General features: G+C 61.3%; 31 protein-coding genes, 1 tRNA gene and 1 pseudogene. 18 read left to right on the top strand and 15 right to left on the bottom strand.

Annotation, left to right across the window (positions count from 1 at the left end; genetic code table 11):
- Positions 1 to 106: 106 nt before the first annotated feature.
- A complete protein-coding gene (locus tag D0N36_RS16890) occupies positions 107 to 607 on the top strand; it encodes a gliding motility lipoprotein GldH (protein WP_116942997.1) in 501 nt (166 codons plus the stop codon).
- Positions 608 to 764: 157 nt separating this feature from the next.
- On the opposite strand, the gene D0N36_RS16885 is transcribed toward D0N36_RS16890, so the two are convergent.
- Positions 765 to 956 carry a cold-shock protein gene (locus D0N36_RS16885; RefSeq protein ID WP_116942996.1) on the bottom strand — a complete coding sequence of 64 codons (192 nt, stop codon included), beginning with the start codon at positions 954 to 956 and terminating at the stop codon, positions 765 to 767.
- Positions 957 to 1,134: 178 nt separating this feature from the next.
- On the opposite strand from D0N36_RS16885, the gene D0N36_RS16880 reads away from it, so the two are divergent.
- Entirely contained in the window at positions 1,135 to 2,019 is an 885-nt protein-coding gene (locus D0N36_RS16880; protein ID WP_116942995.1) for a hypothetical protein, read from the top strand.
- A gap of 346 nt (positions 2,020 to 2,365) precedes the next feature.
- Here D0N36_RS16880 and D0N36_RS16875 read toward each other — a convergent pair whose 3' ends face one another.
- Together D0N36_RS16875 and D0N36_RS16870 are read right to left on the bottom strand one after the other, a co-directional pair.
- Positions 2,366 to 3,436 (bottom strand): ComEA family DNA-binding protein, encoded by a 1,071-nt coding sequence (locus D0N36_RS16875; protein WP_116942994.1) that lies wholly within the window; start codon positions 3,434 to 3,436, stop codon positions 2,366 to 2,368.
- Positions 3,437 to 3,604: 168 nt separating this feature from the next.
- The gene (locus D0N36_RS16870; protein WP_116942993.1) at positions 3,605 to 4,588 is read right to left on the bottom strand and encodes a hypothetical protein; all 984 of its coding nucleotides are present in this window, start codon (positions 4,586 to 4,588) and stop codon (positions 3,605 to 3,607) included.
- 127 nt (positions 4,589 to 4,715) lie between these two features.
- On the opposite strand from D0N36_RS16870, the gene D0N36_RS16865 reads away from it, so the two are divergent.
- From D0N36_RS16865 to D0N36_RS16850, 4 genes are all read left to right on the top strand, one after another.
- The gene (locus D0N36_RS16865) at positions 4,716 to 5,309 is read left to right on the top strand and encodes a DinB family protein (protein WP_147320952.1); all 594 of its coding nucleotides are present in this window, start codon (positions 4,716 to 4,718) and stop codon (positions 5,307 to 5,309) included.
- Positions 5,310 to 5,476: 167 nt separating this feature from the next.
- The gene (locus tag D0N36_RS16860; RefSeq protein ID WP_116942991.1) at positions 5,477 to 6,535 is read left to right on the top strand and encodes a hypothetical protein; all 1,059 of its coding nucleotides are present in this window, start codon (positions 5,477 to 5,479) and stop codon (positions 6,533 to 6,535) included.
- A 65-nt stretch (positions 6,536 to 6,600) separates the two neighbouring features.
- Positions 6,601 to 11,793: an alpha-2-macroglobulin family protein gene (locus tag D0N36_RS16855; RefSeq protein WP_147320951.1), complete on the top strand. Its 5,193-nt coding sequence runs from the start codon at positions 6,601 to 6,603 to the stop codon at positions 11,791 to 11,793.
- A gap of 221 nt (positions 11,794 to 12,014) precedes the next feature.
- The gene (locus D0N36_RS16850; protein ID WP_116942989.1) at positions 12,015 to 12,374 is read left to right on the top strand and encodes a hypothetical protein; all 360 of its coding nucleotides are present in this window, start codon (positions 12,015 to 12,017) and stop codon (positions 12,372 to 12,374) included.
- Between the two features lie 85 nt (positions 12,375 to 12,459).
- Here D0N36_RS16850 and D0N36_RS16845 read toward each other — a convergent pair whose 3' ends face one another.
- The 5 genes from D0N36_RS16845 to D0N36_RS16825 form a co-directional block, all read right to left on the bottom strand.
- Positions 12,460 to 13,200: a hypothetical protein gene (locus D0N36_RS16845; RefSeq protein ID WP_200793387.1), complete on the bottom strand. Its 741-nt coding sequence runs from the start codon at positions 13,198 to 13,200 to the stop codon at positions 12,460 to 12,462.
- Between the two features lie 266 nt (positions 13,201 to 13,466).
- Positions 13,467 to 13,793, bottom strand: coding sequence for a 2Fe-2S iron-sulfur cluster-binding protein (locus D0N36_RS16840; RefSeq protein WP_190242731.1), 327 nt, complete (start codon positions 13,791 to 13,793; stop codon positions 13,467 to 13,469).
- Between the two features lie 109 nt (positions 13,794 to 13,902).
- The gene (locus tag D0N36_RS16835) at positions 13,903 to 14,919 is read right to left on the bottom strand and encodes an NAD(P)/FAD-dependent oxidoreductase (protein ID WP_116942987.1); all 1,017 of its coding nucleotides are present in this window, start codon (positions 14,917 to 14,919) and stop codon (positions 13,903 to 13,905) included.
- A gap of 295 nt (positions 14,920 to 15,214) precedes the next feature.
- Positions 15,215 to 15,288, bottom strand: a tRNA-Arg gene (locus tag D0N36_RS16830).
- Between the two features lie 136 nt (positions 15,289 to 15,424).
- Positions 15,425 to 16,135, bottom strand: a complete 711-nt coding sequence (locus D0N36_RS16825; protein WP_116942986.1) for a TVP38/TMEM64 family protein — start codon at positions 16,133 to 16,135, stop codon at positions 15,425 to 15,427.
- 173 nt (positions 16,136 to 16,308) lie between these two features.
- Between D0N36_RS16825 and D0N36_RS16820 the strand changes: the two genes are divergently transcribed.
- Positions 16,309 to 17,448, top strand: coding sequence for a cystathionine gamma-synthase (locus D0N36_RS16820; RefSeq protein ID WP_116942985.1), 1,140 nt, complete (start codon positions 16,309 to 16,311; stop codon positions 17,446 to 17,448).
- Positions 17,449 to 17,693: 245 nt separating this feature from the next.
- A complete protein-coding gene (locus tag D0N36_RS16815; protein WP_116942984.1) occupies positions 17,694 to 20,516 on the top strand; it encodes a TonB-dependent receptor in 2,823 nt (940 codons plus the stop codon).
- Between the two features lie 96 nt (positions 20,517 to 20,612).
- Here the strand turns inward: D0N36_RS16815 and D0N36_RS16810 are convergent, their stop codons facing one another.
- Complete coding sequence (locus D0N36_RS16810) at positions 20,613 to 21,620, bottom strand: OmpA/MotB family protein (protein WP_242478975.1); 1,008 nt, start codon at positions 21,618 to 21,620, stop codon at positions 20,613 to 20,615.
- 223 nt (positions 21,621 to 21,843) lie between these two features.
- Between D0N36_RS16810 and accD the strand changes: the two genes are divergently transcribed.
- From accD to D0N36_RS16775, 7 genes and pseudogenes are all read left to right on the top strand, one after another.
- Complete coding sequence (gene accD, locus D0N36_RS16805) at positions 21,844 to 22,719, top strand: acetyl-CoA carboxylase, carboxyltransferase subunit beta (protein WP_116942983.1); 876 nt, start codon at positions 21,844 to 21,846, stop codon at positions 22,717 to 22,719.
- A gap of 232 nt (positions 22,720 to 22,951) precedes the next feature.
- Positions 22,952 to 23,695: an OmpA family protein gene (locus D0N36_RS16800; RefSeq protein ID WP_242478974.1), complete on the top strand. Its 744-nt coding sequence runs from the start codon at positions 22,952 to 22,954 to the stop codon at positions 23,693 to 23,695.
- A gap of 442 nt (positions 23,696 to 24,137) precedes the next feature.
- Positions 24,138 to 24,404, top strand: a complete 267-nt coding sequence (locus D0N36_RS16795) for a YMGG-like glycine zipper-containing protein (protein ID WP_116943000.1) — start codon at positions 24,138 to 24,140, stop codon at positions 24,402 to 24,404.
- A gap of 204 nt (positions 24,405 to 24,608) precedes the next feature.
- Positions 24,609 to 25,313 (top strand): OmpA family protein, encoded by a 705-nt coding sequence (locus tag D0N36_RS16790; RefSeq protein ID WP_116942982.1) that lies wholly within the window; start codon positions 24,609 to 24,611, stop codon positions 25,311 to 25,313.
- A gap of 109 nt (positions 25,314 to 25,422) precedes the next feature.
- Positions 25,423 to 26,184 (top strand): endonuclease III domain-containing protein, encoded by a 762-nt coding sequence (locus D0N36_RS16785; protein ID WP_116942999.1) that lies wholly within the window; start codon positions 25,423 to 25,425, stop codon positions 26,182 to 26,184.
- 134 nt (positions 26,185 to 26,318) lie between these two features.
- Complete coding sequence (locus tag D0N36_RS16780) at positions 26,319 to 27,302, top strand: radical SAM protein (protein ID WP_116942981.1); 984 nt, start codon at positions 26,319 to 26,321, stop codon at positions 27,300 to 27,302.
- 161 nt (positions 27,303 to 27,463) lie between these two features.
- Positions 27,464 to 28,005 (top strand): annotated as a pseudogene (locus D0N36_RS16775) (gamma carbonic anhydrase family protein).
- 96 nt (positions 28,006 to 28,101) lie between these two features.
- On the opposite strand, the gene D0N36_RS16770 reads toward D0N36_RS16775, so the two are convergent.
- Positions 28,102 to 29,433, bottom strand: coding sequence for a hemolysin family protein (locus D0N36_RS16770; RefSeq protein WP_190242730.1), 1,332 nt, complete (start codon positions 29,431 to 29,433; stop codon positions 28,102 to 28,104).
- Between the two features lie 209 nt (positions 29,434 to 29,642).
- Here D0N36_RS16770 and D0N36_RS16765 point away from each other — a divergent pair, with 209 nt between their 5' ends.
- The 3 genes from D0N36_RS16765 (at position 29,643) to D0N36_RS16755 (ending at position 34,001) form a co-directional block, all read left to right on the top strand.
- The gene (locus tag D0N36_RS16765; RefSeq protein ID WP_116942980.1) at positions 29,643 to 31,835 is read left to right on the top strand and encodes a protein-disulfide reductase DsbD family protein; all 2,193 of its coding nucleotides are present in this window, start codon (positions 29,643 to 29,645) and stop codon (positions 31,833 to 31,835) included.
- A 551-nt stretch (positions 31,836 to 32,386) separates the two neighbouring features.
- Entirely contained in the window at positions 32,387 to 32,872 is a 486-nt protein-coding gene (locus D0N36_RS16760) for an AsnC family transcriptional regulator (RefSeq protein WP_116942979.1), read from the top strand.
- A gap of 163 nt (positions 32,873 to 33,035) precedes the next feature.
- Entirely contained in the window at positions 33,036 to 34,001 is a 966-nt protein-coding gene (locus D0N36_RS16755; protein ID WP_116942978.1) for an energy transducer TonB, read from the top strand.
- A 97-nt stretch (positions 34,002 to 34,098) separates the two neighbouring features.
- On the opposite strand, the gene trxA is transcribed toward D0N36_RS16755, so the two are convergent.
- The 5 genes from trxA to D0N36_RS16730 form a co-directional block, all read right to left on the bottom strand.
- On the bottom strand, positions 34,099 to 34,428 hold the full coding sequence (trxA, locus tag D0N36_RS16750) for a thioredoxin (RefSeq protein WP_092742274.1): 330 nt from the start codon (positions 34,426 to 34,428) through the stop codon (positions 34,099 to 34,101).
- A gap of 357 nt (positions 34,429 to 34,785) precedes the next feature.
- Positions 34,786 to 35,193 carry a hypothetical protein gene (locus D0N36_RS16745; protein WP_116942977.1) on the bottom strand — a complete coding sequence of 136 codons (408 nt, stop codon included), beginning with the start codon at positions 35,191 to 35,193 and terminating at the stop codon, positions 34,786 to 34,788.
- 4 nt (positions 35,194 to 35,197) lie between these two features.
- Positions 35,198 to 36,247, bottom strand: coding sequence for a hypothetical protein (locus D0N36_RS16740; RefSeq protein WP_147320950.1), 1,050 nt, complete (start codon positions 36,245 to 36,247; stop codon positions 35,198 to 35,200).
- Between the two features lie 102 nt (positions 36,248 to 36,349).
- Entirely contained in the window at positions 36,350 to 40,033 is a 3,684-nt protein-coding gene (dnaE, locus tag D0N36_RS16735; protein ID WP_242478973.1) for a DNA polymerase III subunit alpha, read from the bottom strand.
- Between the two features lie 140 nt (positions 40,034 to 40,173).
- A partial coding sequence (locus tag D0N36_RS16730; protein WP_190242729.1) for a hypothetical protein occupies positions 40,174 to 40,556 on the bottom strand: 383 nt, incomplete at its 5' end.

Genomic DNA, 40,556 nt, shown 5'->3' with positions numbered 1-40,556 from the left:
GTTCGGGCAGCCGCCGCACGGGCCGCTCGGCCGGCCGCGAAGGCCGCGCCGACGGCGGTAGCACCTCACCCTCCGCCGATTCCTGATGTTTAGCCTTTCTAACGCTATGCACGCTTTATCGCGCGGATTTATGGTTCTGGCGGGCGGGCTGTTGCTGGCCGCCTGCGACCCGGCCGAGGTCTACGAAAAAAACATCGATCTGACCTCGCCTGCCGGCGACCCCTATGTGTGGGCCGTACAGAATAAGCCTACGTTCGAGTTTGAAATAACTGACCCAGCGCCCCGCTACGACGTGTTTCTCAACGTCCGCAACACGGCCGACTACAGCTACTACAACCTCTACGCCCGCGTGACACTTACGGGTCCTGATGGTAAGATTATATCGCGCAAGCTGCACGATATGAACCTGATGGACCCTAAAACCGGTGAGCCCTTGGGCAACGGCAGCGGCGACATCTTCGACCACCGTATTCTGGCCCTGCCCAACCAGGAGTTCAGCCAGCCTGGCACCTACCGCATTCAGCTGGAGCAGTACATGCGCCAGGATCAGCTGCCCGGCATCATGGCTGTAGGCGTGCGCGTAGCCCGCCACGAAGCCGGTAAGTAAGAAGGAATGGTGAGCTGCTGCTTGTAGCTGAGTGAAAACCGGTAGTTCCGGCAAAGAGCAGGGCGCTGCCCGTTGAAACAGTTTGTTTCGACGGGCCCGCGCCCTGCTCTTTGCCGGAACTGGTATTCTTGTAGCCGACAGTTGAAAGGACAGTAGCTTAAATCCGCTCCACTTTCACTGCGTTCTGGCCTTTACGACCATCGACAATATCGAAGCTGACGCGGTCATTTTCGCGAATTTCGTGAACGAGACCGGTTTGGTGGACGAAGATTTCCTGGTTGTCTTCGTCCTGCACAATGAAGCCGAAGCCTTTAGCTTCGTTGAAAAATTTAACGGTGCCTGTTTTCATAGAGGTGCTGAGTGGTTGAGGAAATGAAGAAAAGGAAAGCAAGAGTGCGTGGAGTCAATACCATAACTAAGCGCGGTAAATCTACGCTGTTTTTTAAATCAACAAAAAAACCAGGCTGCAGAACGTGACTGCCGGGGCTACGTATGTAACGACACTGCCACCTAAGCTTTCCGAATCCATGTCTGACAACGCCCAGAAGCCCGCTACTACACCCGAAACTCTTGCCAACGCGCTGCCGCCCGAGCTACGCGCTCCGGCCAACTCGCCTGCCGGCCAGCCCGTGGCCAATGACGAGTTCAACCATGAGCAGAACGAGGTATCCGGCGCCAGCCGGGGCGAATTCGGCCGCCAGTCGGACCAGGGGGCTACCCAGGGTGGCTACGGCAACGAAACCAGCCGTGGTGCCGACACCTACGCCGGCCCGCCGGTGCAGGCGCCGGCCACCTCAGGCTACGTGGGCGAGCGGGCGCAGGTCGAGCAAGGTTTCCCTTCGACCGAAAACGGTAGTTTCGGTACCGTAGCCGTGGGTGCCGGGCATGATGCCCCCGAATCGGCTGTTGGGCCGCTGTTTGGCAACGATAACGACGCCCCAACCGGCACCGGCTCGGCTTACGCGCAGAACTACGGTACCTCCTCGCTGGGTGGGCAGTCCAATGCTGAGCCAGGCCCGGCCGACAAGCACCGCAACCAAGGCGAAGATTACACGCCTGGCCACCCCGAAGGTGGCCCCGCAGGGCAGCGCACCGGCCAAGCTCCGGGTAACGCTGGTTACGGCAGCGGCGAGGCGGGCGCCACCCCGCCCACCCGCGCTGGCCGCAGTGGCTATGAGGCCGCCGGGTCGGCTGATGCGGAGGGGAGCGAGGCACAGGGATTCGGCTCGAAAGGCGGTTCCTACAACGACGAGTACGACGACTCGGAGCCAGCGGGCACCGACGGCTCGCCCGCCAAGGGCGACTTTGATAAAGAGCAGGCCGCCCGCAACTACGGCCAGGCATCGGATGAGCGCACCGGTTCGCCCGACTCGCCCGACTACGGCGCCAGCCCCGGTCCGCCCAAGAAATAAGTCAGCTAATAAAACGAGGCCCGCAATGCCTGCTCGATTAGGGCAGACATTGCGGGCCTCCGTTTTGTTGGTTGACTGGCTGTTGTTTTGCAGCTGAATCTTTTGGCTCATGTCGCTTAAACGCCCGTGAATTGCAAAGAGCGTTGGCTGGATGAGGCCGAGGAAGCGTGCGTTGAAACCCTCGACAACTTTCGGTTTTTCAACAACATCCTTTCTTCACTCTTCGGACCACACCACCAACGCCTTCCTGACGGCCATTTTGCTGTACGAACCGGTAGCGGGCTATACTGCAGCCATTGCCATTGGGGCCACGTGCACGCTCAACGATGGGCACTGGCTCATCTGGCTACTTCAACTCTATATAAGGCAGCAGCTTTTCGAAGGTCGCCTCGTCGAGGATGCGGATTTTGCGCAGGTCGGTGGGCTGCTGGAAGGGGCCGTGCTGCTGCCGATAGGCCACCAGCACGCGGGCCAGGCGTTTGCCCAGGTAAGGATGGGCTTGAAGCACCTCGAAGGAGGAGGCGTTGACGTCGAGGCGGGCCGGGGTAAAGCCGGGAGCCACGAAGGTGTATTTTCGCAGGCTGTCGATCAGGTCGGGCGCGTCGCGGAAGGCGAAAATTTCGGCCAACTGATCTTCCTGCCGGAAGCCGCCCAGGCGTTGGCCGTACTCGACTACCCGCCGCGCATAGCCCCTCCCAATGCCTCGAATCTGCATTAGTTGGGTGGTGTCGGCCCCGTTCAAATCGAAAGCCGCCAGATTGCGGGGCTTGGGCACGAAGACCGGCTTGGATTCGAAGGGTGGGCGCTCGGGAAACTGGCCGTTTTTGGCGAATGCACGCTGCTCGCGGGGCGGTAGTTGCTCGGGCAGCTGGATGTAGGGCGCGAGGCGGGCGTAGGTAGTGTCGGAGAGGCCGTAGGCTTTGCGCAGCTGTTCTTTGGCCCGAAAACCGCCCACGGCCACGCGGTATTTTACCAGCCGCTCAGCGAGCCAGGCCGGTAGTCCCCGAGCCTGCCAGTCGCGGGCCGAAAAGGTGTTGGGGTCGAAGGGCGCCAGCGGCACCTGGGGCACCCGCTCGCGGGCGGCATAGCGGCGGCGGGGGTAGCGGCTGGAGTAGCGGTTCTCGAAATCGGGCCGAACGGTGCGGCGGGCTGCCAGCTCGGCAGCCCAGGCATTGAGACGGCGCTGGTCGGGTGCCGGATCGTAGGTAGGCAAGGCGGGGCGAAGCAATGCCGGTAAGGCCAGCAGCAGCCCCAGCAGTGCCAGCAGCACCACAAGGCCCGAGGTTTCGCGCCGCGAAAAACCAAAATAGCGCCGTACTACCCGGCGCAGACCCGCCAGCGGCCCGGCCGTACGCCCACGGTCCCGACGGGCAGACGGCGTAGCGGGCGGTTGGGGCCGTGGGGCAGCAGAAGGCATAACGGATACGGTTTAGCATGGCATAAAGCGCTCAGTTTAAACCGAATTCCGCACAAAGTCAATCCACTGGCAAATGCCCCGACTAAAATGGGCCAAACCGTCCCCCAATTCACGCTTTCGCTTGGCTTGGTCTTTCGACTCGTCCAAACTAACGTTCCCCACTAACCACTACTCCCGCATCTTCACTTTTACCTCGTAGCGGTAGCGGGGCGGGCCGCCGAGTGGAATGGCGAAGAAGGGCAGGGCCACGTCGTACTGGTCGGTGACGTAAAAAACCAGGTCGTTGGGGGCTTTAGAGAGGGTGGTGAGCTGGAAGTCGAGCGAGAGGCCGTGCTCCTTGGCCGCCACGATGTGGGTGCTGGCGGCCCAGGCGTTATTGCCGCTTATGGTGGCCGGATGGCCGTTTTTGGCCACGCTGAAAATCTTCAACTGCACACCGCCGTCCACATCAAAATTGCTCTGCCGTATGCTCACCACCCGGTCATTCACGAAGGGGTAGAGGTGCGTTTTGGCCCCGACTACCGGCGTCAGGCGGAACGAGTATTCGTAGGTGAAGGCGTTGCCGCCCTCCACGGGAATATTTTCGGTGGGCGAGGAGCTGAGAAAGTAGCGGTACAGGTTGCCATCGTCGCCGCTCAGGCCCTGGGCAATCAGCTTGAACACGTAGCCGTCGAACTCGGACGTCAGCTCGCCTTCGAGCGGGTTGAGGGGGCCGAAGGTGTACCAGCGGTTGTCGTAGGCGGGCTCGGAGCCAAAGGTTTTTTGGGCCAGCAGCGTGCCGGCGCGGTACTTGCCGCGGGGCGTGGTAGCGCGGGCATCGGGGGCCGAGTGGGCGTTGGGGCCGCCGTAAAGGCTGAAGTTAGTTGTCGTGTTCCAGCCGAACTTGGGCTCGTCGTGGCGGCCGCCGCAGTCGGGGTCGAACACGCGGATGTACACCGGCTGGCGCCTTTCCTTGGGCACCAGAAAAAAGAACGTCTGGCTGAAGTCGTCGTCGCCCCAGCTGGGGTCGGCCTGGGCCCCAAACGTAACCAGAAAGGGGACATTCTCGCCGGGGTTGGGCGCCGCCTGGGCCCGAGCCTGCCCTGTCGGCAGCAGGAGTGCTCCAAGCAGTGGCAGAATAAGCAGAACGGAGCGCGAAAGGAGCGAAAGCATAGTCCGAAAGTAGCGCCCGCCCGGCAATTTCCCGGCAATTGGGGCCTAAATTGGCCGGTGGCCGTTGCCGAACCGGCTGGCTTCGCGTATCATTACGGCACAAACCCGCCCACCGCTGCTCGATACTATGTCTGCTTATCCCGTTGCTACAACCGAATTTCTGGAAGCCCTGACCGCTGACGTGGAGCGGGTGCGCGAGGTGACCAACCGCCGTTTCCGGGCGCTGGGCAGCGAGCAGCTTAACCGGGGGCCGGGACCGGGCCGCTGGAGCGTGGGTCAGTGCCTGGAGCACCTCAACCTGATTGGCGGCCTGTACCTGCCCGTCATGAACCGCAAAATTCAGGCGGCCCAGCAGCGTGGCACCCGCCCGGCCGATACCGTGAAGCACGGCTACTTCGGCCAGAAGCTGACGGCTGCCATGCGCGTGCCAGCCACCGAGAAGCCCCTTAAGTCGCCGCAGCAGTACGCGCCCAGCGGCTCGCGGCTGCCAGGCACGGTAGTGGAGGTGTTCACCCGCCAGCTCGACGAACTGAGCAACCTGCTCAGCCAGGCCCGCCGCATCAACATGAACGCCATTCGTATTCCTAACCCGGTAATTCCGCTGCTGCTGCCGCCCCTGCCCGACGTTTTCGAGCTGTTGGTTGAGCATCTCAAGCGCCACCTGCTGCAGGCCGAGCGCGTGCTCGACGGGCTGGAGGCAGGGAATGAGGAGGTGAAATAGGGGAGGCGGTGCGTTTGCTATGTGAGCGGTCCTGCCGGCGCGAGCTGCGCAAACGACCCCCGAACGTTAAACTCACCGTCTTCCTATTTCATCCTGAGCCGTGTGGAATCCGGCGGTAGCGGGCATCAGGGGGGTACTGAATTAGTTGAACCCTTCGTTTTAGCCCTATGCGCCCTTTCCTGCTTAGCCTGTTGGCCCTGCTGATGCTGCTGACTCCCGGTTCTTCGCAAACCAGCCCCGCCGACCGCCCCGACAGTGGGCCGAACTCCGCCACCTGGCTGAAAATCGACCAGCTGCTGGCTAAGGGCCAGACGGCTTCGGCCGCCAAGCTGCTGGAGCCGCTATACCAGCAGGCCCGCCGCCGGCCCCAGGCCGCGCCCGAATACGTGCGTACGCTGCTGTACAAGCTGCGCCTGCTGGAAAACAAGGAGGAAGAAGCTGATGTGAAGGCCATTGCGCTGCTGGAAGCCGATGTGAAAACGGCGCAGTTCCCGGCCCGCCCGGTGCTGCACAGCCTGCTGGCCCAGCTCTATGGCCGCTACTACGACCAGCACCGCTACCAGCTGTACGACCGCACCAACGCTGCCCGCCCCGATACGGCCGACCAGAGCCGCGCCGACCTGCGCACCTGGGACGCCGCCCGCCTGGCCGCGGCCGTGGTGCGCCATTACCAGGCCTCGGTAGCCGACGAGCCCCGGCGCCAGCAGCAACTACAGCTAGCCGACCTGGGCTACCTGAGCCGCGGGGCCGATGCCGCCGGCCGCGCCCGCCGCCCCACGCTGTTCGATTTGCTGGCCTTCCGGGCCGTGGGGGCGCTGGGCAATGACGAGCTGTACATCACGAAGCCCGCCCAGCAGTTCCGCCTGACCGACCCCCAGCTGTTTGGCTCCGCCGCCGAGTTTGCCCGCTTGAAGCTGGAAGCCCCGGCCGCCGACTCGCTCAACGGCCAGTTCCACGCGCTGCAGGTGCTACAGCAGCTGCTGGCCTTCCGCCTCCAGAACTCCGCCGCTCACCCCGAAGCCCTGGCCGACGCCGATTTGCAGCGCCTGGAGTTCGTGCAGCAGCACGCCACGCTGGAAGACAAGACGGAGCTGTACCGCGCCGTCCTCCGGCGGGCCGCCGAAACCTACCAGGCCACGCCGCTGGCCGCCGAGTTCGGGGCTGCCGAAGCCGCAGCTGGGAAGAAGACGAACCCGCCAAAGCCCACGCGCTGGCCCTGGCGGTAGAAAAGCAATATCCCAAAACGCGCGGCGCCGGGCAGGCCGCCGCCCTGCGCCAGCGGCTGGAGCGCGTGGAAGTTGGGTTTACGACTGAGGAGGTGCTGCTGCCCGGGCAGCCCTGGCTGCTGCAGCTGACCGTGCGCAACGCCCCGCGCCTCTACGCCACGGCTTACCGCCTAAGCAACGCCCAGCAGCTGCGGCAGCTGGAGCGACGGGAGCTGTATCAAAACAAAACGCTGCAGCAACGCTACGCCCGCGCCCTGGCCGCCAAACCGGCCGCCACCTGGGCGCTGGAAGTGCCCGGCCCGGTCGATTTCCGCAGCCACACCATGCAGCAGGCCGGCCCGGCGTTACCGCTGGGCCGCTACCTCATCGTGCTTAGCACCACACCCAATAGTCCCACCAAGGAGCAGCCCGGCACAGTTACGGCCTACAGCGAGGTGCCGGTAAGCGAGCTAAGCTACCTAAGCCGCAGCGCCGCCAATACCGACGGGCCCGAGCTGCTGGTGCTGCACCGGCAGTCGGGCGCGCCGCTGGCCGGCGTGCGGGTGCTGCCATTGTTTCAGTCGTACAACCAAGCCAAGCGCCAGTACGAGCAGCGGCGGGGTGAGGTGAAAAGTACTAATGTCGAGGGCCTGACCCAACTGCCGCTGGGAGTGAAAACTGGCCAGAACACGCAGCTGCAAGCCGCCTTATTTACGCAGGGCTCCGACTCGCTGTTGATGACGGAAAACAGGGGCTACTATGGCCCACGCCGTAACTTGGCTGATGAGGAAGATGAGTCCGAAAGCACCACCTTCCTGTATACTGATCGGGCCATTTACCGGCCTGGGCAAACTATCTATTTCAAAGGAATTGTTGCCGACGAGCGAAAAGGGCGCCTGATGGTGCTGGCCAACTTCAAGGAGACTGTGGAGTTGCACGATGTGAATGGCCAGGTAGTGCAGCGAGCCGAATTTCAGACCAATAAATTCGGCTCCTTTCACGGTTCCTTCGTGCTGCCAACTGGTTTGCTGAATGGCCAGATGAGTTTGGTGGCCAATGAAGCGGACGACACCAGAGACGTCTATTTCGCCGTCGAAGATTACAAGCGGCCTACCTTCCAGGTCACGCTGGCGCCGGTACAGGGCACGCCCGTAATGGGACAAGAAGTTACGGTGCGCGGTACGGCCACCGCCTACGCCGGCCAGCCCGTTGATGGCGCCACGGTGCAGTACCGGGTGGTGCGGCGCACGTTCTGGCCCTGGTTTGGGCGCGGCTTCTACGGCGGGGGCGGCGGCGGTCCGGCCGAGCAGGAAATTGCGAATGGTACGGCCCGCACCGATTCGGCCGGCGGTTTTGCCGTTACGTTCGTGGCCCAGCCCGGCGAGACTGGTGCCGGCGGCAAGCGCGGGCCCGGCAGCCCGGGCTACGTGTTCGAGGTAACGGCCGACGTGACGGACGCGGCCGGCGAAACCCGCACCGGCCAGCAGCGCGTCAGCCTGGGCGCCGCGGCCCTCACGCTGCAACTGCAGGTGCCCGCGCTGCTCAACCGCGCCGAATTGCCTTCCAAGGAGAAGTTGCAGCTGCTGACAACCAACGCCACCGGCGAGGCCCTGCCAGCCATCGGCGAGTTGCGCCTCTACCGTCTCACGTCGCTCGGCACCGCCTTCCGGCCCCGGCCGTGGGCGCGGCCCGAGCGCGAGGCCCTGAGCCGCGAGGAGTTCCGCCGGCAGTTTCCGCTTGATGCCTACGCTCAGGAAGACAACGACAGCACCTGGGCCCGCACGCTGGTATCCACGCTCCCTTTCAACACCGAGAAGACGCCCCAACTACCCGAGCTGGCCGCCCAGCTGGCCCGCCAGCAGCCCGGCCGCTACCTGCTCGAAGCTACCACCGCACCAGCCAAAGCCGGCCAGCCGGCGGCGAAAGCCGAACAGTTCTTCACCCTCTTCGACCCCGCCGCCGCCCAGCTGCCGGTGCCCGCTACCGATTGGTTTGTGGCCCTGCAGGACAGCGTGCGGCCCGGTGGCGTGGCGCGCTTCCTGGTGGGCAGCTCGCTGGCCGATGCCCGCGTACTGCTGGCCGCCGAAGCCAACGGCCAGCCCCTGCGCTCGGAGTGGCTGACGCTGCGCGCCGGTGAGCAGCGCGTGGTGGAAGTGCCGGTGCCCGCTGCGGTGGGTGAAACGCAGCTGTACGTCCACCTTACGCAGGTGCGCGACAACCGCCTCTACACCCACATGGCCCCGGTGCAGGTGGCCGAGCCGCCCGCCCCGCTGGTGCTCGACATTGCCACCTTCCGCGATAAGCTGCAGCCAGGCCAGCAGGAAACCTGGCGCGTTACCATCAGGCAAACTGATGGCAAATCAGCCGATGCCGAGCTGCTGGCCACGCTCTACGACCAGTCGCTCGACGTATTCCGCCCCCACGATTTTCAGCCGCTGGCCTTTCCCCGGCAATACTTCCAGCCAACGCTGGCCTGGCAGGGCCGTTTTGATACAACGGAAGGGCAGGGGCTATTCGATACTCAGCCATCCACCGACTCACCTGGTGAGGTGAATTATCCCCATCTCAATATGTGGGGCTATTTGGGGGAGGATGTTATCACGCAGCGCAGTAGAGGAACGCTCCAAATGAATGTGGCGATGGAAGCCGATAGTAAGCAACTGAGTGAAGTAGTCGTTACGGGTAATGCATCGTCGGCGGATATGGCGGCGTCTGCGCCAATGTCCCAGGCTCTTGCTGGCAAAGCAGCCGGGGTTCAGATAGCAGGGTCCGGTCCTGAGACAACTCAGAAATCCCTCCAGCCTGACCTGAGCAACGTGCAGGCCCGCACCGATTTCCGCGAAACGGCCTTCTGGCTACCCGAATTGCGCACTAACGCCCAAGGCGAAACCGTGCTCGAATTCCAGATGCCCGAGGCCGTAACGCGTTGGCAGCTGCTTATGCTGGCCCACGACCGGCAGTTGCGCACCGGCCAGCTGCGCCGCGAGCTAGTAACCCAGAAGAAGCTGCAGGTAACGGCCAACGCCCCGCGCTTCTTCCGCGAGGGCGACCAGCTCATCTTCCAAGCCAAACTCAGCAACCTCACCGATGAGGCTTTGGCCGGTACCGCCCAGCTTTTCCTGCTCGATGCCCGAACCCAGCAGCCTCTGGAGGCCCGCCTGTTGCAAAGCCCGGCCCAGCTCGCCTTCGACCTGAAGGGCAATCAGAGCCAAGCCCTCAGTTGGAGCATCACCCTGCCCGAAACGGCCGAGGGCCAGCTGCCCCTGGAGGCCGTAACCTATAAGGTGGTGGCGAAGGCAGGGTTGTCGGTTGTCAGTGAGCAGTTGTCAGGCAAGCAGAAGCGCCAGCGCCGCAAAAACGGCCCGACAACTGATAAACAACAACTAACAACTGTTGAAGATGGCGAGCAGAACACGCTGCCGGTGCTGCCCAACCGGCTGCTGGTAACCGAGAGCCTGCCGCTGCCCATTGTGGGGCCGGCTACGCGCGAGTTCGAGCTGAAGAAGCTGACCAGCACTACGTCGGCTACCCGGCGCAACTATTCGCTCACACTGGAAATGACGCCCAACCCGGCCTGGTACGCCGTGCAGGCGCTGCCCTACCTGATGGAGTACCCCTACGAGTGCTCCGAGCAGGTTTTCAGCCGCCTCTACGCCAACCTGCTGGCCGCCAAAATCCTGACCAGCAATCCGGCCCTGAAAACCACGCTGGCCGAGTGGCAGCGCGCCGCCCAGGCCGGCGACAAAGCAGCCCTTAGCAGTAAGCTGGAGCAGAACCCGGAACTGAAAAACCTGCTGCTCCAGGAGACGCCCTGGGTGCGCGATGCCCAGAGCGAAACCGAGCGCATGCGCCGCCTGGCCGAGCTGTTCGACGAGCCCCGCCTGAAAGCCGAAACCGCCCGCGCTCTGGCCAAGCTGCGCCAGCAACAGCTACCCGACGGTTCGTTTCCGTGGTTTGAAAAGATGCCCGCCGACCGCTACATCACCCAGCTCATCGTGGCTGGTTTTGGCAAGCTGCAGCGCCTGGGCGCTTTCGATGTCCTGAAAGACGAGCAGGCCCGGCCGCTGCTGCAAAACGCGCTGGCGTATCTCGATGGCGAATTGCAGCAGGATTACGCCCGCCTGCGCAAGCAGCCCAAGGTCGATTTGAAGGCTGATAACCTAAACGATTTGCAGATTCAGGCCCTGTACGCCCGCAGCTTCTGGCCGGCACCGGCCGTGCCCAAGGCGGCCCAATCGGCGCAGAGCTACTATCAGCAGCAGGCCGCCACTTACTGGTCCGGCCGCACCCGCTACCTGCAGGCCCAGACGGCCCTGGCCCTGCACCGCGCCAAAGCGCAGCCCGCTGCCGTGGGCCAGATGATGACCGCGCTCAGCGAAAACGCCCTGCACAGCGACGAGCTGGGGATGTACTGGAAAGACGTGCGCGCCGGCTATTATTGGCGCGAGGCCCCCACCGAAACCCAGGCCACGCTCATCGAAGCCTACGACGAAATCAAAAACGACCAGAAATCGGTGGATGAAATGAAGCTCTGGCTGCTCAAGCAGAAGCAGGTGCAGAACTGGGCCAGCACCCGCGCCACCGCCGACGCCTGCTACGCCCTGCTGCTGCGCGGCTCCGACTGGCTGAAACCCGCCACCGAGCCGCTCACAGTAACGGTAGGCGGGCAGCCCGCCCAACCCACCAGCCAGCAGGCCGGCACCGGCTACTACAAAATCACCTGGCCGGCTGCCGAAATCAGGCCCGCCCAGGGCCGCGTAACGGTGCGCAAGCCCGATGCCGGCGTGGCCTGGGGGGCGCTCTACTGGCAGTATTTCGAGCAGCTCGATAAGATAACGCCCGCCGCCACCGGCCTGCAACTAGAGCGCCGCCTCTACCGCGAGCAGCGCACTGCCGCCGGCCCGGTGCTGGAACCGCTCACGGCCACGGCCCCGTTGCGCGTCGGCGACGTGCTGGTGGTGCGCCTGGTGCTGCGCGCCGACCGCGACCTGGAATATGTGCATCTCAAGGACCAGCGCGCCGCCGGCCTTGAGCTCATCGGCCAGACCAGCGGCTACCGCTACCAAGGCGGCTTAGGCTACTACGAGAGCCCCCGCGACGCGGCTACCAACTTTTTCATCAGCTATTTCCCCAAGGGTACCCACACCTTCGAGTACCGCCTGCGGGCGGCGCAGGCCGGCAATTTCAGCGGCGGCCTCTCGCAACTGCAGTGCCTCTACGCCCCCGAGTTCACCACTCATTCGGCCGGTACCCGGGTAAGCATCGCGGAGCAGAAATAGCGTGGGCCGGAAGTCTTGTCGGGAGCGTTGCTGCCAGCCGGCGAGGCTTCCGGAAACCGGCTGTTTCACAGGCTGGTTGGGCATTGCCTTTGATTGGTTTTTTCGCCACTCACAGCCTTATAGGCCTGATTATGACCTGAATTCAAGGATTGGGGTTGAGTTTGGCGACCTGACGCCGTACCTTTGCCCCTCGTTTACTGAAGGAAAGAAAGGAAAAGTTGATGCGTAAATTACTTGTGCTACTCTCCGCGCTGCTACTCGGCAGCGCCCCCGCCTGGGCCCAGGACGATGCCAAAACGGCCGTCACGATTATTCCCACCAGCCTGCCTGGCGAAGAAGAATTATCGGCTCAGGAGCGCGCCGAGCGCGACTTTCTGATGCCCACTCGCCGCAAGCGCGCCGCCGCCATCGAGGCCGTAGAAGAGAAGGCCCGCGCCGCCGAAGCCGCGGTGGAGGCCGTTGCCAAAGCGGCCCGCTCAGCAGCACAGGTGGAAGCTGAAAAAAACGCCCCGCCAGTATCGGTACCCGCGCCGACTGAAGAGCGCAAAAAAGTTGTCAAGCACAAAACTGGCCGCCGCTAAACCTAGTCGGTTCCTACCAAAACCAACGCGCGCCCGGCTATTGCCGGGCGGCGCGTTGCGTATAACGCAGATGAGTAGCTTCGGGCTACTCGGTGGGCGGCTCCGAAAAAGTGGGCGTTTCGTCTTCGGCGGGCTCTTCAGGCAGCGCGGGGGCGCGGCCGTAGCGGGGCGTGCGAACCGTGGCCCGCTCCTCGGCCCGGCCTAGCAGCCAGCCATAGCCCAGCTGCAGGGCCGCCCGCGACCCTCGGTCGCGCAGCACGAAACCGCCTTCCTGCGGCGTGCCGTTAGCGTCTAAGTAACTCAGACGCTGGGTACGAGACTCAACCAAGGGCCGTAGCCCCTGCGTGTAAGTCATGCTGAGCAGCAGGTTGTGGCTGGGGGTGAGTGCGTAGCGCAACCGCACGTCGCCGCTCAGCAGCCAAGTGCTACGGTGCCGCTGGCGGCTATCATATACTACCACCGGCCGGCCCGGCGCGGGCTGGCGCTGGCCCGGGTTGAGTTCGTTCAAGCGGTCGGTGGGGTAGGAGCGGGTCAGCCAGGCCACCGCGGCCCCTAGGGTCGCGTCGAGGCTGAGGCGGGGGCCGAACGTCAGCAGTTCGGGGCGGCGCAGGGCTAGGCCGGTTTGCAGCAGCGGCCCCGGTCCTATTCCCGAAGACCGGCTGCCATCGCGCAGCTTGTACTTAATGCCCGGCTGCAATTCAGTAAGTCCCATCATGGTTTCGAGCGCCCATTGTGGGGCAAGCGGCCAGGCCAGCCGTAACTCGCCCGTGAGCCCGAGCGTGTTGCCAGCCCGAAACGCGCGGGGCGTACCAGCGGAACGCTCCATAGTAGTCAGCGAGAAAGCTGGCCCGACGTTTAAACTCAACTGGAGCCGCGGTTGGGCCAAGGCACCTGCCAGCGGCAACAGCCCAACCAGCAGGCCGCCGGCTATTCGGTAGAGATAAAAACCCATTGGCTGCGGTAGTAAGGACGGCAAGAAAGCAGGTCCGGTATCGGACGTTTGCTTCTAACGATTCCCCCGCCCCCGCAGTGTAGTCTCCTCAAACAAAAAAGCCGACCCCTGGGCCGGCTTTTCACTGCTATATCGACTGTTCAGGCTTCCTGAGGCATCAGGCGCACCACCAGCCCATCAATGCGCGGGTTGAGGCGAATCTGGCACGAGAGGCGGCTGCCCTGCGTCATCACGGGCAGGCTTTCGAGCATGGCCAGCTCGTCGTCGGAAGGTTCCGGCAGCTCGGGGCCGGCCAGCACCTCCATGTGGCAGGTGCCGCACAGCGCCATGCCGCCGCAGGTAGCCTGAATGTCGTAGCCGTCGGCCTTCATGATTTCCATCAGGCTCAGCCCCATATCGGTGGGGGCTACAATTTCGTGGCGGTGCCCGGGAGACTCCTCCACGTACACCCGTACATCGTCGGTCATTGTTTTTTGAGAAGTTAGGAGCTAGGAGCTAGGAGCTAGAAGGAAAATGAGTCGGGCTGATTGACAAAGCCGCCCCAGATTCTACCTTCTAGCTCCTGACTCCTATCTTCTAAAGAGTAGGTACCCCGTTCACCGTGGTGTACTTGAGGGTGTATTTTTTGTCGGGATAAATGTACTTGAAGGCGCCCTGGCACATGAGGGCGGCCTCGTGGAAGCCGCACAGAATCAGTTTCAGCTTGCCGGGGTAGGTGTTGATGTCGCCGATGGCGAAGATGCCGGGCACGGAGGTCGAGTAGTCGACGGTGTTCACTTCCACCGCGTTGTCGTCGATGCCCAAGCCCCACTCGCCGATTGGGCCGAGCTTGGGCGTGAGGCCGAAGAGCGGAATAAACGAGTCGGCTTCCAGCTGCCGGGCCTCGCCGCCGTTGGCCGTAATGGTAACGCCATTGAGGCGGCCGTTGCCGTGCACATGCGTTACGTTGCTGCTGAGCACCAGATTCACCTTGCCGGCCTCGTGCAGCTTCTGCACTTTTTCGGCCGAGTCGGCGGCCCCGCGGAACGTAGTGCCGCGGTGGACCAGCGTCACTTCCTTGGCCACGTTGGCCAGGAAAATCGTCCAGTCGAGGGCCGAGTCGCCGCCGCCGGCAATTACCAGCCGCTGGTCGCGGAACGTTTCGGGGTCGCGCACCATGTAGTGCACGCCCTTGCCGTTTTCGAAAGTGGTCAGGTCTTCGATGGCGGGCTTGCGGGGCTCAAACGACCCCAAGCCACCGGCAATGGCCACGGCTTTGCAGCTGATCTGGGTGCCGTCGGTGGTTACCAGTTCAAACGAGCCGTCGTCGAGCTTGCGGAATTCCTCCACCCGCTCGCCGAGCGTGAACGTGGGGTGGAAAGGCTCAATCTGGCGCATCAGGTTCGTTACCAGGTCGCCGGCTAGTATCTCGGGAAAGCCCGGAATATCGTAAATCGGCTTCTTGGGGTAGATTTCCGACAGCTGCCCGCCCACCTGCGGTAGGGCGTCGACTACGTGGCAGCGGAGCTTCAACAGCCCGGCCTCAAATACGGCAAACAGCCCCACCGGGCCAGCCCCGATAATGCAGATATCGGTCGAAATGGAATTGGTCATGGAGTAAGCGAAAGATAAACTACACGGCCCCACTAGGGCCGTATGCGTAACAACAAAACCGGTCAAATCGTTGGCCGAAAGGGCCGGTAACTGCCGGGGCCAGGCGCTACGCGGCCGCAAAGATACGCAGCCTGCCCGCCTAATGCCTATCGCAACAGCCAAGTATCCACCATCCGGCCCCAGACTGCTTCGGCTTATAGCCCGCCGCCGCCAAAGGCTCTGGTACTGCGACAGGAGACAGGGCGTGCTGATAAACAAAAAAACGCCCTCAGCGTGATGCTGAGGGCGTTTTTAGTGGTCGTGTAAGGAGTCGAACCTTAAACCTTCTGATTCGTAGTCAGATGCTCTATCCAGTTGAGCTACACAACCCTGTTTACCGTAGTGCGGATGCGTTTATCCGTTTTGGTTGTGCAAAGATAGCAGCTAAAATCGGGGTGGCGCAAACCGGAAGGCAAAAAAAGAGTGCTGCCAGCCTGCAAGCGGCTGAATGACAGCCGGATTTTTTTTATTCCAATGTTTCGCTCTGCTTCAAACTGCGCTTCAGGGCCCGGGTGAACACGAAGTACAGCCCGAAAGCCGACACAGCCAGTAGCACCGCCACGAGTACCTTGCCGGCCGTGCCCGTATCGGGGTTCTGAATGAGCAGCAGCACATCCTGGGCTTTGGTGCCGAGCCAGTAGAAGAACAACGTGCGGGGCAGCATGCCGATAACCGAAGCCGTCAGGAACTGCTGCTTCGGCACGCCCATCACGGTCAGAATAAAGGTAATCATGGCGAAGGGCAGCACCGGCGAAAGGCGCGTGAGCAGCACCAGCCGCCAGCTGTCGGCCCGCATTTCGCCCATTACGGCGTGGGCCTTCGGGAACTGCTCCAGCAGCCGGATGAGCTTGCCCTTATCGAGGTTATGAGCAATGAGGTAGCCTCCGTAAGCGGCCAGCATGTAGGCCAGCAGCATTCCCGGAAAGCCTTCCCAGCCGAAGAAAAAGGCCGTAATCAGGACTACTACCGTGGTGTGGGTGAGCGAGAGAGTCATGGTGGCAGCAACCACCACAAAGTAGAGCAGCATCAGGCCCAGGCTGGGGTTTTGAAGCCAGTGCGGGTTTTCGTGCAGAGTCCACGTTAGCACACTGTCGCCGATGATGGGCAGCACCGTGAGCAGCACCAGGGCGGTAAGCGTGGATTTGTTCTGGTGAAAGAGGGTTTTCAGAAACGACATAGGTAGAAGCAGCAAGCGGCGGGCCGGCGCTACAGAGCCGGTCCGCCGCTAAGAACGTAAGAAAGGCGCCAACGGCCGGACCCGCCCCGCGGCCCGAAGCAGAATGCACTCCGGCAAAGGCTCGTACCTTTGCCGGGCAACTGATTTTCCACCCGCTTACCGCCCTCTGCCGCATGAAATTCGGAACCAAAGCTATCCACGCCGGCGTGCATCCTGACCCCGCCACCGGGGCCATCATGACGCCTATCTACCAGACTTCAACCTACGTACAGACTTCTCCTGGCCAGCACAAGGGCTACGAATACTCGCGCACCCACAACCCCACCCGCACCCAGCTGCAGGACGCGCTGGCGGCCCTCGACAACGGCCAGCACGGCCTGGCTTTCGCCTCGGGTATGGCCGCCATCGACTGCGTAGTGAAACTGCTGCAGCCCGGCGACGAGGTTATCTGCACCGACGATTTGTACGGCGGCTCCTACCGGCTCTTCACGAAGGTGTACGCGCCCTACGGTATCAACTTCCACTTCGTGCCCATGCACGACATGGCGGCCGTGGAGGCGGCTGTAACCGAGCGTACGAAGCTGATTTGGGTGGAAACGCCCAGCAACCCGCTGCTTAACATCATCGATATTGAAGCCGCCGCCGCCGTGGCCAAAAAGGCCGGCGCCCTGCTGGCTGTCGATAACACCTTCTCGACGCCCTACCTGCAGAACCCGCTCGATCTGGGCGCCGATATCGTGGTGTACTCGCTCACCAAATACATGGGTGGCCACTCCGATACGGTGATGGGTGCGCTGGTTGTCAACGACGACGAGCTGCACGAGAAGCTGGCATTCTACCAGAACTCCTGCGGCGGCACGCCCGGCCCGCAGGACTGTTTCCTGGTGCTGCGCGGCCTCAAAACCCTGCACGTACGCATGCAGCGCCACTGCGAAAACGGCCGCCAGGTAGCCGAGTACCTGCAGCAGCACCCGAAAGTGGAGAAGGTGTACTGGCCCGGCCTCGAAAACCACCCCAACCGCGCCGTAGCCGCCCGGCAGATGCGCGACTTCGGCGGCATGGTGTCGTTCGTGCTCAAGGGCGACAAGCAGGCCGATGCCGTGGCGGTGCTCGAAAAGTTCGAGCTCTTCACGCTGGCCGAAAGCCTGGGCGGCGTTGAGAGCCTCTCGGGCCACCCCGCCACCATGACGCACGCCAGCATTCCGGCCGAGCAACGCCGCAAGTCGGGCCTGTCCGATTCGCTTATCCGCCTGAGCGTGGGTATTGAGGACATCGAGGACCTGCTGGCTGACCTCAAGCAGGCAATAGGCTAATACTGCCCACCAGACTTCTATCCCGCACTGCCCGGCCATTAGGTCGGGCAGTGCTTTTTTAGGTGCGCCCCCAAATACTTCGCCCTGCAACACGAGAATTTTGTGCCTGGCAGAAATATTAAATAAAAAGCAGAATAAGTTGTGAATACGGGAGGGTGAACTATCTTAACTCATCCGTAGCCGTCTGATTTACAGCGGGCCAGGAAGCTTGACCAACATTCACTGCTCACTCTTGCTGTTTTCTTATGAAAGGACTTCTCCTCTTTCCGCTACTGGCCATTGCCCTCGTCGGCCAGGCCCAGGGCCAGAACATTGCCGTAACCGGCCGGGTGCTTAGCGCCACCGGCACGGCCCAACCGGGCGTAACAGTGCTCGAAAAAGGCACCGCCAACGGTACTTCCACCGATGCCGATGGCCGCTTCCGGCTCACGGTAGCCCCCACGGCTACACTGGTGGTATCGGCCGTTGGCTCGGCCACGCAGCAGATTCCGGTGAACGGCCGCAGCAGTTTCGATGTGCGCCTGGTCGATAATGAAACGGCCCTGAACGAAGTAGTAGTAACCGGCTCGCGGGCCACCGAAGGCCGCTCCAATATCCTCACCACTGCCCCGGTCGACGTGATTTCGGCCCGCGAGATTAAGGTATTCGCCCAAACCGATGTCTCGCAGATTCTGACGTATATCGCGCCCTCGTTCCAGTCGTCGCGGCAGTCGATTTCCGACGGTACCGACCACATCGACCCGGCCTCGCTGCGTGGCCTCGGCCCCGACCAGGTGCTGGTACTCGTCAATGGCAAGCGCCGCCACTCTACGGCCCTGGTCAACATCAACGGCACGGTGGGCCGTGGCTCGGTGGGCACCGACCTCAACACGATTCCCAACGCCGCCATCAAGCGCATCGAAGTGCTACGCGACGGGGCAGCGGCCCAGTACGGCTCCGATGCCATTGCGGGCGTTATCAATGTGCAGCTGAAGGACGATACCACTGGCCTGCAGATCAGCAGCACCGTGGGCCAGCATTACGAGGACGACGGCGAGCTGTACCAGGCCGATGCCAACCTGGGCGTGGGCCTCAACGGCCGCGGCTACCTCAACCTGAGCGGGCAGTTTAGCAGCCGCAGCTACACCAACCGTACGGGCACCGATACGGCGCCGCTTATTTACCTGGGCTCGGGCGGTAACTACCCCGCCAGCGCCAGCACCGAGCAGGCCCGCCGCGACCTGAAAGCCCAGGACGACGCGCTGGTGACCCGCAACGGCTACGACCGTAACAACCTGCGGCTGGGCCAGTCGGAATCCAATGGCTACGTTGGTTTTCTGAACCTGGGCTACAAGCTGCTGCCGGGGTTGGAAGCGTACGTAACGGCCGGCGGTTCGCGGCGCACGGGCCGGGCGGCCGGCTTTTACCGCCTGCCTAACCAGGCCACCCAGTCCGACCTCACCGTTTACCCCAATGGTTTTCTACCCTTCATCAACACCGTCATCGTCGACCAGTCGGTAATTGCCGGTCTGCGCACTCGCCTGGGCGGTTTTGATGTGGATTTGAGCAACACCTTCGGCCGGAACGCCATCGATTTCAATATCACCAACACACTCAATGCCTCGTACCCCGTGGGCCTGAGCCCGACGCGCTTCTACGCCGGGGCGCTGGCTTTCCGCCAGAACACGAGCAACCTCAGCTTCACCCGCCGCTTTACTGATGTGGGCGGGCTGAGCAACCTGAACGTGGCCTTCGGGGGCGAGTACCGCGACGATAACTACCAGATCAAGGCCGGCGACCCCGGCTCATACGCCAACTTCGGCCGTCTTATTGGTACTACGCCCACGGCCTCGGGCTCGCAGGTGTTCCCCGGTTACCAGCCCTCCGACGCCCTCGACCGCTCACGCACCAATACGGCCGGCTACATCGATCTGGAAAGCGACATTACCGAGAAGCTGCTGGTGGGCATAGCCGGCCGGGCCGAGCGCTACTCTGACTTCGGCAACAACGTGAGCGGCAAGTTGGCCGCCCGCTACAGCGTAACACCCGATGTGGCTATTCGCGGGGCTATCAGCAACGGTTTCCGGGCTCCTTCGCTTCAGCAGCGCTATTTCACCAACACCAGCACCCAGTTCATTCAGGGCGCGGCCAACCAGGTGCTCACCGTCAACAACGATAACCCCATCGTGCGCAACGGTTTCTCGCCCACCGGCACGGGCCAGCAGGGCTTCGGAATTCAGCCCCTCAAGCAGGAGAAGTCGCGCAACTACAGCCTGGGCGTAACGGCGCGGGTGCTGAAAACGGCCACCCTGACCATTGACGCGTACCAGATTGAGATTCGGGACCGGATTGTACTCTCCTCGCAGTTCAACCGCAACAACCCCACCGTGAACACGATTCTCGGCAGCCTGCCCGTCAGCCAGGTGCAGTTCTTCGCCAACGCCATCGACACCCGCACCCGCGGTATCGATATTGTGGCCAACAACCGTAGCCAGCTCGGGCCGGGCCGCCTCACGCTCACGCTGGCGGCCAACGTCAACAAAACCACCGTCGAGAAAATCAACAGCTCGCCCACCATCGACGCCGACCAGTCGGGCCTGCAGAACACGCTGTTTGACCGCCAGCAGCGCAACCGGGTCGAGGATGCCCAGCCCCGCAGCAAAATCAACCTGACGGCTGGCTACAACATCGGTATTCTGGGCATTGAAGCCCGCACGGTGCGCTTTGGCGAGGTGGAGTACCGCGACGCCCGCCTGGGCAGCCCGGCCGGCAACCCCAACTTCCTGTACTCGTCCATCGACCAGACGTTCGCAGCCAAATGGATAACCGACCTGACGGTAAGCGTACAGGTAACCAAGCTGATCGGACTATCGGTAGGGGCCAACAACATCTTCAACGTCTATCCCGACAAGTTCAAAGTTGATCCCCGCAACAGCGCCACCAACTTCTCCGTCGACCCGCTGATGAACTACAACTCCACCCTCGACAACACCAACCGGGGCCGTACCATTTACAACCCCAACCAGTTCGGCTACAACGGCGGCTTTTACTTTGCCCGCCTGCTGGTTAACCTGCCCACCGGCAACTAGATTCCACCCTCCGATCAACAAAATGGCCGGCGCTCTTTGCAAAGGGAGCCGGCCATTTTGTTGATCGGAGGGTGGAAAGAGGCGGCTGAAGGCCTGCTACTTCCCTGCCGAGTTGGAATCGAGGATTTTGAATAGCTCGTTGAGCTTGGGCGTGAGGATGATTTCGGTGCGGCGGTTAAGGGCTTTGCTTTCGGCCGAGGTGTTGGGGGCCACGGGCACGTATTGCGAGCGGCCCGAGGCCGTTACACGCTCCGGAGCCACGCCGCCGGTGGTCAGCAGGCGGGCAATTTCCGTGGCCCGCAGCACGCTCAGGTCCCAGTTATCGGTCATGGCGCCCACAGCCCGGCTGAAGGGTACGTTGTCGGTGTGGCCTTCCACTACCACGTTCACGTCGGGCTGTTGCTGGAGCACGGTGGCCAGCTGGCGCAGCGCATCCTGGCCCTTGGGGTCTACTTTGGTCGAGCCGGTTTTGAACAGCAGCTGCTCGGAAAGCGAGACGTACACCTTGCCGTTGCGCATTTCCACCTGCAGCTCGGTGCCTTTGAAGCCGCGCAGCGCGTTGCTCACGCTGGCTTTGAGGGCATCCACGGCGCGGTCTTTCTCGGCCAGCGCCTTTTGCAGCTCGCCCAGCTTGGCTTCGCGGGTCGTCAGGTCCTGGTTGAGGCGGTCGATGTCGGCGCGGCTTTTCTGGAGGCTCTGGTCCAGCTCGCCCAGCTCGGCCTCGCGGCGGGCCAGGTCCTGGGCTACCTTGTTGTAGTCGGTGGTTTTGTTGGCCAGCGTCCGGTCCGAGTTTTTCAGCAGCCGGTCGTAGCTGTCGGTGAGCTGCTCGTAGAGCTGGCGGGTACGGGCCAGGTTGCGGCCGGTTTCGGTCGAGTCGTCGGTGAGGCGGCGGTTCTGCAGCCGCAGACGGCTTAGCTCGTCGCCGGCTTTTTTGAGCTCGGCCACATTCTGGCGGTTCTGGCGCTCGGCCTCTGTTTTGGCTTGTTCGGTAGCCGACTGACGGGCCCGCAAGTCGTCGTACTTCTTGGAGGCTACGCAGCTGGGCAGGGCCAAAGAGGCCAGTATGGCGCCCATTGCCAGGGCGGAAGGAAAGGAGTTCTTCACTACGAAAACGAGTAGAAAGCCGAAAGAAAATATGACCGGCCCGCAGCCGGCTTCCGGCAAGATACAGTCCGCCGGCCGCTTCGGCCCCAGCCCGGCAACGGGGGGCACTTTGCCCCGGCGTTTCACGCTTCTGGATTCCGCCGTAACTTGCACCCCCCAACCCGCGCCCGCCCGCCCGGCGCGGGCCCGTACTCCCTTCTGAACCCACGCCTTCCTGTTACTTATGTCGTCCTGGTTTAATCGCAAAGAAAAAGGCATCGTAACGCCCACCGACCAGAAAAAGGAAACCCCCGACGGCCTCTGGTACAAGTGTCCCGAGTGCAAAACGGTGGCCACTATGGTCGAGCACAAGCGCTTGCTCTGCACCTGCGGCAACTGCGGCTACCACGACCGGGTGGAGGCCGTAGAGTACTTCAATTTCCTCTTCGATGGTGGCCATTTCGAGGAGCTCGACGCCAATATGCATTCGGCCGATCCGCTAAACTTCGTCGATACCAAGGCCTACCCGCAGCGCCTTGTAGCCACCGAGAAAAGCACCGGTCTGCGCGATGCCGTACGCACCGCCCACGGCCAGCTCGATGGCCTGGGCCTGGTAGTGGCGGCCATGGACTTCAAGTTTATCGGCGGCTCGATGGGCTCGGTGGTGGGCGAGAAGATTGCCCGCGCCATCGACTACGCCCGCGAAAACCGCTTGCCCTTTCTCATGATTTCGCGCTCGGGCGGCGCCCGCATGATGGAAGCCGGCTTCTCGCTGATGCAGATGGCCAAGACCTCGGCCCGGCTGGCGCTGCTCTCCGAGGCCGGCCTGCCCTACATCTCGCTGCTCACCGATCCTACCACGGGTGGCGTTACGGCCTCGTTTGCCATGCTCGGCGACTTCAATATTGCCGAACCCGGCGCGCTCATCGGCTTTGCCGGCCCGCGCGTTATCAAGGAAACTATTGGTAAAGACCTGCCCAAGGGCTTCCAGAGCGCCGAGTTCGTACTCGAGCACGGCTTCCTCGATTTTATCGTCGACCGCAAGGAGCTGAAGACGCGGCTGCACACGTTGCTCTCTATGCTGCAGGCTGGTAAAGGCGCTGAAACTGAGCCTGCTTAGGCTGCCCGATCAGTAGGCAGGCTCCCAGGCCCAATTTTCGGCAAGCTTTTTGGAAAGAAGCCCGTCAGATGCGCTGTAGGCGCCTCGGGCGGGCTTCCGGCTGTTACAGCGGCTCGTTACCAGAGGCCGGGTATAGATAAGCGTCTATATTTGCCGAACTTTTTTTCTCAAACCTAGTAAGTACCTCTGACCAGGTAAACTGACTCTTTCTCTCACCAATCTGTTGAATTTTATGACTTCCCGCACCTCCCTCTTTACTCTTCTGATGGCCTTCGTGCTGTTCATCAGCTCCTGCGCTACTTCGCAGCCCCGCAACCCCAACATCCCGGAGGCTGATACAAACGGCACGGGTCCCCGCAAAACCGGCATGAGCAAAACGGCTAAAGGTGGCCTGCTCGGCGCTGGTGGCGGCGCAATTGTAGGTGGCGTACTCGGCCGCGTGATTGGTGGCAAAAGCGGCACAGCTGCTGGTGCTATCATCGGTGCTGCCGTAGGTGGTACGGGCGGCGCCCTCATCGGCCGCAAAATGGACAAGCAGGCCGAAGAGCTGCAGCGCGACATGGCTAACGCCAAGGTGGAGCGTGTAGGCGAAGGCATCAAGATCACCTTCGATTCGGGCATCCTCTTCGATACCAACAAGAGCGACCTGCGCGCCGCTTCGATGACCGAAATCCAGAAGATGGCTGAAACGCTGAAGAAGTACCCCGACACCAACGTAATTGTGGAAGGCCACACCGATGCTTCGGGTTCGGATGCCATCAACAACCCGCTTTCGCAGCGCCGGGCCCAGGCCGTGGCTAACTACACGGTTAGCCAGGGCGTAGATGCCAGCCGCGTTACGACTGAAGGCTACGGCTCGAGCCAGCCTATTGCCGACAACACCACCGAAGCCGGCAAGCAGGCTAACCGCCGCGTTGAAATTGCCATCTTCGCCAACGAGAAGATGAAGAAGGCCGCCGAAAACGGTACGCTGTAACTAAAGGCCGGGCATCCGCTGCCTGCTTTGATAGGAAAAGCCCCCTCGTTGAGGGGGCTTTTTTTGTGCCCTTCCCGACCCCTCCGGCGCGGTGGTCGGAAACTGCACCCACTGCGTCAGTGAGAGGTGGAAAACTGTGGCTTCGAAATCTGCTAGTAAGGGCGCTGGCAGTGCAGGCCTTTGCATTCGGGAGGTTTGCCCTGCGTCCGTGGCTGAATGCCAGAACGGAGGGTGAGAGTAGCATGTGGCTGAAATGGGAGAAGTGCTGAAAAGTGCAACAGGTGCCGCCGGACTTACCGGAAACTGCCAACCTGGATATAGCCGGAGTCGTTAAAACGCTCATCGGCAGGCTGCTTTGGCCTGGATATTCCCTAAGCAACAGACTGCCGGCCCAGCGGCCACCGCGCCGAACACTTGATCCACTCACTAAAGCTGAATGACCATGAAAATGATACGCTGGACTTTTATGCTGCTGATTGCAGCCCTGATGATGAGTTGCTCGACTTACCGTGGCGCTAACGACACGGGCAAAGGCGCCATTATCGGCGGGGGTAGCGGCGCGGCTGCCGGCGCCGTAATTGGCGGTGCCAAAGGCGCCATTATTGGTGGCGCCGTGGGTGCCGGCGCCGGGGCCGTTATTGGCAACGAGAAGCAGAAGCGCAAAGACGAACGTCGCCGGGCCCGGGAAACCAGCAACCCGAACCTGTAAGCGCATCGCAAAAAGCAGCTTAGGTAAGGCTGCCTTCGAAAACTAATTGTGCTGATTCTTGGGCCCATTCGCTACCGGCGAGTGGGCCCAGTTGTTTCTGGCAGGATGGTTGTGAGGCGGCTTCCGGCGGGTAGCTTTGCCGGCCCGTAGCCAGCTAGCTGGTCCGTAGTTTTTTCTTCACTTCCTCATCTTTCTTGTTTTCCGATGACTAATCTTCGCTCCCTATTTGTGTTGCTGCTGGCCGTACTGCTGCTAGGCGGCAATTTCGCCGAGGCACAAACCACTAAAGAGAAAAAGCCCTGGAGCAAAACCGCTAAAGGCGGAATAATCGGCGGCCTGGGCGGAGCCGCCGGCGGGGCCATTCTGGGCCGCGTGATTGGCGGTAAGTCGGGCACGGCCAAAGGTGCTATCATCGGGGCCGCCGTGGGCGGGGCCGGGGGCGCCCTCATCGGGCGCCGGATGGATAAGCAGGCCGCCGAGCTGCAGCGCGAAATGGCCGGTGCCACTGTTGAGCGGGTGGGCGAGGGCATCAAAATCACCTTCGACTCGGGGCTGCTGTTCGCCAAGAACTCGGCGAGCCTGACGGCCGCGGCTCAGAACAACATCCAGGAGCTGGCCAAAACGCTCGTGAAGTACGGCGACACCAACGTGATTGTGGAAGGCCACACCGATACCAGCGGCTCCGACGCCGTCAACAACCCGCTTTCGCAGCGCCGGGCCCAGGCCGTGGCCAACTACACTCAGCAGCAGGGCGTGGATGCCTCGCGCTTCACGGTAACCGGCTACGGCTCGAAACAGCCGGTAGCCGACAACTCGACCGAAAGCGGCCGGGTGGCTAACCGCCGGGTGGAAGTGGCTATTTTCGCCAACGAAAAGCTGAAGAAAGCCGCCGAGAAAGGCACCATCTAGGCACCAGTTATCGTCTTTTGAAAAGCAGGGGCTTCCTTTCGGGGAGGCTCCTGCTTTTTTGTGGCCCGGCGGGCGCAACCTGCTGCCCGGCCCGGCGGTACAACCGCGTATGCCTATCGCCTACACCGCTTCCGCCGCCGAGAAAACCCGGCAGAACTACGAGGAGCTCCAGCGCTTCTACCCACCCCTGACGCTCGATAAGCCCCGCCGCTCGCCTATGCGCGAGCTGATTTCGACCGTCCTGTCGCACCGCACCACCCACGCCGATGAAGAGTTGGCCTACGACCGGATGCTGGAAACCTTCGGCGACTGGGCCGGGGTGGAGGCGGCCCCGACCGTGGAACTGGCTCATGCCATTCGCACTACCCGCTGGCCCGATACGCAGGCGCCGCGCATTCAGGAAATTCTGCGCCGCATAAAAGCCGAGCGGGGCGAGTTTGCGCTGGATTTCCTGGCCGAGTGGCCCACCGACAAGGCCATGGGCTGGCTGCACGACATGCCCGGTATCGGGCTGAAAACCGCCTCGCTGGTGCTGCTATTCAACTTCCACAAGCCCGTGCTGCCCGTTGATACCCATGTACACCGCATTGCCCAGCGCGTGGGCATGATTCCACCCAAAGCCTCGGCCGATAAGGCCCACCAGCTACTGCTGGCCCAGCTGCCGGCCGATGCGCTGGTGCTACTCAACTTCCACAAGCATAACTACTGGCACGGCCAGAAGGTGTGCTTCTACACCAAGCCTGATTGTGCCCGTTGCCCGCTCAAGGGCTTTTGCAACTACTACCTCGAACACTACGGCCCCGCCACGCCCGAGGCGCTGGCCGCCACTCCGGCCCGCTGGGATTTGGCCTGGGGCGAGCTGCAGCACTAGCTTACGGCTGAGAGTGGTTAGTTGTCAGCCTGCGTTCATTAGAATCTGTTTCAGGCTAATAGCGCGTAGCTTGCGGTGTGAAGCTGTCAGCACAAAAGCTAACAGCTAATAGCTCTCAGCTAACAACTCAAAAAATGCGTCTGGTTCGTCATCCGGTTCTGTGCAATTACTACGTTACCTACCGGTGCAACGCCAAGTGCTCGTTCTGTGATATTTGGGAGAAGCCTTCGCCCTATATCACGCTCGAAGACGTAACCCAGAACTTGCGCGACCTGAAGCGGCTGGGCGTGTCGGTGGTGGACTTTACGGGCGGCGAGCCGCTGCTGCACCGCCAGATTCACGAGTTTGTGGGGTTGGCCCACGACATGGGCTTCATCACGACGCTGACTACCAACTGCCTGCTCTACCCCAAGTACGCCGAGCGGCTGCGCGGCAAGGTGGACATGCTGCATTTCTCGCTCGATTCCAGCGAGAAGGAAGTGCACGATCGGGGTCGGGGCGTGGCCTGCTTCGATTTTGTGCTCGAAAGCATCCGGGTGGCCCGCGAGCTGGGCGAGCGGCCCGACGTGCTGTTCACCGTGTTCCGCCAGAACCTGGCCGACCTGGAGCGCGTGTACGAGCAGATTACGCGGCCCAACGAATTGGTGCTCATCCTCAACCCTGCCTTTGAGTACGGCGACGTGGAAACCGGCGAGCAACTGACGCCCGAGGAGCTCGACTACCTCTCGGCCTTTGGCAAGCGCAAGGGCGTGTACCTCAACGAGGCCTTCATCCAGCTGCGGCGCGATGGGGGCAACCACGTAGCCGACCCGGTGTGCCGGGCGGCCAGTACCACGCTGGTCGTGTCGCCCTCCAACGAGCTGGTGCTGCCCTGCTACCACCTCGGCGAAAAGAAATTCCCGATTGAAGGCCGCCTGTTCGACCTCTACAACTCGGTCGAAGTGCAGCAGCTGGCCGCGCTCGAAGGCCGCCTGCCCGCCTGCGAAGGCTGCACCATCAACTGCTACATGCAGCCCAGCTTCGCCGTTGAAACCAGCAAGTACTTCTGGCAGGCGCTGCCCAGCACCATCAAATACAACTGGGAAAAAGGCACCTGGAAACGCATGCTGACGCGGTGATAAATTGAAAAAAAGCGTGTCAAGCTGAGCGTAGCCGAAGCATATCGCGTGCAATGGCGATTCAGCCCCTAGATTTACTTTGGCAACATCAGCGGTAGAGATGCTTCGGCAAGCTCAGCATGACGTTCCTGTTTATAGCCTTCACCTGCCTACTTTATCTCATGCCCCTCATTCTGCCCGTTCAAGGAAAACACCCGCAGCTTGGCCCCGACTGTTTTGTGGCCGATAACGCCACCATTGTGGGCGACGTGACGCTGGGCCGCGCCTGTACCGTGTGGTTCGGGGCGTGGTGCGCGGCGACGTGAACTCCATCCGCATCGGCGACCAGACCAATATTCAGGACGGGGCGGTGCTGCACTGCACGTACCTGAAGGCGGCCACGGTGGTAGGCTCGCGGGTGAGCATCGGCCACCGCGCCATCGTGCACGGCTGCACCGTGGAGGATGACGTGCTGATTGGCATGGGTGCCATCGTGATGGACCACGCCGTGGTGGGTGCGGGCTGCATTATAGCGGCCGGGGCGGTGGTGCTGGAAAACATGCACTGCGAGCCGGGCTATCTGTACGCCGGGGTGCCGGCCCGCCGCATAAAGCCCGTTACGGAGCAGCAGCGCGCTGGCCTGCTCCAAACAGCCGACAATTACGTGCTGTACGCCAGCTGGTTTCAGACTGAGGACGCTCAGCCCGAAAAGTCGGTTGACTAAAGCCAAATTTCATCAACAGGCACCAACCAAAAGCGCCTCCCCGATTTGGGAAGGCGCTTTTTGTTAGGGGTAGTTTGATGCCTACGCGGCCGGCCGCTACAGATGCGGCATTGCGCCGGTTTCGGCTTCCGCTTCCTGGCCGTTGAGCAACCGTAGCTGCACCAGCTCGACGGCGCGACGGGAGCGTTTGAGCACCCGGAACTCGTAGTTGTCGAGCGTGGCCACGTCGCCCACCTCGGGGATGTTGCCATAGAGCACATTGAGCAGGCCGCCCACGGTTTCGTAGTCGCCGCCCTCGGGCAGGGGGTAGGGCAGGTGCTCGTTGGCGTCGGGGATGGGCGTGGCCGTGTTTACGCGGTATTCGGTTTCCGATACCTTCTCTACCACCGGCACTTCGTTGTCGTACTCGTCCTGGATTTCGCCCACCAGCTCCTCCATAATGTCCTCAATCGTGACGATGCCCGACACGCCGCCGAACTCGTCGCTGACGACGGCCATGTGCATGTGCTTGCGCTGAAACTGGCGCAGTAGCCGGTTGATTTTTTTGGTTTCGGGTACGAAGTAAGCCGGGCGCATGATTTTGCCCAGCTCCAGCGGCTCGTGCCGCCGGATAATCTGGAGCAGATCCTTCACGTAGAGCACGCCCACGATGTTATCGATATTGACCTCAAAAACCGGGATGCGCGAGTAGCCCTCGGTGTACACCATTTCCAGCACGGCATCTTCGGGCGTGTTGATTTCCAGGGCTACCAGCTTGGTGCGTGGCACCATAATCTGCTTTACCATCCGGTCGTTGAACTCGAACACATTTTCGAGTAGCTCGTGCTCCGACTCCTGAATTTCGCCGCTCTGTTTGCTCTGGTCGAGTAGCATGCGCAGCTCCTCACTGGTGTGCACTTCCGCCCCGTGCATCGAGGCCACCCCAAAAAGTCGTAGCACGAGGTCTGACATTCGGTCGAGTACCCAAATAAGGGGAAAGGTAATAAAAGCGAAGGCCCGCAGCGGAATGGCAATGGCTATGCTGGTGCTTTCGGGCTTCTGAATGGCCAGCACCTTGGGAGCCTGCTCGCCCAGCACAATGTGCAGGATGGTAATGAGCGAGAACGAGGTGACGATGGATATCTGGTGGACCACCGTGGAGGAAACTACCAGGCCAAGCTGGGCAATAATGGCCATAATAATCTCGGCTACCACACTTTCCCCAATCCAGCCCAGAGCCAGCGAGGCCAGTGTAATACCGAGCTGGCAGGCCGAGAGGTAGTGGTTCATCTCGTGCAGCATGCCCAGCAATAGCTGCGCGATGCGGTTGCCGCTCTGCGCCTTCAGTTCAATCTGGGAGATACGGACCTTGACGAAAGCGAATTCGGCGGCCACAAAAAATCCGTTGGCGGCAACCAGCAGGATAGTCAATAAAATGTTTAAGCCCATAGTTGCGGCGGCAGGCTCAACCGGCCCGGCCATCCTTTGTACTGCGAAAGTACGACATTCGCTCTAAGGGGTTGGGATAAGAACGCGAATACCGGGTACCGAAGGTGGCTGGCTGGCCAGTTGCTAACCAAGGCAAACCTAGTCGGTAGGTAGCTGTTGCCGTTTCTGCCGACCTTTGTTGTCGTTGAGCTTTACTTCCTGCTTTTAATATGTCCACGATTCATCGTTTTATCCTGCTGCTGCTGGCGCTGCTGTTGCCCCTGGGCATGCGGGCGCAGGTATTGCAGCCTACCAAGCTCACCACCACCATCAGCCAGCCTACAGCTAAAGTAGGCGAGCAGCTGGAGCTCATCATCAACGCCCGTATGGAGGCCACCTGGCACCTGTACGCCACCAACTTCGACCCCGACTTAGGCCCCACGGTTTTTAGTTTGAAGTTTGCCAAAAGCCCGGCCTACGAGTTGGTAGGCCCGCCCAAATCGGTGGGCGAGACCAAGCACTACGACGACGTATTCAAGGGTGACGTCACGTACTTCGAGAAAACCGGCCAGATTCGTCAGCGCATCCGGGTACTGCAGCCCGGCGCTTTGGTTATCAAGGCCGAAGCCGAGTTCCAGAGCTGCACCGATGTGGACGGCCGCTGCATTCCGGGTGATGCCAGCCTGAGCTTCGGCCCGCTGGAAGTAACCGGCACTGCCGCGCTGGCCGCCGCTGCCACCCCCGCCACCAAGGCAACTGCTAACGAGGTAGCTCCGGCCGTCCCCGGCACCGCGGCCCCGGCTCCCGCCAACGTTGCCACTACTGTTCTCGCCGCCACGCCCAACGATACGCCTGTTGTAGCCGGTGGTAGTGTTGCTGTTGTTTCGGCGGTGGCGGGCACGCCGGCCGCCAGCGCGGCCACGGTAAAGTCTACGGCCGTCGAGTCGGCGGGCGGACTGTGGGGGTTTGCCTTCGCGGCCTTCGTATTCGGACTGGGCGCTTTGCTCACGCCCTGCGTGTTTCCGCTTATTCCGATGACGGTTTCGTTCTTCACCAGCGGCTCCGACAGCCGGCAGCGCGGCATCTTTAAGGCCGCCGTGTACGGGCTCAGTATCATCGTTATCTATGTTTTGATTGGCGTAGTTGTGTCGGCGCTGCTGGGCGAAGATGGCCCCAACCTGATTGCCACGCACTGGCTGCCCAACCTGATTTTCTTCGCCGTGTTCGTGGTATTCGGCCTCTCGTTTCTGGGCCTGTTCGAAATCACGCTGCCCCACAGCATGGTGAACAAGATTGATGCCCAGGCCGACAAAGGCGGCTGGGCGGGCGTGTTCTTCATGGCCCTCACGCTGGTGCTGGTGTCGTTCTCCTGCACCGGACCCATCGTGGCTACCATTCTGGGCCTGGCCGCTAGGGGCGAGCGGGTGGCCCCGGTGGTGGGCATGCTGGGCTTTTCGCTGGCCTTCGCGCTGCCCTTCACGCTGTTTGCCATCTTCCCGACTTGGCTGAAAAGCCTGCCCCGCTCGGGTGGCTGGCTGAATACGGTGAAGGTGACGCTGGGCTTCGTGGAGCTGATGCTGGCCCTCAAGTTCCTGAGCATGGCCGACCTGGCATACCACTGGGACCTACTGCCGCGCGACGTTTATCTGGTCCTCTGGATTGCCCTCTCGGGCCTGCTGGGCCTATACCTGCTGGGCCGCTTCAAACTCTCCCACGATTCCGACCTCGCGCACCTGAGCGTGGGCCGGTTGCTGATGGCCGTGCTAGTGTTCAGCTTTATGACGTACCTGGTGCCTGGCCTATTTGGCGCGCCGCTGCCGCTGCTGGCTGGCTACCTGCCCCCCCAGAGTCGCTCCGACTTTATGGTAGCCACCGTGGGCACAATGCAAGGCAGCGCGGTTGATGCCGCGCCCGTGGGTGGCTGCGAGCCGCCCCGCTACGGCGACTTTCTGGAGCTGCCCCACGGCCTGTCCGGCTACTTCGACCTGGAGCAGGCCCGCCGCTGCGCCCAGGCCCAAAACAAGCCGTTGTTCATCGATTTCACCGGCCACGCCTGCGTGAACTGCCGCAAAATGGAAGCCACCGTCTGGAGCGACCCCCAGGTGCTGAAACGCCTGCGCGAAGAGTTCGTGGTGGTGGCGCTCTACGTTGATGACAAAACCGACCTGCCCGCCCAGGAAGCGTATACCTCGGCCTACGATGGCAAGCTAAAAAGCACAATTGGCAAGAAAAACGCTGATCTGCAGGTAACGGGCTTCAACGTAAACGCTCAGCCTTACTACGTGCTGCTCGACCCTAACGCTCCCGCCAACCAAACCGGAGTGTTGGCCCCGCCGCTCGGCTACGAGCCCGATGCGGCTGCCTTCGTCCGTTTTCTGGATGCGGGCCTGGTCCGCTACCGCCAGCGGCTGGCTAACCGCTAACCTAGGCCCCAGATAGAGAAAGGCAAAAAGCTCCCGACGGTGTGTCGGGAGCCTTTATTCAAAAACTCGAATGGATTTGCGGCTAAAATAGCCGACCTTTGCGGCAAGTTTTAGCACTATGCTGCCACATCTTCCGAAAAGCAGTCCAAAGAGCAGGAAAATAGTAAAATGAAAAAAAGAAGGCGGCACCCACCCAGATGCCGCCTCTCAATTCAGAACGTACCCACCCAGATACGTCCCGGTAATCCCTTCCCACTTAACCCCACCAAATCGTTATTGCTTTAGAAGAAGGAACCGAACCTTCGCACGATAGTTAGCCAGTAACCGGGCTGTTTTTTATCAAATCCTCACCCCCGGGAGAGGAGAATATGTCTACCAGTTTCATCATGCTACAGTATCGGAATAGTCCTGCGCCATTTGCACCGGATTATGACAAATGTAGATAACATATCGATGGAATGAAATATGTTAAGATATGTTGGATAAAAATTTATACTATTTTTAAGCAATAGATCGTTTGATTAAAATATACATAATCAAAGTTTAAAACAATGGCACGTAATTACGAACTTGACGACACCGACCGGAAAATTCTGGCCCTGCTTATTGACGACGCTAAAACCCCATATACTGAGATTGCCCGTAAGGTGCATGTGTCGGGCGGAACGGTGCATGTGCGCATGGCCCGCCTAGAGGAGTTGGGTATTGTGCAGGGGGCAACCCTCAAGATTGATTATCAGAAGCTGGGCTACGGAGTGCGGGCTTTTCTGGGTATTTACTTGCAGAAGAGCTCGGTGTATGAGGGGGTAGTGAAGGCTCTGAGCGAAATTCCGGAAGTCGTCAGCATCGATTTTACCACCGGCGCCTACGGCATCTTCGCCCGCCTGATTTGCCGCGACACCAACCATCTGCGCGAAGTCCTCCACGGTCAGATTCAACTCATCGACGGTATTGAGCGCACCGAAACGCTCATCTCGCTCGAAGAAGCATTTAACCGGCCCATTCAGTTGCCTGAAATAAAGGAGGACAACGAATAGAAGCTGGCGTGGGCACTGTTATCAGCAGCAGTGCCCATGTCAGCAAATAGACTCCGGTAAGCTGGAATAGTGTTATAAGAAGAAAAATGCGATGTTAGTTGCCATTTTATGGTAGCTAATCTATATTTAGTAGCCAGTAGCTAGCGCTTTACCCTGGCTGCTTATGAGAATTCGCTACGTTTTTCTCCTTGTAGCCGCAGGTGCGGTGCGGCTAAGCCAGGGGCAGAGCCTGCCGGCCGTTTACCTCGACGACCAGAGCCGGCCCACAGTGCCCGACAGCGCAACCCACTACCGGGTAGTGGAGCGCCGCAACGAGCTGCTGGGCACCCACGCCATGCGCGAGTTCTCCCTGCTGGGCGAACTGCTGCTGAAAGGCACGCTCTCGTCCATCGATCCGCCGGTGCGCAACGGCCCGCTCACCTGGTACCATCCGGAAGGCAGCCGCGCCGCCCAGGTGCATTACCGCGACGATGAAGCCAACGGCCTGTATGTGGGCTGGTACGAGGATGGCCGCGTCAGCCAGCGGGGCGACTATGTGCAGGGGCAGCGGGCTGGCCGCTGGCTTTCGGTGCATCGCAACGGCCAGAAACGGTCGGAAGGGTACTACAACGCCGGCCGGCCGGTGGGCGAGTGGCGCTATTACTACGATACGGGCGAGTTGAGCGCCATTGAGATGCCCGACCGCCAGGGCCGGCCGCTGGCGCTGGCCTTTTTCAACAAGGATGGCTCGCCCTATATGCAGCCCGTGCAGGTGCGCAAGCTGCCCCGCTTCCCGGGTGGCGAGGCGGCGCTGCTCAGCTTCGTGGCCCAGAACACCACGTATCCGCGCGAGGTGCGCCGCAAGGGCATTGTGGGCAATGTGCTGGTTAGCTACACGGTGGGCGAAGATGGCCGCGTGGGCCAGGTGCGGATAGCGCAGGGCCTGGCTGCCGAAGCCGACCGTGAGGCTCTGCGGGTGGTAGCTGCCCTGCCTCGCTTTGAACCCGGCCGCGAATACAACCTGCCCACGGCCATGACCTTTACCATTCCCATCTACTTTGGGCCGGGCTTTTCGCTGGCCTCGGGCCTGAAGCCGCCCCAGACGCCGCCCTCCGAGGCCCGCGCCGCTGCCCCCGAAGCCACGGACTGAGCCGCCGACACAACGTACCGCATAAAGAAGCCTCCGTGCTACCTGACCCTTGGGGCCGGCAGCACGGAGGCTTCTTTACTTACTGGACTGGGTTAAACTAAGCCGTTACCTGGGCGTCGAGCTTCTGAGCCAGTACGTGCTTGGGTACGGCACCTACCTGCTTGTCTACTACCTGTCCGTTTTTGAAAACGAGCAGCGTAGGAATGCTGCGGATGCCGAATTTGGCCGAAGTCTGGGGGTTGGCGTCTACGTCGACTTTGCCGATAATGGCTTTGCCTTCGTACTCACCGGCCAGCTCTTCTACCACCGGGCCTACCATGCGGCAGGGGCCGCACCACTCGGCCCAGAAATCCACAAGCACGGGCTTATCGGAGTTGATGATCTGGTCGAAATTGGCGTCGGTAATCTCAATGGCTTTATGTCCCATGATGAATGTCAGGTTTGGGGTGAAAGATGTTACGCGGCTATACGGGCTATCGGCCCGCAAGGTAGCAGATTGTGATTCAACAAGACCCAGTCCGGAAAGTTCGATCGGGGCAATGAGGCCCCTCAACCACTCGATGCAGCCACCTACCTGCCTATTGGTAGCGGCGTAGGAGCCATCTCCTACAGCCCTATAAATTCTACGTGGCAATGAGCCGGCCATAATTTCATCCGAACCCGGATTAGCTGCATTATTGCTACCGCAGCTTATGCGCTGATCAGTAATGTCGGGGCTCCAACTGTTGCGGCTCTACGTTATTTCAGCTACCCAGAAAATCTACTTGAATAACTGCAAAACGCTTCAGGGGCGGGGAAGCTGCCGCTGACGGTCAATCTCGTTCAGGTCGGCTTCTCCCTGCTCCACCGATACCCACTCCCAGATTGGCCGCTTATTGGTGCCCCCATGGGCGGTAATCCGTAGGTAATTAAGGCCAGCGGGATTGGGAATGACGAGTTGGCAGGGCAAACCTGGCAACTCCAAACACAGCCGCAGCATCCGGCCGGGGTAGGGCCAGGGAATTTCCAGGTATTCGTGGGGCTTGAGCTCACCAGCCGGCTGGGTATCGACTGTGAACTGCACCGGAGTCGATGAGGCATCAGCGTAGCGGTACATATAAATGTAGGCCGTATCGGTGCGGGGCGGCGCTGGCAGCAGCGGGTTCGGGAACTGTCCGGCCGCGCCGGTGCGCATGTCCACGGCGTAGCCCATTGGCTCAGCCCATTGGCTCAGCCGAGTGGTCGACGCCGGAGGTCAGCAGGGCTCCGGCCAGTCCGCCCACGACGGCCGCACTGCCAGTGGCTCGGGCCTGCATGTAGGCTACGTCGGTAGGCGCTTCGCCCACAAAGGTGAAAAAGTCGCGGTGACGGTGGAGCGGGAAAAACTGCTTCTGGTGCTGCACAAACAGCTGGCGACCATCCGAAAAGCCCCAGACCTGCTTCATGGGCTGACTCTGGTTCTTCTCGTTTAAAATTTTAACCCGCAACCGGGGTATGCCGAGCCAGAGCAGCCGAGCTTGTGGCGGCCCGAAGCCAAAAGCCACGATATCGGTTGAGGCGCTCAGCTCGGGGGCAGGCGTGTTGGCCAGAAACTGCTCGAAGGTGTAGTAAACGCCCGGCCGGGGAAATTCCCGCAGAATGGCGGGCCCGGTTCCGGCAGTAGCCGTGGCGGAGGTGGTAGGTACGTCGGTGGGCAGTTGGGCGAGGGTAAGCGCCGGGCCAGTGGTGCGTTCGGCCCAATTGTGCGTGGTGAGCTGCTCCAGGCACTTTTGCAGCAGCAGCGCCACGTGCTCGGCGTGGAGCGAAGTGGTTTCGAGGGCGCGCGAAGAAGTGTGCGCTGACACGCTGCGCACAAAATGGTAGCCGTCGGGCAGATGCTCGTACACGTCGGCTGCCAGGTCGGCGCTGGCTTTTTCGGTCAGGCCATTGAGCTGCTCGCCCACCCGCAGCTGGCGCAGGCACAGTACAATGGCATGGTCGTCGGGCCGGGCCGGCAGCTGCTGCCGGAGCAAATCAGTCAGCTCTGCTTCCAGGCCCCGCCGGAACATAACCGGCTTCGAGCGATTGTCGAGGCCCCGGTACACCATGCCAATCAGTGGCTTGCCCGGCCGGCCGTCCACCACCTGCTCCACATGCACCGTGCGGGAGGGCAGGTTTATTCTTTGATACCTCACGTCGAGATAATACTGCGCCATGGCTGCCGGCGCCAGCAAAACACTCCACAACACTGCCAGCACCACAAGGCCCCGGCGAAATAATAACGACATCCTGCAGTGTAGCATAGCCCGAAAAAAACCGCCGCTACAACTCAGCGAGGTATAGCGGCAGTAAAAATCAGCGTAATCAATTACATCTGCAACAACTGGAGTTTATATCAGCTGGCAGGCTTCGATTTCCATTTCGCGCATCCGGCGGATGAACTCCTTGGGCTCGATGCGGTAGCGGCGCGAGTAAGTGTCCACGGCCAGGTGCTCGTGAGGCTCGGCAAACTTGATTTCGAGCTTTTTGGAACCAGCGGCCCCTTCCACGGCCTCCATAAAACGGTCCATGAAGGGCTCAGTGATGGTGCGCAAATCGAGTTGCACGCGCACGCCGTTGGCCAGCTTTTCGGCCACGTTAAAGAGCGGTTCCATGGTCATGATTTTGAACTCGAACTGGTCGGAGTCGCGGAAGCGCTGGGCGTACTTGCCCCGGATGAACATGGGCGGCACCTGCTCCTTATCGTAGTTGCGGGGGTTAATAAGGGCCGAGAACTTGGAGTAATCGTCGCGGAACAAAGCCAGGTTGAGGCTGGCATCGTAGTCTTCAATGTTGAAGCTGACGAAGGGCTGGCCGGTTTTGGTGGTCTTGAACAGCACGTTGGAAATAAGGCCGGCCACCGTAATGTCGCGGTTCTTGTAGGTCTCAATCTTGTCGAGTCCGCAGGTGCAGTAGGAGTCGATTTCCAGCTTAAAATCGTCGAGGGGGTGGCCCGAGAGGTAGAATCCTACTACTTCCTTTTCGCGGCGCAGCTTCTCGGTGGGGCTCCAAGGCTCCATGTCCTGGATTTTGGGCATCGGGATGGCCATTTCGCCGCCGCCGCCGCCAAACAGGCTCTGCTGGGCCGACTCCTTAGCTGCCTGGTGCTGCTGGCCCACTTTCATGGCCTTCTCAATCAGACTCTGGTCGTTGCCCGGTGCTTCCAGAAACTGGCGGCGGTGGTAACGGTCGAACGAGTCGAAGGCGCCGGCCTGGGCCATGCTCTCGAAGGTTTTCTTGTTCACGGCCCGCAGGTTTACGCGGCGCGAGAAGTCGAAAATGTCGCCGTAGGGCCCATTCTGGTCGCGCTCCTGCACGATTTCCTCCACCGCAGCCTCGCCCGCGCCCTTCACGGCCGCCATTCCGAAACGAATCTGGCCCTGCTTGTTCACGTTGAACTTGAGGATGGATTCGTTGACGTCGGGCCCGAGTACGGCCACGTTTTGCTTGCGGGCTTCCTCGATAAAGAAGGTCACCTTTTTGATGTCGCCCATGTTGTTGGTGAGCACCGCCGCCATGTACTCGGCCGGGTAATGGGCCTTGAGGTAGCCGGTTTGGTAGGCTACCAGCGAGTAGGCGGCCGAGTGGGAGCGGTTGAAGCCGTAGGCCGCAAACTTCTCCATCACGTCGAATACCTCGTTGGCCTTTTTGGCCACGATGCCGTGCAGCTTCTTGGCCCCCTCGCAGAATTTGTCCCGCTCCTGGGCCATCTTCTTCATGTCCTTTTTACCCATGGCCCGGCGCAGCAAGTCGGCGCCACCGAGCGAGTAGCCGGCCAGAATCTGGGCCGCCTGCATGATCTGCTCCTGGTACACCATGATGCCCTGGGAGTAGTTCAGGATCGGTTCCAGCAGTTCGTGCGGATAGTCGACTGCCTCGCGGCCGTGCTTGCGGTTGATGAAGTTGGGGATGAACTGCATCGGGCCAGGCCGGTAGAGGGCGTTCATGGCAATCAGGTCCTCGATGTTGGTGGGCTTGAGGTCCTTGAGGTACATGCGCATGCCCTCGCTCTCGAACTGGAACGTGCCGATGGTGTCGCCGCGCTGGTACAGTTCGTAGGTTTTAAGGTCGTCAATCGGAATCTCATCAATGTCGATTTTGACGCCGTGGTTGCGCTCAATCAGGTTGATGGCGTCCACGATAATCGTGAGCGTCTTCAAACCCAGGAAGTCCATTTTCAGCATCCCGGCACTCTCAATCACCTTACCGTCGAACTGGGTGATGAGCAGCTCCGACTCTTTGGACGTCGAAACCGGGATGTACTTGGTGATGTCGTCGGGGGCGATGATGATGCCGGCCGCGTGAATGCCGGTGTTGCGCACCGAGCCTTCGAGCTGGGTGGCGAGGCGCAGAATGTGGCCCCGCAGGTTGTCGGGCGCTTCGTCGCGCCGAATCATGTCGAGCTCCTGGTTTTCGGCGAAGGCCTTGGTGAGCGTGGTGCCCACTTGGTCGGGCACCATTTTCACGAGGTCGTTGGCCACTGGCAGCGGTAAATCCATTACCCGCGACACATCCTTGATGCTCGACTTGGCAGCCATGGTGCCGAAGGTGATAATCTGGGCCACCTGGGTCTTGCCGTACTTGCCCACCACGTAGTCAATCACGCGCTGGCGGTTCACGTCGTCGAAGTCGATGTCAATATCGGGCATGGAAACCCGCTCGGGGTTTAGGAAACGCTCGAACAGCAGCGAGTACTTAATCGGGTCGATGTTGGTGATACCGACGCAGTAAGCCACGGCCGAACCGGCGGCCGAGCCCCGGCCCGGACCCACGGCCACGCCAATGTTGCGGCCATGGTTGATGAAGTCCTGGGTGATGAGGAAGTAGCCCGCGAAACCCATCGTCTCAATCACGCGCAACTCGTAGTCCAGCCGCTCCTCAATTTCGGGGGTGCGGTCGGAGTAGCGGCGCTTTTCGCCCTCGAACGCGCCTTTGTAGGTGAGATGGCGCAGGAAGGCATCGGCGTTGGCGTGCTCGGCTGGAATCGGGAAGTTGGGTAGTAGAATGTCACGCTGCAGCACGGGCGGCGTGATTTTGTCCACGATTTCGTTCGTGTTATCCACACTCGCGGGCACATCGGCGAACAGGGCGTTCATCTCGGCTTGGCTCTTGAAATAGAACTGGTCGTTGGCGAAGCCGAAGCGCGACTTGGGCCGCGGGGCCTGGGCCTCCTCATCAATGCGCTGGAGCTGGCGGCGCACGGCGGCATCCTGGCCCGCCAATGGCCGCAGGTTGTCGAGGTGGTCATATAGGACTTTGTTGTCCTGCGAAATCATCCGGAAATACTGGGTCTGGAAGTCGCCCACCGGGATGCTGTGCTCCTCGCCGGTGTTCACGCACAGCAGAATGTCGTGCGGCGCGAAGTCCGTCTGGTCGACGTAGTGCGAGTCGTTGGTGCAGATGACCTTGACGTTGTACTTTTTGGCCAGCCCGAGCAGCACCTGGTTCACGTCTTCCTGGCTTTTACCGGTGCCATCGAAGTTCATCAGCCCGTGCCGCTGAATCTCGATGTAGTAATCGTCCTCGAACACGTCAATCCACCACTTCAGCAACTCCTCGGCCTGGGCCTCGCCCTGAAACAGAATGGCCTGGGGAATCTCGGCGCCGATGCAGCAAGAAGTGGCAATCAGGCCCTTGTGGTACTGGAGTAGCAGCTCCTTATCAATGCGCGGGAACTTGCCGTACACGCCCTCGATAAAGCTCATCGAACAGAGCTTGCTCAGGTTGTGGTAGCCGTCTTGGTCCTTGGCCAGCAGCAGCTGGTGGTAGCGCTTGTCCCGCTCGCCCTTCTCGCGGCTGAACGCCTTCTTGTGGCGGTCGGCCACCATGTAAAACTCGCAGCCCACAATGGGCTTCACGTTGTACTTGTTGGCTTCGGCCACGAAGTTGAACGCCCCGAACATGTTGCCGTGGTCAGTCAGGGCCACGGCCGGCATGCCATCGGCCTGGGCCTTTTTCATCAGGCCCGAAATGGAGGCCTGCCCATCGAGCAGCGAATATTGGGTGTGCGAGTGCAGGTGCGAGAAGACGGGCATAAGCGGGGCGCTGCGGGCCATCAGGACCCGCCGCGAAAGGTAAAGTTACCGCCGCCGAGCCGGAAAGGAAAGTTGCGAAAGCAACGCTTTTTGCGTAATCAGAAGAAAGGCAGGCCGCGTTCCAGCTCCTGCAGCATAGCCTAGTCCCAGGCGGCCGGAATGCACCAGTGTTGAGCTTTGTGGAAGTGGTAAAGCCCTGCTAAAGGAGCGGTTCTAAATACCTTCGTCCGGGGCTGTAACCGAGTCCATAGTTTCTTCGGGCTGGGCTCAACGGGCTCCGGTGCCAGTTCCCCCACCGAATCGGCCGGCTCCGAATCCACCTGGATGGTATCGGGCTGAATATCGAACAGGGTGGGGGCAGCGGCCTCCAGATTCTCCTCATTATTATCTGGCTGGTCTTCGCGGGGCTGGCTGCGGGCCTCCCCACGCCCGGCCGGTGGGCGCGCGTAGTGCTGCACGGCCCAGCCACCCGCCCCGATGCCGGCCAGCAGCACCAGTACCAGCGCCACCCGGGGCCACTGCA

The sequence above is a fragment of the Hymenobacter lapidiphilus genome, assembly GCF_003417065.2.
In the GTDB taxonomy this organism is placed as follows: domain Bacteria; phylum Bacteroidota; class Bacteroidia; order Cytophagales; family Hymenobacteraceae; genus Hymenobacter.
This window is presented reverse-complemented; position numbering and strand designations above follow the sequence as displayed.

Excerpts from the sequence above, each read along its gene's own strand:
- D0N36_RS16875 (WP_116942994.1), bottom strand. The coding sequence starts at position 3,436 with ATGCCTTCTGCTGCCCCACGGCCCCAACCGCCCGCTACGCCGTCTGCC.
- D0N36_RS16740 (WP_147320950.1), bottom strand. The coding sequence starts at position 36,247 with ATGTCGTTATTATTTCGCCGGGGCCTTGTGGTGCTGGCAGTGTTGTGG.
- D0N36_RS16760 (WP_116942979.1), top strand. The coding sequence starts at position 32,387 with ATGGCACGTAATTACGAACTTGACGACACCGACCGGAAAATTCTGGCC.
- D0N36_RS16815 (WP_116942984.1), top strand. The coding sequence starts at position 17,694 with ATGAAAGGACTTCTCCTCTTTCCGCTACTGGCCATTGCCCTCGTCGGC.
- D0N36_RS16890 (WP_116942997.1), top strand. The coding sequence starts at position 107 with ATGCACGCTTTATCGCGCGGATTTATGGTTCTGGCGGGCGGGCTGTTG.
- D0N36_RS16850 (WP_116942989.1), top strand. The coding sequence starts at position 12,015 with ATGCGTAAATTACTTGTGCTACTCTCCGCGCTGCTACTCGGCAGCGCC.
- D0N36_RS16870 (WP_116942993.1), bottom strand. The coding sequence starts at position 4,588 with ATGCTTTCGCTCCTTTCGCGCTCCGTTCTGCTTATTCTGCCACTGCTT.
- D0N36_RS16780 (WP_116942981.1), top strand. The coding sequence starts at position 26,319 with ATGCGTCTGGTTCGTCATCCGGTTCTGTGCAATTACTACGTTACCTAC.
- accD (WP_116942983.1), top strand. The coding sequence starts at position 21,844 with ATGTCGTCCTGGTTTAATCGCAAAGAAAAAGGCATCGTAACGCCCACC.
- D0N36_RS16770 (WP_190242730.1), bottom strand. The coding sequence starts at position 29,433 with ATGGGCTTAAACATTTTATTGACTATCCTGCTGGTTGCCGCCAACGGA.
- D0N36_RS16835 (WP_116942987.1), bottom strand. The coding sequence starts at position 14,919 with ATGACCAATTCCATTTCGACCGATATCTGCATTATCGGGGCTGGCCCG.
- D0N36_RS16880 (WP_116942995.1), top strand. The coding sequence starts at position 1,135 with ATGTCTGACAACGCCCAGAAGCCCGCTACTACACCCGAAACTCTTGCC.
- D0N36_RS16755 (WP_116942978.1), top strand. The coding sequence starts at position 33,036 with ATGAGAATTCGCTACGTTTTTCTCCTTGTAGCCGCAGGTGCGGTGCGG.
- trxA (WP_092742274.1), bottom strand. The coding sequence starts at position 34,428 with ATGGGACATAAAGCCATTGAGATTACCGACGCCAATTTCGACCAGATC.
- D0N36_RS16790 (WP_116942982.1), top strand. The coding sequence starts at position 24,609 with ATGACTAATCTTCGCTCCCTATTTGTGTTGCTGCTGGCCGTACTGCTG.
- D0N36_RS16825 (WP_116942986.1), bottom strand. The coding sequence starts at position 16,135 with ATGTCGTTTCTGAAAACCCTCTTTCACCAGAACAAATCCACGCTTACC.
- D0N36_RS16885 (WP_116942996.1), bottom strand. The coding sequence starts at position 956 with ATGAAAACAGGCACCGTTAAATTTTTCAACGAAGCTAAAGGCTTCGGC.
- D0N36_RS16765 (WP_116942980.1), top strand. The coding sequence starts at position 29,643 with ATGTCCACGATTCATCGTTTTATCCTGCTGCTGCTGGCGCTGCTGTTG.
- D0N36_RS16800 (WP_242478974.1), top strand. The coding sequence starts at position 22,952 with ATGACTTCCCGCACCTCCCTCTTTACTCTTCTGATGGCCTTCGTGCTG.
- D0N36_RS16785 (WP_116942999.1), top strand. The coding sequence starts at position 25,423 with ATGCCTATCGCCTACACCGCTTCCGCCGCCGAGAAAACCCGGCAGAAC.
- D0N36_RS16795 (WP_116943000.1), top strand. The coding sequence starts at position 24,138 with ATGAAAATGATACGCTGGACTTTTATGCTGCTGATTGCAGCCCTGATG.
- D0N36_RS16840 (WP_190242731.1), bottom strand. The coding sequence starts at position 13,793 with ATGACCGACGATGTACGGGTGTACGTGGAGGAGTCTCCCGGGCACCGC.
- D0N36_RS16865 (WP_147320952.1), top strand. The coding sequence starts at position 4,716 with ATGTCTGCTTATCCCGTTGCTACAACCGAATTTCTGGAAGCCCTGACC.
- D0N36_RS16745 (WP_116942977.1), bottom strand. The coding sequence starts at position 35,193 with ATGGGCTACGCCGTGGACATGCGCACCGGCGCGGCCGGACAGTTCCCG.
- D0N36_RS16860 (WP_116942991.1), top strand. The coding sequence starts at position 5,477 with ATGCGCCCTTTCCTGCTTAGCCTGTTGGCCCTGCTGATGCTGCTGACT.
- D0N36_RS16820 (WP_116942985.1), top strand. The coding sequence starts at position 16,309 with ATGAAATTCGGAACCAAAGCTATCCACGCCGGCGTGCATCCTGACCCC.
- D0N36_RS16845 (WP_200793387.1), bottom strand. The coding sequence starts at position 13,200 with ATGGAGCGTTCCGCTGGTACGCCCCGCGCGTTTCGGGCTGGCAACACG.
- dnaE (WP_242478973.1), bottom strand. The coding sequence starts at position 40,033 with ATGCCCGTCTTCTCGCACCTGCACTCGCACACCCAATATTCGCTGCTC.